This is a genomic window from Rhizobacter sp. Root1221 (genome assembly GCF_001425785.1).
GTDB lineage: Bacteria > Pseudomonadota > Gammaproteobacteria > Burkholderiales > Burkholderiaceae_C > Rhizobacter.
The window spans coordinates 169,874-220,390 of record NZ_LMDI01000076.1; the positions used below are offsets into that span (position 1 = coordinate 169,874).

The window sequence follows — 50,517 nt, forward strand, 5'->3', positions numbered from 1 at the left end:
CAGCACCACCACGCACCCCACCAGCGTGCCGAGCACCCGCGCGTTGCGGCGTGCCAGCGTCTGCTCCAGGTTGCCGCGCAACACCACCGCCACGCCCAGCACCAGCCAGTGCGGGTGAGACGCCCAAGGCGACGCGAGCGCGATGAAGTACGCAGCGCCCAGCGCCAGCGCCGAGCGCACCGCGTGCCGGAAAACAGGCGACGCGCCGGAGAGCTGTGCCTTCAGTGCCGCGAGCGGCCAGCCTTCGGGCGCCACGAAGTTCTGCAACTCGGTGCGCGACAGCACCGGGGTGTCCGGGTCGGCGTCGAGCAAGGCCTGGATGCGTGCCACGTCGTCGTTCAGGTTGTGCAGCCGCCCCACCACCGCGGGCAGCAGGCGCATGCGGGCATCGTGGGCGGCCACCGGGGCGTCCGCAAAAACATCCCCCAGTGGCGAGGCCGGCGCCGCCAGCACCTCGCCGTCGCGCAACGCACCGGCCGCGGCCTCCAGCGATTCCCCGATGCGCTGCAGTGCCGAAGACACCTGCCCCAGCACCCAGCGCGCGGTGTTGTCGTTGCCCAGCAGGTCGAGGTCGAGGCGGCTGGCCAGCAGCACGTCGCGCAGGTCGATCAGGCGCAGCAAGATGGCGATGTTGCGCCGGGCGGTGTCGGAGTCGGGGGCGATGAACACGAAGTCGCGTGCGGTCTGCAGGCGCTCGGCGGCAGCAGTTTCACCGGCAATCCAGGCGCGCATCGCGGCAGCCTCCTGCTCGCTGTCCGGCGCCGAGGCCAGCAACGCGGCCCGCAGGCGAAAGAGGTCGGCCATGGTCCGCAGCGCCTGCGCGAGCGACAGCGTGCGCAACCGGCGCTGCAGCACTGCGCCTGCGGCCAGTGACCACACGAAGTAGGCGGCGGCGCCCACTGCGGTCCAGCCCGCCAGCACCCACGGCGACACGGACGACTCGGGCACCGCCATCGTGAACACGAGCGACAAGATGGGCGCGAACGACACGGCCCCTGCCCGCGGCCCCCACGCCATCGTCATCATCGCCACGAACGCGATGGCCCCGATGCCGAAGCCGAGTGCCACCGGATGCGGATCGAGCAGCGCCACCACCAGCGCGGCGGCCACGCTGAGCACCGCCGCCACCGGCACCCGGCTGCGCGTGCGCGACAAGGTGTTGGGCACGTCGGCCAGGCTCGCACACACCGCCCCGCTCAACGCGAGCTGCGCCGCATGGTGGCCGGCCACGGCCGTGATGACGAACTGGATCAGGCCGATGCCCAGCGCCACGGCGATGCCGTTGAGCACGTGGGCGGGGATGCGGCGAAGGAGGGTCATCGTGGCGCCTCGGGGGCGCGGTCATCTTATTTCAAGCAGTGGTTGGGGACACTGTCATCCCGCCTGGGGCCCACTGCTGTCCGGGGAACATCACCACCGCAGCCTTCCGCTCACCCCCGCTCCCACGGCGGCACCGCCCCGATCTTCTCCACCATGAAGTCCACGAACGCCCTCACCCGCGGTGGTACGTGGCGGCGCTGCGGCATCACCGCGTAGATGCCGCTCGGCGGCACCGGGTAGGCGTCGAGCAGCGTGACGAGGCGTCCGGCGCGCAGGTCTTCCCACACGTGCCAGGTGGAATGCAACGCGATGCCGAGGCCGGCGATGGCGGCGTCGGACTGCAATTCGCCCTGGCTGCTCTCCAGGCGGCCACTCACGCGCACGGCCACCTCGGTCTTGCGGCGGCGGTCGGCGAAGCGCCACACGTCGCGGCGGCCGGCGTGGCTCACCATCACGAGGCAGTCGTGGCGGGCCAGGTCGGCCGGGGTCTTCGGTGTGCCATGGCGCACGAGGTAGTCGGGCGACGCCACCACGACGCGGCGGTTCACCGCCAGTTGCCGGGCCACCAGCGTGGAGTCGTCGAGTTCGCCGATGCGGATGGCGAGGTCGAACCCCTTGCCCACGAGGTCCACCGTCTGGTCGTCGAAATCGGCCTGCACACGCACCTTCGGGTGGCGCGCCAGGAACTCGGCCAAGACCGGCGACACGTACAGCCGCCCGAACGTGGACGAGGTGGTCAGGCGCAACGTGCCCGCCACCTCGCTGCCGGCCTCGCGCAAGCCGTTGGTGAGGGCCTCCAGGTCGTCCACGAGGGGCCGTCCCTGCTCGGCCAGGCGTTGCCCCTCCGGCGTGACGTGCAGGCTGCGCGTGGTGCGCTGGAACAGGCGCACGCCGAGGTGGGCCTCCAGCCGCTTGAGCCGCTGGCTGGTGACGGCCACCGAGAGGTCGAGGCTGCGCGCCGCGGCGCTGATGGAACCGTGGTCCAGCACCCGCAGGAAGAGGCCGATGTCGCCGACGCAATCCATGATTCTCAGTATTTCATTGAAACTGAATCGTGATGCTGGTGGTTTTTCAGAAGAATGTCCAGCCGTACCCTTCGGGCAGTCTTCCACGGAGCCCGTTCATGTCCACCACCCCCAAGGCGCTGTACGCGCTGACGGCCGGCGCCTTCGGCATCGGCACCACCGAGTTCGTCATCATGGGCCTGCTGCTGCAGGTCGCCGCTGACCTGCATGTGTCCATCGCCGCGGCCGGCCTGCTGATCTCGGGCTATGCGCTCGGGGTGTTCGTGGGCGCCCCGCTGCTCACGGCGGCCACCGGCAGGCTGCCGCGCAAGTCGGCCCTCGTGATGCTGATGGTGGTGTTCACGTTGGGCAACCTCGCCTGCGCGCTGGCGCCCGACTACGGCTGGCTGATGGCGGCACGGGTGGTCACGTCGCTCGCACACGGCACGTTCTTCGGCATCGGCTCCGTGGTGGCCACCAGCGTGGTGGCGCCCGACCGCAAGGCTTCGGCCATCTCGATCATGTTCACGGGCCTCACGGTGGCCACGCTGCTGGGGGTGCCCGCAGGCGCCTGGCTGGGCCTGCACTTCGGCTGGCGCGCCACCTTCTGGGCCGTGGCCGCGATCGGCGTGGTGGCCACGCTGGTGGTGTGGCGCTGGGTGCCGAGGGACGCCGGCCGCGCGCAAGCGCCCGCGTCGTTCGCGCGCGAACTGACGGTGCTGGCCCGCCCGCAGGTGCTGCTGGGCCTGCTGGCCACGGTGGTGGGATTTGCCGGCGTGTTCACCGTCTACACGTACATCCAGCCCATCCTCACGCGCATCACCGGCTTTTCGGACGCTGCCGTGTCGCCGGTGCTGCTGGTGTTCGGCGTCGGCATGATCGCAGGCAACATCCTGGGCGGCAAGCTGGCCGACCGCCGCCTGGTGCCCGCCACGCTCGGCACGCTCGCCGTGCTGGCCGTCGTGCTGGGCTTGATGACGTTCGTGCTGGAAAGCCCCGTGGGCGCGGTCGCCTTCACCGGCCTGCTGGGCGCCGCGGCGTTTGCCACCGTGTCGCCGCTGCAGCTGCGGGTGCTGCAGAAGGCCGAGGGCGCGGGCCAGAACCTCGCGTCGAGCCTGAACATCGCCGCCTTCAACCTGGGCAACGCGATCGGTGCATGGCTCGGAGGCGTGGTGATCGACCGCGGACCGGGGCTCGGGGCCGTCACGTGGGTGGCGGCGCTGGTGACGCTGCTGGGGCTGGGCATCGTGGTGCTGAGCCTGCAGGTGGAACGCCGTGGCCGCCCGGTACGCGGCCCGGCCTACCTGGCGTAAAGCATCTGCGGCAACCACAACCCGATGGCCGGGAACTGGTACAGCAGGAAGATGGCGAGCACCTGGATGGCCATGAACGGCAGCATGCCCGCGAAGATCTGGTTCAACGTCACGTGTTTCGGCGCCACGCCCTTCAAGTAGAAGGCGGCCATCGCCACGGGCGGCGAGAGGAACGCCGTCTGCAGGTTCAGCGCCACCAGCAGGCCGAAGAACAGCGGGTCCACGCCGAAGTTGTCGAGCAGCGGCACGAAGATGGGCATGAAGATCACGATGATCTCGGTCCACTCCAGCGGCCAGCCCAGCACGAAGATGATCACTTGCGACAGGACGAGGAACTCGGTCTTCGTGAGGTTCATGCCGAGCACCCAGCGCTCCACGAGCTCCTGGCCGCCGAGCAGCGCGAACGCGGCCGAGAAGATGGACGAGCCCACGAACAGCCAGCACACCATGGCCGAGGTCTTGGCCGTCAGGAAGACGGACTCCTGCACCCGCGTGAACGTGAGTTGCCGGTAGGCCGCGGCCAGCAGCAGCCCGCCGGTGGCGCCCACCGCGGCGGCCTCGGTGGGGGTGGCCAGCCCGTAGACGATGGAACCGAGCACCGAGAGGATCAGGATCAGCAGCGGGAAGAACGACGTCAGCAGCATCTTGAAGATCTCGAGCCGCGTGAAGTTCAGCACCATGTAGAACGTGAGCACGGCCACCAGCGCCACCGCCGTCGCGGCCCACCACACCTTGGATGGCCCCGACGCCACCGGCGCATCGGCCGCGGAGGCCGGCGCGGCCACCACGGGCGCCGCCGGCACGGCCTCGCCCACCGGTGCGCTGGCACCCGGTGGTTCGCCCAGTGCGCCGTCGGACGGCGGCTCGGCCAGGCCATCGCTGGGCGGTTCGTCGAGGCCATCGCGGGGTTCGGCCGGGGCTTCGGTGACACCGCCACCGATCTGCTGCATCTCGGGCGCGGCATCCACCACCGGCACCGCGGTGACCGACCGGTACGACAACCCCACCACCGCCAGCACCAGCACGAGCGGCATCAGCGCCACGGCCAGTTGCCCGGCGAGGTAGAGGGCCGGCACGTGGTGCCGGCCGGTGCCACGCAACGCCGCCAGCAGCCCCGGCACAGCGCGGGCTTCGCCATCGGCACCGGCCTGCACGAGCCGCGCGGGCAAGGGCACGCGCCGATCTTCGGCAGACAGCGGCGGGGCCACGCTGGGCTTGAGCTTCGCGAGGATGATGACGTAGAGCACGTACAGGCCGGCCAGCATGATGCCGGGGAAAAACGCCCCCGCGTACAACTGCACCACCGACACCCCGGCCGTGGCGCCGTACACGATCAGCAGCACGGACGGGGGGATGAGGATGCCCAGGCAGCCTCCCGCCGTGATGGCCCCGGCGGACATCTGCACGCTGTAGCCCGCGCGCAGCATGGGCGGGAGCGCCAGCAGGCCCATCAGCGTGACCACGGCACCCACGATCCCCGTGGCCGTGGCAAACACCGCGCACGTGACCAGCGTGGCCACCGCCAGCGAACCGGGCACCCGCGACAGCGCCAGGTGCAGGCTGCGGAACAGCTTCTCGATCAGGTTCGCGCGTTCGACGAGGTAGCCCATGAACACGAACAGCGGGATCGAGATCAGCACGTCGTTGGCCATGACCTTGTAGGCGGCCTGCACCATCAGGTCGAGGGTCTTCGCGCTGTCGCGCTCGTAGGCAATCCACGTGAACAGCATGCCCATGCCCATCAGCGTGAACGCGGTGGGAAAGCCCAGCATGATGGCCACCACCACCAGCGACAGCATCAGGAGCCCGATGTGCCCGTGCGTGATGACCGGCGCCTGCAGCAGCATCACCACGGCGGCCGTCACCAGCACGGCCATCAGCGCAAAGCCGAACCACAGCTCCTTGCGCACCTTGATCATGCGCGGTCCTTCGTCACCACGAGGCGGTCGAGGGCCTCGATGTCCTCGTCGCGCACGTTGACCATCTCCTTGAGCTTGTCGACGTCCACTTCCTCGACGTCATCCTCGCGGCGCGGCCATGCGCCCTCGCGCAGGCACAGCACGCACCGCACGATCTCGACGATGCCCTGCAGCAGCAGCACCGCCCCGGCGAGCGGGATCATGAACTTGAACGGGTAGAGCGGCAGCGCCTCGGCCGAGAACGTCTGCTCGCGGATGGCGAGCGATTCGTTCGCGTAGGTCCACCCCGCCCACGTGAGGGCCACGATGCCGGGCAGGAAAAACACGATGTAGAGCGTGAGGTCCACCGCCGCCTGCGTGCGCGGCTGGAAGAAGCCGTACAGCACGTCCCCGCGCACATGGCCGTTCTTGCTCAGCGTGTAGGCGCCGGCCGTCATGAACATGGTGCCGTAGAGCATGATCTGCGCGTCGAGCACCCACGCGTGCGGGTGGTTCAGCGCGTAGCGCGAGAACACCTCCCACGTGATCAGCGCCGTCAGCACCACGACGAGCCAGGCGAACAGCTTGCCGATCCAGGTCGAGAAGCGGTCCACCCCCCACAGCACTTTCTGCATGCGTCTGCTCCTTCCGGGCGGCGGTACGTCAACCCTTCTTCGCCGGCGCCGCGCCGCGGCCGAAGTAGTGGTTGTAGGCCATCTTGAAATCGACCGTGTAGTCGTTCTGCCACTGGCAGGCGCGCGCGGCGAAGGCCCGCTGCGACTCGAGCACCTTCTTGAACAGCGGGTTCTCGGCCGCCTTCTTCTCGATGGTCTTGTCCCATGCGGCCAGCTGCGCGCGCAGCACCGCGTCGGGGGTCTTGTAGAACTTGATGCCCTGCTGCTTGAGCGCCTGGTAGTCGGCCGAGTTGCGCTCGATGGCCTTCCAGCTCATGTCGGCCGAGGCCGCCTGCACGGCGTAGTCGATGATGGCCTTCAGCTCGGCAGGCAGCGCGGCGAGTTTGGTGCGGTTGAAGAGGATCTCGAACTGCTCGCCGGACTGGTGGAAGCTTTGCAGCATGCAGTTCTTCGCCACGTCGGGGAAGCCCAGCACACGGTCGCTCGACGCGTTGTTGAACTCGGCCGCATCGATCAGCCCGCGATCGAGGGCCGGCACGATCTCGCCGCCCGGCAACGGGTTGACGGCCGCGCCCATCTCGGTGAACACGTCCACCGCCAGCCCCACGGTGCGGAACTTGAGGCCCTTGATGTCCTCGGCCTTCGACACCGGCTTCTTGAACCAGCCGAGGGGCTGCGTGGGCATGGGGCCGTACAGGTACGACACGACGTCGAGGTTCAGGCTCTTGTAGATTTCCTCGACGAGTGCCTTGCCGCCGCCGTAGTTGTGCCACGCGAGCACCATGTTGGCATCCATGCCGAAACCCGGGCCCGATCCCCACAGCGCGAGCGCCGAGTTCTTGCCGTACCAATACGCCACCACGCCGTGGCCGCCGTCGAGCGTGCCCTTGCTGACGGCGTCCAGCAACTGGAACGCGGGCACCACCGAGCCGGCCGGCAGCACCTCGATCTTCAGGCGGCCGCTCGCCATGTCGTTGACCTTCTTGGCGAAGTCCTGCGCGTACTCGTGGAAGATGTCCTTCGCCGGCCACGTGCTCTGGAATCGCAGCGCCACGGGCTGTGCCGTGGCGATCATCGGGGCGGCGAGTGCCCCTGCGCTGCCGGCGGCCACGGCCGTCTTCTTCAGGAAACGGCGACGAGGGGCGGAAGTTTTCTCGGTCATCGTGAGCTCCTTCTGGGGGAACGGGTTCGGCCGAATCACAGGGTCGGATCTGGGCGATCACCCACTGTCCTCCTCGGACCTGCGGTATTTCAACTAGGTCTAACCCGCGCGCGCCGTCACGTCCGAGGGGCGCGGGGGGTTCACTGACGCCCGGTGGCGCGCGCTTGCCAGCTGGCCTGCAGGCCGTCGAAAGCGGCCAGCACCCCCGCATGTGAAGGATGGGGGCCATCGAGCTGTTCGAGCGCCAGCAGCGTGGCCTCGAGCGTGGAGCGCTGGTCGGGTGCATGGGCGCGGCGCACCGTGTAGCGCGACGGCGGCGGCGCTTCGAGCGACAGGCGCGGCAGCCGCGCCAGCAGCGGGTTGGCGTGGCACATCAGGCGGCTCTTGCGCCAGGTGGCATCGAGCACCACGAGGCACCCCGGCCGGGATGGCCTCGGGGCACTGCCACCCCCCGGATACAGCAGCACCGCGTCGGGTCCGAGCCATTCGGCGAGCCGGGCCTCGTCGAACTGCTCGCCCACCTCCATGCGGCTGCGCTGCAGGCTCAGGTGCAGCAGGCGGCCCGATCCCTTCGCGTGGTGCACCTCCAGCGGGTGCTGCAGGATCAGCACCGGCGTGCGGTGGGGCACCTGCACCACCCGCCCGCACAGGCACGTGGCCTGCGGGCGAAGGCACTGCACGCAGTGCAGGCGGCGGGAGGTCGGGGGCGCGTCCATGCGCACATTGTCAGGCGATCTTGAAGGCCCCCACCGCCGCGGCCAGCCGGCCGGCGATCCACGGCGGCCAGCAGCAGCGGACGCGTTCACCACCGGGTTTGCTGTTGAAGCTCGATTGCTGAAAACCCCATGGTGCAAGGACGAACCCTCACGCATAGTCACGGCGCGATTGAAACGATTCAACACTGGAGACAATCTATGCAAGACGGATTGCTGGGCGGCCTGTCGGCGCGCGTTCGAAACAGTTCGGCATTCACGGCCATCCTCACGCTGGTGATGCTGGCCGGGACTTCGAGTACCAACGCGGGTACCCCATGGCCGACCAACCCCGACTGGCAGGCCTACAACATGGTGCCCACCAGCCCGTCATCGTGTCCCGTGCGCGTGCAGAGCACCTCGGGGAACGTGTCGAATGCGCCGGCCATCCTGTGCAACGGCGGTGGCGGGCTCACGCTGACCATGACGGCTGGCGGTCCCACGCCGCGCGTGGTGCTCGACTACGGCAAGAACGTCGGGGGCATCCCATGGTTCGACGTCAGCACCGCTTCCGGCAGCCCGCAGATGAAGGTCGGCTACAGCGAGACCATGCTGTACCTGACCGACGACGGAGGCGACTTTCCACCTTTCCAGGGTTTCGGCAATGGTGAAGGTGCCGTCAAACGCGCTGACGTATACACCGTGGCGGGCCCGGGGCTCATCGTCAACCGCGCCACACAAGGTGGCCAGCGCTTCCAGGTCATCACGCTCACGAGCCCCGGCACGGTGATGCTGCGCGGCGCGGGCATCAACTACATCGCCGATCGCACGCAAGCCGCCAACTATGGCGGCTACTTCATGTCGAGCGACGACACGCTCAACAAGGTCTGGTACTCGAGCGCCTACACAGCGCAGCTTGGCGCCGTGCCGACACGCTCGCTGCCCGGCAGTTACCGAATCGAGAACGGGACGCTGAGCGCCTGGGGCAGCAACACCACCGGCGGCTCCGACATCGGCCTCTACACGCCGGGCACCGCCTGGGCCGACTACACGATGGCGTTCGACACCACCATCGTCAACCAGCAAGCCGGCTGGGCGGTCCGCTCACGCGACCCGCAGAACGGCCTGGTGTTCCTCCTGAACGCGAACACACTGCGGGCGTTCAACGTGGTTGGCAATGCCTACGCGCAGATCGCCTCCGTGGCGACGCCCTTCCCCATCAACGCCGGCACCTGGTACAGCATCTCGACCACGGTGAGCGGATCGACAGCGACGGTCAAGATCAACGGCACGCAAGCCTTGAGCGTGACCTCGAGCACCTTCGGCTCCGGCTCGGTCGGCTTTCGGCAGTGGGGATCGGAGGAGGCACGCTTTCGCAACCTCGCCGTCACGAGCGCGAACGGGGGCTCGCTGCTGAACCTCGCCTTCAACCATGCGTCGCACCTGGCCAGCTTCCGCGTGCCGGGCAGCAACGAGGTGCCGTCCATCCTCGACGGCGCGAAGCGTGACCGCCTCGTCTGGTCCGGCGACCTCGACACCGCGGGGCCCACCATGGCCTATACAGTCGGCAACAACGACTACCTCAAGGGATCGCTGCGGCTGTTCGCGACGCGCCAGCACAGCAGCGGATTCATCGAAGGCGTCGTGCCTGCGACGTACCCGATCATCAACGCAACCGGCCTGACGAGCGAGACCGGCTGGTACTCGGCCACGTACTCCATGTACTTCGTACTGGGGCTGTACGACCACCTCATGCACAGCGGCGACCGGACCTTCGCGTCGTCGATGTGGTCGGCCCTGCAGCGGCAGCTCGCCTGGAACGCCACGCGGCTCGACTCGCGCGGCCTGTTCATCTCGCGCGCCGGCGATGGCGCCGACTGGGACTTCTACGACTCGGAAAAAATCGGGGCGATCACCGAATTCAACGTCATCTACTACCGCTCGCTGCTGGCCGCAGCAGTCATCGGCGACGCCATCGGGCAAACGTCGGCGGCATCGTCCTACCGGACCCGGGCGGACGCCTTGCGCACGGCCATCAACACGCACATGTACGACAGCACGCGCGGCGTCTACAGGATCAGCGACACGGTGCCGGCGATCGCACAAGATGCCAATGCGCTCGCGGTGCTCGCGGGGGTACCGCCGGCAAGCGAAGTGCCGCGCATCCTCGCGGCGATGAAGACCGCGTTGTGGACGAACACGTACGGCCCGATGCCCTTCAACGACTCGCACTTCAGACCGATCATCAGCACGTTCATCAGCGGCTACGAAGCGCAGGCGCGTTACCTCGCCAACGATTCCGCGAATGCGGAGCAGCTGATGCGCACGGTGTTCGGCCGGCTCACCGATCCGGCGAATGCGCAGTACACCGGCACGATGTGGGAGAACGTCGCGGCGAACGGAACGCCCGGCCTGACCGCCCAGACGAGCCTGGCCCACGCCTGGGCGACGGGTGCGGTGACAGCACTCTCCGGCTATGTGCTGGGCATTCGGCCGACGGCGCCCGGATTCGACACCTGGCTGGTGCAGCCCCACCCCGGCACGCTGGACTGGGCCGTGGGCCAGGCCCCGACGCCGCACGGCGCACTGTCGGTGAAGTGGGCCGGCCAGCGCGGCGTGGGCCAGTTCTCCGCGGAGGTGACGGCACCCACGGGCACGTCCGGCACGATCGCCGTCCCCACCTACGGCGTGGCGAACCCGGTCGTGAACATCAATGGCGTGGCGGTCTGGCGCAACGGTGCCTTCATCGCCGGTCCCGCGGCGACGAGTGCATCCACGGACGGCCAGTTCGTGTACCTGAACGGCATCCAGCCCGGCACCCATGTCGTTGCATCGAACCCCGGCAACGCCGGTCTTCCGTCCGGCTTCACGACGTGCGCGGCGGAGAACGGCAGCTGCGCCGTCAGCGGAAACCAGACCGCGGCCTTCGGCGCCAACGGCATCTACATCTACAAACCGGCCAGCGCTTCCTTCGCATGCAGCGTGGCAACCTTCAACGACCCCGACTACGGATTCGCCAAGTCGTGCGCTGTCGGAGGGACCGTTGCCACGCCGCCCAATGGCGCCTTCTGTGCCGCGGAGAACGGCTTGTGCAGCTTCTCCGGCACACGAACCGTTGCGTATGGGACGGCGTCCAGCGCCACCACCAAGTCGATCGGGGGTGGAACGCCGTGTACGAATGCAGTGTTTGGCGATCCCGCGCCGGGAATGTCCAAGAGTTGCTTCATCGTGCCCTGAGGTTCGTGAGACCAGGCTCGAGGGATTGCTCGAGGGGCAGCTACAGAGAGTGCGTAGGCGAATTGGAACGACAATGCGAGCCCGGTCACATTGCTTCCACTACGCACCGCCTGGAAATGCCACGCCAGCCCCGATCTGCCGACGACACACTCCGCACCGGTGCACCCGCCGTGAGCGTCCATGACGTGGCCCGCCGGGCCGGCGTCTCGCTGGGCACGGTGTCCAACGCGCTCAACCGGCCACAGGTGGTATCGCCGGACACCCTCGAGCGGGTACGCAAGACCATCGACGAACTCGGCTATGTCCGCAACGAAAGCGCGCGACAGCTCAGGGCGGGTCGAAGCAGGACGATCGGCCTCGTCGTGCTCGACGTGGGCAACCCTTTCTTCATCGACGTGGCGCGAGGCGTGGAGGATGCCGCCAACGCGGCCGGCCTCGCCGTCATCCTCTGCAACAGCGACGCGAGCACGGCAAAGGAAGACAACTACCTCGACCTGCTCGAACAGCTGCGCGTGCGCGGCGTGCTCATCACGCCGGTGGACACGGTCGGCCCTCGCCTGGAAGCGGTGAGGCAGCGCGGCACGCCGGTGGTGCTGCTCGACCGGCATGCCCGCAACAAGAACCAGAGCTCGGTGTGGGTGGACGACGTCCTGGGCGGTGAACTCGCGGTCGACCACCTCCTCGAGACGGGGCACAAGCGCATCGCGTTCGTCGGCGGAGCCGCCAAGGTCAAGCAGGTCGAGGATCGACTGAAGGGCGCGCAACGCGCGATCCGCCGCTCCGGCAAGGTCGACATCGAATTCGGCGTGCACGTGGCACCTTCGCTCAACACGGTGGGGGGCATCGCGGCTGCTCGACAACTCCTGGCCATGAGGCCGCGTCCCACGGCGGTCTTCTGCGTGAACGACCTGATCGCGCTCGGCGTGCTGCAGGTGGCGCTGGAGATGGGCCTGCGCATTCCGCACGACGTCGCGATCGTCGGCTACGACGACATCGAGTACGCGGCGGCCGTCTCGCACCCGTTGTCGTCGGTACGTCAACCGCGGCGCCTGATCGGCCAGACAGCCGCGAAGTTGCTGATGGACGAGGCCGAGGCTGGGGAAGACCACCGGCACCAACAGATCGTCTTCAAGCCGGAACTCATCATCCGTCAGTCGACCGATATGCGGGGCAAGACACCGCGCGCGTAGGCTGCTCCAGCATCGCTGGCTGCTTCACATGACCACAACCGACGACGGATGCCACGGCCCCATCACACCGGGGGAGGCGCTGCCATGCCCCGCATGACGGCCGCGGTGCGCGTCTCCACCCCGAGCTTCACGTAGATGTGCTCCAGGTGCTTGTGCACCGTGCGCGGGCTGATCGACAGCAGCGCGGCGATGTCGGCGTCGGTCTTGCCGCAGGCGAGCCAGCGCAGCACCTCGCGCTCGCGGGCCGTGAGGCCCGCCGGGGCCGGGTCGGGCCGGACGGGCGCCAAGGGCACCGGCACGCCATCGGACGGCGCGTTGGCCGACCGGCAGGCATGGGCGTACAGGAACGCGAGGTGCGGGCGCAGCAGTTCGAGCCGCTCGCGGTCGCGCTCGCCGAAGTCGAGCCCGCGCCGGTTCAGCACGATGCTGACCAAGGTGCGGTCGTCCTGGAACAGCGGCACGGCGATGGCGTGTTCGAGCCCGATCCGCCGGTAGTAGTCGCCGTACAGCGCACTCTGGTGGTATTCACGGGCGCTTTGGAGGTCGGAGATGCGCTGCGTGTATCGCCCCCCACGGAGGCCGTGATACCGCACGAGCGGGTGGTCGAAGAAATGGCGGTCGAAACACTCGAGGGCGTCGGCCCCCAGGCGCACGCCTGGCGTGCTCACCACCTGGCGATGGCCGCTGCGCAGGTCGCACACCGAGAGCGTGGTGAGCTCCGAGGCCACGAAGTCGTTGAGCGCCGTCACCGCGGCAAGGGCGAAACCGTCGACCCCGGCCGACTGGGCCTCGATGCGGGCCAGCAGTTGCAGGGCCGTGGCGTAGTCGTTGCGCGTGAGGTGGTTCATCAGCGGCCCCGGTCGCTGGCGCATACGCATACGCATTGCTGCGTATTGGCGCCCTGCCCCGGCCGGCGCGACCATGTGCCGGTGCGGGCTGCCTCCCTGTTCCATCGAGTATAGGCAGTGCCACGCGTGATCGCTACTGCGCGTGAAGGAGATGTCATGGCCATCGACGAAGGGAAACTCAACGCGTTCATGGAACGGTTCGTCCAGGACATCGGCGCCGTGTTGCACGCGGCCACCGTGTCCGCCGGCGACCAGCTGGGCCTGTACAAGGCCATCGCCAAAGGCGCCGGCACCGTGGAGCAGCTCGCCAAGCGCACCGAAACCGATACACGTTACCTCCGTGAGTGGCTCGCGGCCCAGGCGGCCAGTGGCTACGTCGAGTACGACCCTGCCACGGCCCGGTATTCGATGACCGAGGAACAGGCTTTCGCGCTGGCCGAGGAAGGCAGCCCCGCCTTCGTGCTCGGGGCGTTCCAGATCGCCACGGCCCAGTACAAGGCCATCCCGAAGATGGTCCAGGCCATGCGCACCGGCCTGGGCCTGGGCTGGCACGAACACGACCCGGCGCTGTTCCAGGGCACCGAACGATTCTTCCGCCCGGGTTATGCGGCCAACCTCGTGAGCCAGTGGCTGCCCGCACTGGACGGCATCGAAGCGCGCCTGCAGTCGGGCGCCCGCGTGGCGGACGTGGGCTGCGGACACGGCGCGTCTACCGTGCTGATGGCCCAGGCCTACCCGAAGTCGACGTTCGTCGGCTACGACTACCACGGTCCGTCGATCGAGCGGGCTCGCGCGCAGGCGAAGGCTGCGAACCTGGACGGGCGTGTGACCTTCGAGGTAGCCAGCGCCAAGAATTTCCCCGGCAGCGCCTACGACCTCGTCACCGTGTTCGATTGCCTGCACGACATGGGCGACCCGGTTGGTGCCGCCGAGCACGTCAAGGCCAGCCTCAAGCCCGACGGCACGTGGATGATCGTCGAGCCCTTCGCCAACGACCGGCTGGAGGACAACCTGAACCCGGTGGGGCGCGTGTTCTACGCCGCATCCACCTTCATCTGCACCCCGGCCTCACGCGCGCAGGAGGTCGGCTTGTGCCTGGGCGCACAGGCCGGTGAAGCGCGCATGCGCGAGGTGGTCACCGCGGGGGGCTTCCGCCAATTCCGCCGTGCCGCGCAGACGCCCTTCAACCTTGTCTACGAAGCCCGCCCCTGACCTTGCTGAAAGGAGACACCATGTCACGCCAATTCATCGATTGCCGCGAGTTCCCGAGCGACACGCACTGCAGCGTCGCACTCGCCGCGGACAGCACGAAGGAACTGCTCGAAGCCGCCGTGCAACACGCCGTGGCCGTTCACGGGCACAAGGACTCGCCCGAACTCCGCGAGCAGCTCACGAAGCTGTTCAAGGCCGGCACACCACCGCTCGCCGCCCCGATCGCGAAGGCCGCGTGAACCTCGCCCGCGTGGCCCTATAATGCGCGGCTACGCGGGTGTAGTTCAATGGTAGAACGGCAGCTTCCCAAGCTTCATACGAGGGTTCGATTCCCTTCACCCGCTCCAAGTAACCTGTTGACCATCAACAGGTTTTTCTGTTTCTGGGGCATCGCCATTGTGGGTACGGTGCGGAACCCATCGAGTTGAGGCGCCCCCGGGTCGCCGGCAACCGGTAGAAGCAGAAGCGCGGCGAACCGGACAACGGCGAGCATCAGGCCACGCGCCGTCGGCTTGAACGCCCTTCCCTGACCTCGGCTCTTCCAAGCAGCGAGGCCATCATCCGCGTGCGCAGCGCCGGACGGCCTATGGTTCGATGCGAACTGCGGGACCGGCGATTCGCGTCACACGGCAGTCGCGGCTTGTAGTGCCCCATCCCGCTGAAGAATTGCCAGACGACGCTCTCGGCCCGGCGCTCGACCAGCGACGTGTCGGGCCGCCAGGCTTTTGCAACGCCGACTCAATGATCAAGTGCCACCAAGCTCACCAAGCGAGCGGCGACGACTCGCCCTTCCAGAAAACCCAACGGCGACGCTCGAAATGACCGCCGTTGCCAATCTGGTACGGCTGTTGACGGCCGGCATCGAGGTCAATGATCGAAATGAAACCCGCACACGTGGATGCGACGAGCGTTTTTCCATCGTCGGACAGATCCATGGCGCCAACTGTGGAGCCGATATAGTGCTGCCACCGGCAGTTGCCTGCAAGGTCCGTGGCGCGCAGATAGCCATAGGCATCGCCGAAGATGAACTCGTTGTTGCGAGCGACGGCTGCATATACCCGGGCGCCCTTCTCAAGGATCTTCAACCCCTCAACCTCATCGTAGAAGTCCGAGTCCAAACCCGGGATCTTTTCGATGTCGATGCCAATCGTCGTTCCGTTGTAGAAGTGGCATGCGTTCAACGCGAGGACCTGCTGATCTGCACTGAATGCCGCGTAGTGGGGATACTCGCCGTGTGGGCCGATCTCGGCGATGCACTGAAGGGCCGCGTTGAACACCCGGTGCCGACCATCCTGCGCCCCTACGGCAATCAAGCTGCCGTCAGCCGAAATGGCGCCATGCTCCATTGACAACCCGACCGCCAGATCATCCTCCGGACATTCTTCCATCAACCACGAGAAGTGCTCGCGCATCTCTTTCTGAGTCGGAAGCAGCCGGACCGCCCCGTCGTCGCGGAGGACAAAGATCCCATCGCTACTGACCAGCAAGACGCGGGTGCCATCGGGGAATGGAAGAAGCTGGGTGGGGACTGGTGGCTTTTCCAGTTGGGTGACGGCAAAGCCTTCTGGTACGCCCTCGGTCCCAAGCGGCCACGGACACAAGGCTACGCGTTCGCCCAGCCAACCATCGGTGACCTCCACGCCTTGTTCTCGACCCACGGCAAAATAGCGCCGGCGCGGGCAGCGGCCAATATGCTGAACCCCCTCCACATGGGTCACGACATCACCGCGGATGTGCACGATCCTTCCGGCTTCGTACGGTGCGCCAATCCTTGCAAGGAGGCTGCCGTCGGGCAGCAGGTAGAGCGTTGAAATGTTCTGCCCGTTCGATTCCAGCAGAGGATGCAGGGGACCGTATGCGGGCGGCCACTCGGCCTTGATGTCTTTGCGTTGAAGCTGGCCGTTGGCTGCTCGCAATGCAGTCAGGAAGGCCGGCAACAGGTCTTCGTAGCTGGCCGCGACCGGCTCCTTGCCCGCTCGATCCCACCCTTCGGCAAGACCTTTTGCAACATAGGCGTTGATGTCCTCAGCGTGGCCGAGGGTCAGGCTTCGCCATCTTTCTTGCGGACTGTCTGTGCTCATTGGTCACTGTTGTGCGTCGGTGTCGGACGGCATACTGGGTGGCGACCTGCCGAGGCCGGACCTTCTGCCAACGGCGCTGGACGACGAAGACATGGAGATGCCGGCTCGATCGCTTGCGAATCGATTGGCCGCAGTGGGTGAGCACGAAGACCTGAGGGTCACCGACAGCTTGCTGGGCCGAAGCCGGCCATCGCGTGTCGACAGCCTGCCGTTTGGCATGAGGGGTGACTAAAAGGCACAGCCCTCCAATCACACCCTCGATGGAAGGGTCAGGCGTCTTTGCCTCTACTTGCCGTTCTCTGCGAATGCAAGGCGAGTTGCACGGTGCGCCTTGAGCCGCTCGACTGCACCTGGAAGTTTGCGCTTCACATCGCGCTTCGCGCGGTGAACATTGTCTCGGAGGACGTGAAGCCTTGCTCGATTGCGTTGGGCTTGAATGGCCATGGTTTTCTCCGTTTGTGGAGGGACAGGGTAACGCAAGTTCGGCTGGTGCCAGAACTGTTCACGTTCCTGCGCCGATGGATGGGTCAGGGATTCACACCGCGTCTGGAGATGCAGAGGCAATGGAGCGCCAACATGGCACCCACCGCATGGCGCCCCCAATGGACTCGATGGAGAAACGACCAGTGCCACAGTGCTTCGGTCACAGCACCCCGCTCGAACAGTAGCAGACCTGATTTGATGTCCTTGTAGGTATCCAGCAGATCGTCGCCCACGTCTCCCATGCACGGCGGGTCCTCAAGCGTTGGATCCGGATCAAAGAACTCGCGGTAGTGCCAGCCGTTGAAGCACGCAAGATTGCTACGCGCCTTCGCGAAGGGCTCGTCCGGAAGGTCTGGCAATCCGTCCTCGTTGTCCGACTCAACTTCTGGCAGTCCGATCGCCGATGCATTCAACTGGGAAAGCCACACCGCCGCTGAACCTTCTCTCGCTGCGCCCAATGAAGGCGCTTCGCACCATTCGCAGAAGCCGCGCGCTATCGCGGCGAACGTGTCGGTGGTTGATGAGAGCTTTGCTGACATGCGCTCTGGGCAAGATGGCTTCGCGAACTCGGGCGGCCCGACTAGCGGTACTTCGCTGCCGTGATGAACTGACCGAAGGTCTCGCACCAAATGACCACCGTGTTGTAGCGCGAGGGATCGACCATCGCAGGCACCGGAACCAGGAAGTTCTTGAACGTCTTCACATCGCCCACCCTGACCATGTCAGGTTTGAGACGAAGGAAGTCGGCCTCGGTTTCGACGAACTCGGGCGACAAGTACAACTTGTAGTCCGGCCCGGGTGCGAGCTCGCCAGCCAGGCCGATATGCTTGGCGTTGACCAGGACAGTGCCTTCGCCCCAGTGAAGACCGTCACTGTCTTTCAGATCACGGCGGAACTGCCCCTTGTAGCTCGAAGCGCCTGCCTCAGCGGAAACCTCGGCCGAGGTGGGTGCAGGCGGTGCAATGAGGATGGGCAGGGCATAGATGCCGAGCGCGAACCCCAACCCCACGGCCAGAGCGTGCGTGACAAGTAGAACCAACTTCTTCATGTGAGCTCCGTCGTGCGAGTGCCAGACCTTCCACGCGACGCGCCTGACGTCCGCTCGATTGCGGGTCAGGCATTGCCGCCTTCTGGTGGCTTGCGCGCAGTATGAATGGCCACGATACCAAGTTGCGGAGGATTGCATCGCGGCCTCCTGGCCGTCCGTGGCGTCGGTGTCGACGACCGACACCCGCAAGGTGCGCAGGTCGATCGTGCTGTTGGCGACGCTCAGTCCGTCTCGTCGGCCCGCAAGGTTTGGGACAAGATCGCCTTGTACCCGGTCGGGTCGAACCGGTCCTGGGCCCACAGTTCCACGACACGGCCTTTGAAGACCACCACCAGGGTCGTGGTGCCCACGTGGGGACGACCCGTGGTGCGGGTGCTCACCCGAACCGGAGGCCCCACGTCGTCGGAGGCGTTCTGCATGGCCTCGGCCAGCACACGAGCCAACACCCCGGGATCGTCCTTGGCCCGGAACTTCAGCGGCGGCAGGGTCGCCGACACCACACGCTCGTCCCGGTAGAAGATGACGGCAGGTTCGTCGGCTTGGTCCGGGTGGCGCGAGCGGAACGAGGAGGCCTCCGGGTGTTCGGTGGTCGTCGTGATGCGGCACCCGGCCGACATGGCCGCTTCCAGCACCGCCCGCTGGTCCCCGATCGTTACCCGGACGCCGCAGACCTCGAACGGTCGCGACCACGCCAGGACCGGCGCCCACAGGACCATGGCCAGGACCCACGGTCGCAAGGTCATCGCCGCGTCTCGGTGGTCAGCCTTCCTTGGCATGGTTGATCGAGTACTTGGGGATCTCGATCACGATGTCCTTGTTGGAAATGATCGCTTGGCATGACAAGCGGGAGTTGGGCTCCAGGCCCCACGCGCGGTCGAGCAGGTCTTCCTCGTTTTCCTGCATCTCGCCGAGCGACGAGAAGCCCTCGCGCACGATGACGTGGCAGGTGGTGCATGCAGCCACCATGTCGCACGCATGCTCGATGTTGATCTTGTTTTCCAGCAGGGCCTCGCACACGGACGTGCCGGTGTCGGCTTTCACCTCAGCGCCATTCGGGCAGTATTCGGCGTGGGGCAGGATGCGGATGATGGGCATGATCAGACTTCTTCGACCCGCTTGCCCGTGAGGGCCTGGCGCAGGCTGCGGTTCATTCGTTCGGCGGCAAAGGCTTCGGTGCCGCTGGCCAGGGCTTCCACCCCGGCATCGATGGCGTGGTGGTCGTCCCCTGCGCGCAAGGCGTCGAGTTGCTGCATCAGCGCCTCGATGGCGGTGCGGCGGTCGGCGTCGAGCAGGTCACCGTCGGCGTCCAGCGCGGCGCGGGTGGCGAGCAGCATGCGCTCGGCCTCCACCTGCGACTCGCGCAACGTGCGCGCCTGCATGTCCACCTCGGCGGTGGTGAAACTTTCCCTCAGCATGCGGGCGATTTCATCGTCAGACAGGCCGTAGCTCGGCTTGACGGTGATGGCCGCCTCCACGCCCGACCCTTCCTCGCGCGCGGCCACGCTCAGCAGGCCGTCGGCGTCCACCTGGAAGGTCACGCGGATGCGCGCGGCACCCGCGGCCATGGGCGGCATGCCACGCAGCTCGAAGCGCGCGAGCGAACGGCAATCGCTCACCAGTTCGCGCTCGCCCTGCACCACGTGGATCGCAAGCGCCGTCTGGCCGTCCTTGAACGTGGTGAAGTCCTGTGCACGGGCGGTGGGGATGGTGCTGTTGCGCGGGATGATGCGTTCGACCAGCCCGCCCATCGTCTCGAGGCCGAGCGACAGCGGGATCACGTCGAGCAGCAGCATCTCGTCGGCACCGGAGTTGCCGGCCAGTGCGTTGGCGTGCAACGCCGCGCCCAGGGCCACCACCTCGTCGGGGTTCAGGTTCGTGAGCGGGGTCTTGCCGAAGAACTCGCCCACGGCGTGTTGCACCTTCGGCATGCGGGTGGACCCGCCCACCATCACGACACCGAACACGTCGTCCTTGGCCGCCTTGGCGTCGCGCAACACCTTGCGCATGGCCGCCACCGTGCGTGTCAGCAGCGGCTCGGTGAGTGCCTCGAACTGGTCGCGGGTGACCCGCACCGACACGTCTCCAGTGCTCAACGGGCAGGCGAGCGTGGCGTGGTCGATGGTGGAGAGTTTTTCCTTGGCCGCACGCGCTGCCACGAGCACCGCACGTTTGTCCTCGGGCGTGACTGCCGCCAGGCCGGCCTGGCCCAGTGCCCACTCGGCCAGCGCCGCATCGAAGTCGTCGCCGCCCAGCGCGGAATCGCCACCCGCGGCCACCACCTCGAACACCCCCTTGGACAGGCGCAGCAACGAGATGTCGAAGGTGCCACCGCCCAGGTCGTACACCGCGTACAGGCCCTCGGAGCCGTTCTCGAGCCCGTAGGCGATGGCGGCCGCGGTGGGCTCGTTGATGAGGCGCAGCACGTTGAGGCCGGCCAGCTGGGCGGCGTCCTTCGTGGCCTGGCGCTGCGCGTCGTCGAAGTACGCGGGCACCGTGATGACGGCACCGAACAGGTCGTCGGCGAAGGTGTCCTCGGCGCGGTAGCGCAACGTGGCGAGGATCTCGGCCGACACCTCGACCGGCGACTTCACGCCATCGGCCGTGCGCAGCTGCACCATGCCGGGGGCTTCGACAAAATCGTAAGGGAGCTTCTCGCGGCCGGCGATGTCGGACAGGCCGCGGCCCATGAACCGCTTCACCGACACGATGGTGTTGCGCGGGTCGGCGGCGGCTTCCTTCAACGCGTCGTGACCAATGTGGCGGCGGCCGTTGTCGAGGTACCGCACGGCCGACGGCAGGATCACCCGGCCCGTGTCGTCGGGCAGGCATTCGGCCACGCCGTTGCGCACGCTGGCCACCAGCGAGTGCGTGGTGCCGAGGTCGATGCCGACGGCGATGCGCCGCTGGTGGGGATCGGGGGCGCCCCCGGGTTCGGAAATCTGAAGCAGTGCCATGCGGTTATTGTCCCAGCTGCTCGAGGCGGCGGTCGATGTCGGCGAGGAAACGCTCGACGAACATGAGGGCTCTCACCTGCTGCGCTGCCTGGAGAAAATCGTGTTGATCGTCGAGGAGCGCCTTGAGCTGCCCGAGCGCCTGCTGCCGATGCCCGGCCACCTCGCCGTTCAGGGCCTCGACGGCCTCGACCCCATCGGCCTCGTCGAGGGACTCCCGCCACTCCATCTGCTGGATGAGGAACTTCGCCGGCATCGCGGTGTTGTTCTCGGCCTGGATGGGCGCTCCGTTCAGCTCGCACAGGTAGGCCGCACGGCGGAGGGGATCCTTCAGGCGCTGGTAGGCCTCATTGACCCGCACGGCCCACTGCATCGCCACCCGCTGCGACGCCGCGCCTTCGGAGACGAACCGATCCGGGTGCACCTCGGTCTGCAACGCACGCCAGCGCGTGTCGAGTGCCGCACGGTCTTGTTCGAACCGGCGGGGCACCCCGAACAATTCGAAGTCGTCACTGTCCAGCTTCATGGCCTGGGAGGTCCTGCTGCAATCGGTGCGGCCACGTGAAAAGGCGCGGCTCTCGGCCGCGCCTCGGTGCCGCGTCAGGGGAAAGGCGTCAGACCCGGAAAGATTCGCCGCAACCGCAGCGGTCTTTTTCGCGCGGGTTGTGGAACTTGAAACCTTCGTTGAGGCCTTCGCGCACGAAGTCGAGTTCGGTGCCGTCAAGGTACGGCAGGCTTTTCGGGTCGATGAGGACCTTCACGCCATGCCCCTCGAACACCACGTCTTCAGGCGCCACGTCGTCGGCGTATTCGAGCTTGTACGCGAGGCCCGAACACCCGGTGGTCTTGACACCCAGGCGCACGCCCACGCCCCTGCCGCGTTTTGCGATGTACCGCGACACATGCCGCGCAGCCGCTTCGCTCAACGTGACCGCCATGGTTCAGTGCGCCTTTGCCGCGACAGTGGAGCCGGTCTTGGCGCGGTAGTCGTCGACGGCCGCCTTGATGGCGTCCTCGGCCAGGATCGAGCAGTGGATCTTGACCGGCGGGAGGGCCAGTTCGGCGGCAATGTGCGTGTTCTTGATGGTCAGCGCTTCGTCGAGCGACTTGCCCTTGACCCATTCGGTCACGAGCGAGCTCGACGCGATGGCCGAACCGCAGCCGTACGTCTTGAACTTCGCGTCTTCGATCAACCCGGTGGTGGGGTTCACCTTGATCTGCAGCTTCATCACGTCGCCGCAGGCCGGGGCACCGACCATGCCGGTGCCCACCGTGTCGTCACCCTTGTCGAACGAACCCACGTTGCGCGGGTTTTCATAGTGTTCGACGACCTTTTCGCTGTATGCCATGTCAGTTCTCCAAATCCGTGTTCAGGCGGTGTTGTGTGACTCGCGCGGAATCAGTGGGCAGCCCACTGGATCGTGCTGATGTCCACACCGTCCTTGAACATCTCCCACAAGGGCGAAAGTTCGCGCAGCTTGGCCACACGGTCCTTCAGGGTGGTGATCACGTAGTCGACTTCCTCGACCGTGGTGAACCGCCCGATGGTCATGCGCAGGCTGGAATGCGCGAGTTCGTCGCTGCGTCCGAGGGCGCGCAGCACATAACTGGGTTCGAGGCTGGCCGATGTGCAGGCCGAACCCGAGGACACCGCGATGCCCTTGATGCCCATGATCAACGACTCGCCCTCGACGAAGTTGAACGACATGTTGACGTTGTGCGGCACGCGCTTTTCCGCGTGGCCGTTCAGGAAGGTCTGCTCGATGCCGGACAGGCCGTTGATGAGGCGCTGCTGGAGCATGCGGATGCGTTCGCTCTCGACGCCCATTTCTTCGCGGGCGAGGCGGAAGGCCTCACCCATGCCGACGATCTGGTGCGTGGCGAGCGTGCCCGAGCGCATGCCGCGCTCGTGACCGCCACCGTGCATCTGTGCTTCGATGCGCACACGCGGCTTGCGGCGCACGTACAGTGCACCGATGCCCTTCGGGCCGTAGGTCTTGTGCGACGCGAGGCTCATCAGGTCGATGGGCAGCGTGGCGAGGTCGATGGCGACCTTGCCGGTGGCCTGGGCCGCGTCCACGTGGAAAATGATGCCGCGCTCGCGGCAGATGGCGCCGATGGCGGCGACGTCCTGGATCACGCCGATTTCGTTGTTCACGAACATGACCGACGCGAGGATGGTGTCGGGCCGCAGCGCGGCCTTGAACACCTCGAGGTCGAGCAGGCCGTCGTCCTGGACGTCGAGGTACGTCACCTCGAAGCCCTGGCGCTCGAGTTCACGCATGGTGTCGAGCACGGCCTTGTGCTCGGTCTTCACGGTGATCAGGTGTTTGCCGCGGGTCTTGTAGAACTGCGCCGCACCCTTGATGGCCAGGTTGTTGGATTCCGTGGCGCCCGAGGTCCAGACGATTTCACGGGGGTCGGCACCGATCAGTGCCGCCACCTGTTCACGCGACTTCTCGACGATGGCCTCCGCTTCCCAGCCCCAGGCGTGACTGCGCGATGCCGGGTTGCCGAAGTGTTCGCGCAACCAGGGAATCATCGCGTCGACGACGCGCTGGTCCACGGGGCTCGTGGCGCCGTAGTCCATGTAGATCGGGAAGTGCGGGGTCATGTCCATGGCAATGGCGGGAAAAAGAACTTACTTCGAGAAGGCAGTGCCCAGCGCGAACACCGAGTTGGGGGCCGTGATCTTGATGGGCTTGACGACCGGCTGGGTCGAGATGGCGCGCTTGACCGGGTGCTCCTCGATGGAGACGCCCTTGGCGAGCTGCTCGTCGACGAGCTTGCGCAGCGAGATGGAATCGAGGTACTCGATCATCTTGGAGTTCAGGCTGGCCCACAGGTCGTGCGTCATGCACTTGCCCGTGTCCTCGCCCATGCAGTTTTCCTTGCCGCTGCAGCCGGTGGCGTCGATGGGTTCATCCACGGCGACGATGATGTCGGCCACGGTGATTTCCTCGGACTTGCGGCCGAGGGCGTAACCGCCGCCCGGGCCACGCGTGCTTTCCACGAGTTCGTGGCGGCGCAGCTTGCCGAAGAGCTGCTCCAGATAGGACAGGGAGATCTGCTGGCGCGCGCTGATGGCGGCCAGCGCCACGGGCCCCGTGTTCTCGCGCAGCGCGAGGTCGATCATGGCAGTAACGGCAAAACGGCCTTTGGTGGTCAGTCGCATGGAATCCTCCTGATGCCCGGGGGCAAGACAATCAACGAAAGCGATCGATGGGTAACTTCACGCTTGTCGAGCGCCCGCCATTTATAGCGGGTAAACCCCCGGTGTTATTCCGACGGCGTTACTCAAGTATACATGAAGCCTACTTTTTCGGTCGGCTTCTGGTCGGGAAGTTCCGCTCATCGCCGAGAGACTTGTGCCGCCAGGTGTGCGGCGAGGCCGTCGCAGGCGTCCTCGACCAGGTCGAGCACGCGGTCGAAACCGCCCGGGGGGCCGTAGTAGGGGTCGGGCACTTCTTTCGCCTTGAGCCGGCCGTGGTCGGTCAGGCGGCCGAGCTTGCTGCGGTGCACCACGCCGCATTTGTCGACCAGCACCGAGTGGTTGTCGTCGTCCATGGCGAGGATCAGGTCGAAGCGCTCGAAGTCGTCCGGGACCAGGGACCGGGCGCGCAACGCGGTGAGGTCGTAGCCCCGCAGCCTCGCGTGCGCGATGGCGCGGGGGTCGGGCGGCTGGTCCTTGTGCCAGCCGGCGTTGGTGCCGGCCGAGTCGACCTCCACCAGGCCGTCGAGCCCGAGCGCCGCCAGCTTGTGGCGAAGCACCGCCTCCGCGGTGGGCGAGCGGCAGATGTTGCCCATGCACACCATCAGGACATGAAGCTTCTTCTGCGCTGACAGAGGCCTGGCGGCGTTCTCGGGTGCGGGGTCAGGCGCCATGAAGGGCCACATACGGATCCATCGAATCAACTACTTGGCAATCGATGGTAAACACATCGCGACGGGATCGCGAGGAACAAGGTCGCAGGACGACGCGATATCGACTCACCGTGTCATGTGGTGCCAAGCCGCGCCTCACTTCTTTCGCTTCCTCGCCGCGGGTGCCACCGGGGCAGCGCCTGTCGGGGGCACGAGCACATGGTCCTCCACGGACGCCCCGAACGCCTGCTCGCGCAGATGGGCGAGCTGGTCGCGCACGCGCGCCGCCTTCTCGAATTCCAGGTTGCGGGCGTGCTCCATCATCTGCTTCTCGAGCTGCTTGATGCGCTTGCCGAGGTCCTTCTCGGACATGGATTCGACCTCGGCCGCGATCTGCAGCGCCTTGAGGTCGTCCTTGGCGGACTTCTCGGAGTAGACCCCGTCGATCAGGTCGCGCACCTGCTTGGCCACCGACCGGGGCGTGATGCCCATCTTCAGGTTGTGTTCGGTCTGTTTCGTGCGCCGGCGCTCGGTCTCGCCGATGGCCCGCACCATGGAGTCGGTCATCCTGTCGGCGTACAGGATGGCGCGGCCGTGCAGGTTCCGGGCCGCCCGGCCCATGGTCTGGATCAGGGACCGCTCGGACCGCAGGAAACCTTCCTTGTCGGCATCGAGGATGGCCACGAGCGACACCTCGGGGATGTCGAGGCCCTCGCGCAGCAGGTTGATGCCCACCAGCACGTCGAAGGTGCCCAGGCGCAGGTCGCGGATGATCTCCACGCGTTCCACCGTGTCCACGTCGCTGTGCAGGTAACGGACCTTCACGCCGTTGTCGGTGAGGTAGTCGGTGAGCTGCTCGGCCATGCGTTTCGTGAGCGTGGTGATCAGCACCCGCTCCTTCTTCTCCACGCGGATGCGGATCTCCTGCAACACGTCGTCCACCTGGTGCGTGGCAGGGCGCACCTCCACCTGGGGGTCGACGAGGCCCGTGGGGCGCACGAGCTGCTCCACCACCTGCCCGGCGTGCTGCTTTTCATAGTCGGCCGGCGTGGCCGACACGAACACCACCTGACGCATCTTCTTCTCGAATTCCTCGAGCTTGAGGGGCCGGTTGTCGAGTGCCGACGGCAGGCGGAAGCCGTACTCGACGAGCGTCGTCTTGCGCGCCCGGTCGCCGTTGTACATGCCCCCCAGCTGGCCCATCATCACGTGGCTCTCGTCGAGGAACATCAACGCGTCGCGCGGGAGGTAGTCGACCAGCGTGGACGGCGGCTCGCCGGGCGCGGCGCCCGACAGGTGGCGCGTGTAGTTCTCGATGCCCTTGCAATGGCCGATCTCCTGCAGCATTTCCAGGTCGAAGCGCGTGCGCTGCTCGATGCGCTGGGCTTCCACCAGCTTGCCGCCGGACACCAGCTCGGCCAGGCGGTCGCGCAACTCCACCTTGATGGTGTCCACCGCGGCGAGCACACGGTCGCGTGGCGTGACGTAGTGGCTCGACGGGTACACCGTGAACCGCACGATCTTCTGGCGGATGCGGCCGGTGAGCGGATCGAAGAGCTGCAGCGTCTCGATCTCGTCGTCGAACAGCTCGATGCGGATGGCCAGCTCCGAGTGTTCGGCCGGGAACACGTCGATGGTGTCGCCCCGCACGCGGAAGGTGCCGCGCGAGAAGTCGGCCTCGTTGCGCTGGTACTGCATGCGGATCAGCTGGGCGATCACGTCGCGCTGGTCCATCTTGTCGCCGGTGCGCAGCGTCATCACCATGCGGTGGTAGTCCGCCGGGTTGCCGATGCCGTAGATGGCCGACACGGTGGCCACGATGAGCACGTCGCGGCGTTCGAGCAGGCTCTTGGTGGCGCTCAGGCGCATCTGCTCGATGTGCTCGTTGATCGCGCTGTCCTTCTCGATGAACAGGTCGCGCTGGGGAACGTAGGCCTCGGGCTGGTAGTAGTCGTAGTAGCTGACGAAGTACTCGACGGCGTTCTTGGGGAAAAATTCGCGGAACTCGCTGTAGAGCTGGGCCGCCAGCGTCTTGTTGGGCGCGAACACGATGGCCGGGCGGCCGAGCCGCGCGATCACGTTCGCCATGGTGAAGGTCTTGCCCGAGCCGGTCACGCCCAGCAGCGTCTGGTACGCGAGCCCGTCGCCGATGCCCTCGACCAGCTGGTCGATGGCCGCGGGCTGGTCGCCTGCGGGCGGGTACGGCTGGAAAAGCTCGAAGGGGGAGTCCGGGAACGTGACCATTTCGCCCTTGGCGGGCGATGTCACCGCCGCGGTGTCGGCTGTTGTGTCGGGAAGTCCGGCCATGGCAGATAAAATCCTCGGGTTATCCCGCGAAGCGAGCTCGCAGGCCAATCGCGCAGGGTAGCCCAAAACCAAAGTTTGCTCTACTGACAAGGACCGTCCCCATGACCTCGCTGTTCACTGCCGTTGAAATGGCCCCGCGTGACCCCATCCTCGGCCTCAACGAGCAGTTCAACGCCGACCCGAACCCGGCCAAGGTAAACCTCGGCGTGGGCGTGTACTACGACGACAACGGCAAGCTGCCCCTCCTCAAGTGCGTCCAGGAAGCGGAGAAGCAACTGGTCGAGGCCCACAAGCCGCGCGGCTACCTGCCCATCGACGGCATCGCCGCCTATGACAAGGCCGTGCAGGGCCTCGTGTTCGGCGCCGACAGCGCCATCGTCACCGACGGCCGCGTGGCCACCGTGCAGGCGGTGGGCGGCACCGGCGGCCTGAAGATCGGCGCCGACTTCCTGAAGCGCCTGAACCCCGGCGCCACCGTGCTGATCAGCGACCCGAGCTGGGAAAACCACCGCGCGCTGTTCACCAACGCCGGCTTCACGGTCGGCACCTACCCGTACTACGACGCCGACAAGCGCGGCGTGAACTTCGACGGCATGCTGGCCGCGCTGAACGGCGCCGCCGCCGGCACGGTGATCGTGCTGCACGCCTGCTGCCACAACCCCACGGGCTACGACATCACCCCGGCGCAGTGGGCGCAGGTGGTCACGGCCATCAAGGCCCGTGGCCTGGTCGCCTTCCTCGACATGGCCTACCAGGGCTTCGGCGAAGGCATCAAGGAAGACGGCGCCGTCATCCAGCAATTCGTGGAGGCCGGCCTCGACTTCTTCGTCTCCACGTCGTTCTCGAAGAGCTTCTCGCTCTACGGCGAGCGCGTGGGTGGCCTGAGCGTGGCGTGCCAGTCGAAGGAAGAAGCGGGCCGCGTGCTGAGCCAGCTGAAGATCGTGATCCGCACGAACTACTCGAACCCGCCCACGCACGGCGCCCAGGTGGTGGCCACCGTGCTGACCACCCCGGCCCTGCGTGCCCAGTGGGAAGAGGAACTGGCCGGCATGCGCGTGCGCATCAAGCAGATGCGCGTGGCCCTGCAGGACAAGCTCAAGGCGGCCGGCGTCAAGCAGGACATGAGCTTCATCACCCAGCAGAAGGGCATGTTCAGCTACTCGGGCCTGAACCAGGCCCAGATGCAGCGCCTGCGCAGCGAATTCGGCATCTACGGCGTGGATTCGGGCCGCATCTGCGTGGCCGCGCTGAACAGCAAGAACATCGACGCGGTGGTGTCGGCGATCGCGAAAGTGGCTGGATAATTAGGCCCCCCAGTCGCTTCGCTCCTGCCCCCAGGGGGCGACCCCGGGTCGGCCGGCGGAGCCGGTCCTCGCGGGTGGCTTGATCTGTCGCGTCGCTTCGCTGGCTCTTTCCCGCCCCCCTGCCCCCGGGGGGACCCGGACTTGGGGGTGACTTGATCGGGGGCTTCGCGCGGTGCGCGACATGAGGGCATGTCACCTCGGTGACATGCTGTTACCGTTCTCGCAATTGGCGTGAGATCTCCCGCTTTATTCTGGCGTTGACGCATTTCGCTTTCAAGCACGATGTAAGACTACTGCCTAGAATGGTGCATCGCACAACGATGTGCCGCCCGGCTTCTCGCCACAAAGGATCACGCCATGCTGTACCAGCTCTATGAGTCCCAACGGGCCATGCTGAGCCCGTTCTCCGAATTCGCGTCTGCGTCGTCCAAGCTGTACAGCCATCCGCTTTCGCCGTTTGCCCACACGCCACTCGCCACGCGGGTGTCTGCCGGCCTCGACCTGATGCACCGGCTGGCGAAGGAGTACGAGAAGCCCGAGTTCAACATCACGTCGGTCAAGGTCAACGGCACCGACGTGGCGGTGCAGGAGCAGGTGGCCGTTGAAAAGCCGTTCTGCCGCCTGCTGCGTTTCAAGCGCTTCACCGACGACGTCGGCCTCCTCACCCGCATGAAGGACCAGCCCACCGTGCTGGTGGTGGCGCCGCTGTCGGGCCACCATTCCACGCTGCTGCGTGAAACCGTGCGCCAGCTGCTGATCGACCACAAGGTGTTCATCACCGACTGGACCGACGCCCGCATGGTGCCGCCCGAGGCAGGCCCGTTCCACCTCGACGACTACATTGCCTACGTGCAGGATTTCATCCGCCACGTGGGGCCTGAAGTGAACGTGATCTCGGTGTGCCAGCCCACGGTGCCCGTGCTGGCGGCCATCTCGCTGCTGGCGAGCAACGGCGAATTCACGCCCCGCACCATGACGATGATGGGTGGCCCCATCGACGCCCGCAAGTCGCCCACCGCGGTGAACAACCTGGCGATGAACAAGAGCTACGAGTGGTTCGAGAACAACGTGATCTACCGCGTGCCCACGAACTACCCAGGCGGCGGCCGCCGCGTGTACCCGGGCTTCCTGCAGCACACCGGCTTCATCGCCATGAACCCGGACCGCCACCTGAAGTCGCACTACGACTACTTCATGGACCTGATGCAGGGCGAGGACGAAAGCGTCGAGTTCCACCGCTCGTTCTACGACGAGTACAACGCGGTGCTCGACATGCCGGCCGAGTACTACCTCGACACCATCCACACGGTGTTCCAGGACTTCTCGCTCGTGAACGGCACGTGGGAAGTCAAGGGCCAGCTCGTGCGCCCGCAGGACATCAAGACCACCGCGCTGCTGACCATCGAAGGTGAGCTCGACGACATCTCGGGCGCCGGCCAGACCCGTGCCGCGCACGACCTGTGCTCGGGCATCCCGTCGTCGCGCCAGTTCCACTACGACGTGGAAGGTGCAGGGCACTACGGCATCTTCTCCGGCCGCCGCTGGCGCGAGGACTGCTACCCGCAGGTGCGCGACTTCATCGCCAGCCACCAGGACGAAACGGGCGCCCCGAAGAAACGGGCGTCGCGCGCCACGGCGGCGGCTGCGGCAAAAACCGGCGGTACCGCGAAGGCGACCAAACCCGTCGCCCCCAAGCGCGCCCGCTGACCTCCGTGCCCTCCGTCGCCGACCTGACCGACACCCTCGACCGCGCCCTCCCCCAGACGCAGTGCACGCGCTGCGGCTACCCCGATTGCCGCAGCTATGCGGCGGCCATCGCGTCGGGTGAGGCGGACATCAACCAGTGTCCGCCCGGCGGGGCCGAAGGGGTCGAACGGCTGGCGCGGCTCACCGGACGGCCGGCGGCTCCGCTGAACCCCACCCACGGCACCGAGGGGCCGCGCCTGCTGGCGGTGATCGACGAGGCTTGGTGCATCGGCTGCACGCTGTGCCTGAAGGTGTGCCCGGTGGACAGCATCGTGGGCGCACCGAAACGCATGCACACCGTGCTCGACGACCTGTGCACCGGCTGCGAGCTGTGCGTGCCCGTGTGCCCGGTCGACTGCATCGCGCTCGTGCCCGCCACGCCGGGCCGCACCGCCTGGGACGCCTGGAGCGCCCCGCAGGCCGACGAAGCCCGGGATCGTTTTGCATTCCACCGGATGCGGCTCGAACGCGACAAGACCGAGAACGACGACCGCCTGGCCGCCAAGGCCGCGGCCAAGCTGGCCGACCTGCCGGCCGCGTCCAAGCTCACCGACCCGGCCGCGCTCGATGCCAAGCGGGCCATCATCGAAGCCGCGATGGCCCGGGCCCGGGCGCGCCGCACCGGTTGAACGTTCCGGGCCACAATGACGGCCCATGAAAGTCGCCGACATCGCCCCCTTCTTTGCCACACTGAAGGCAGCCAACCCCCAACCGAACACCGAACTCGAATACACCAACGTGTTCGAGTTGCTCGCCGCGGTGCTGCTGTCGGCCCAGGCCACCGACGTGGGCGTCAACAAGGCCACGCGGCGGTTGTTCCCGCGCGCCAACACGCCGCAGAAGATGATCGACCTCGGGCTCGACGCGGTCACGGATCACATCAAGACCATCGGCCTCTTCCGCACGAAGGCGAAGAACCTGATGGCCACGTGCCACATCCTCGTGGACCAGCACGGCGGCCAGGTGCCGCGCACACGTGAAGCACTCGAGGCCCTGCCCGGCGTGGGCCGCAAGACGGCCAACGTGGTGCTGAACGTGGCGTTCGGCGAGGCCACGATGGCCGTCGACACCCACATCTTCCGCGTGGGCAACCGCACCGGCCTCGCGCCGGGCAAGACGCCGTACGAGGTGGAGATGAAGCTGATGAAACGGGTGCCGGCCGAATACCTGGTGGACGCCCACCACTGGCTGATCCTGCACGGACGCTACGTGTGCCAGGCACGGCGCCCGCTGTGCGAACAGTGCCAGGTGCTGCGCTACTGTGACTCGGCCCCGCGCGAGTTGCTGGCACGCCAGGCCACGCCGTAACCCACGGGCGCAGGCCATTCGGACGCCACTGAGGGCGGTGGCAACCCGCGCATCACGCGCGCTGCCGCGTTGATCCAGCCGGCGTGGCCCACGACCCACGCGTCCGGGTGGGCCGACATGAACGCCGCGCAGCGGGCCATCAGCACCGTCACCGACTCGCCCCCGCCCGGCGCATGGCTCGCGAACGCCGCGCACCAGGCGTCGACCTCGGCCGCGCCGATGGTGTCCCACGCTTGCCCGTCCCAGGCGCCGAAATCGAGTTCGGACAAGCGCGGGTCCACGTGGTGCAACCAGCCCCAGCGGGCCAGCCAGCGGCCCACGTCGGCCCCCCGGCGCAGCGGCGACGTCCACACTTCCCTCGCCGCCCCGTCGCGCCGGGCGGCCCGGCGGATGCGGTGGGCGAGGCGCTTGGCCTTGCGCGGGTCCACCGGCACATCGGCGCGGCCGATGCAACGCCCGGCCACGCCACGCGGCCGCGGGTGCCGCCACACCATGAGCCCTGTCATGCCCCGAACCCCGCGACCCCCGCGAACCGCAGCCACACCAACCAGCCCAGCAGCACCAGCACCTCGGTGACCTGTTGCGTGGCGCCGAGGGTGTCGCCGGTGAACCCGCCGAGCCGGCGGCGCCAGCAGCGGGCACAGGCCCAGGCGCCCATCGCCGCGAGCACCACCGACAGCAGCACCGCCGGCCACCACACGGGCCGCCACGCCACCAGCCCGGCCGCCACGACGGAGGCCCAGCCCAGCGCCACGGCCATGCCCCGGCCCGACACGCCCTGGGCCAGCGGTTTCGCCTTCGCGGCCGCCAAGTCACCCGCATAGGGCAACGCGCGGATCAGCACCACCGCCATCGCCCGTGACACCGTGTGCGCCAGCAGCAGCGCGGGCACCGCCAGCGCGACTGGCAGCGACCCGAGCGTGGCGGCCTTGAGCCCGAGCACCAGCACCAGGCCCGCGGCCCCGTAGCTGCCGATGCGCGAGTCCTTCATGATCTCGAGCGCCCGCTCGCGGCTCACATGGCCACCCAGGCCATCGCAGGTGTCGGCGAACCCGTCCTCATGGAACGCGCCGGTCAACGCCACGGTGGCGGCCATCGACAGCACCACCGCCACGGCCGGTGACGTGAGCCAGGCCGCCCCCGCCAGCACCCCCGCCGCCACGGCCCCCACGAGCAGGCCCACCGCGGGAAAGTGCCGTGCGCTGTCGTGCAGCCAGGCGGGCTCGAAACCCACCCAGCGCGGCACCGGCACGCGCGTGAAGAACTGCAGCGCGATGAAAAAGAGCCGCAGTTCGTGGCGCATCAGTTCGTGGCCTTGTCCGACACCCCGGCCGACTCGAAACTCGCCATCTCGTCGAGGATGCGCACAGCGCTGACGATCAGCGGCCACGCGAGGGCCGCCCCGGACCCCTCGCCGAGCCGCAGCCCCAGGTCCAGCAGCGGCACCACCCCCAGGTGTTTGGTCATCAGGCGGTGGCCCGGTTCGGCCGAGCTGTGGGCCCACACGCACGAACCCAGCAGCGCCGGGACCAGCCGCGACGCCCAGAGCACCGCGGCGCCGGCGATGAAGCCGTCCACTACCACGAGGCGGCGCTCGGCGGCGGCCTGCAGTGCGGCGCCCGCGATCATCGCGATCTCGAACCCGCCCACCGCGGCCATCAGCGCCAGCGGGCTGGTGGCCGCACGGTGCGTTTCCATCGCCTGCCCGAGCAGCGACCGCTTGCGCGCGAGGCCCTCGTCGTCGAGGCCGGTGCCGCGGCCGATGCATTCGCCGAGGTCCTCGCCCGTCAGCATCGCCAGCAGCAGCGACGCGCTGGACGTGTTGCCGATGCCCATCTCGCCCAGCAGCACCGCATTGCCGGGCAGGCCACGCACCACGTCACCGCCGGCCTGCAGTGCCTGCGCGCATTGCTCGGCGGTCATCGCCGGTCCGGCCAGCATGTCGGCCGTGCCGGACGCCACCTTGCGATCGAGCAGGCCCGGGCGCGGCGCAAACGCGTGGTTCACGCCCGCGTCCACCACCGTGAGTGCGAGGCCGTGCTGGCGCGCAAGCACGCTGACCGCGGCCCCGCCGGCCAGGAAGTTCTCCACCATCTGCCACGTCACGTCCGACGGGTAGGCCGACACCCCGCGCGCGGCAATGCCGTGGTCACCGGCGAACACGATCATCTGCGGATCATGCAGCGCCGGGTGCTCGGTGCCCTGCACCAGGCCCACGAACTGCGCCAGCGATTCGAGGCGGCCCAGCGCACCGAGCGGCTTGGTCTTGCGGTCGATGCGGTGGCGCAGGCGTTGCTGCAGGCCGGTGTCGGCGAGGGATGCGATGGTCGGGATCTTGTAGGTCATGCTCGGGGTTTCAGGTCGTGGGATCGAGCAGGCGCATCAGCACGCCGGGCTCGAAGTGGGTGTCGATGAAGTCGGCGAGGCCATCGAAGACCTCGGGCAACGCGCGGGCCGGCGTGCCGAACAGCGCCTGCAGCACCGCGGGCGATTCGAAGAGGCCATGGGTGTAGGCGCCGAACACGTGGCCGGCCTGCCAGGCGATGGGGTCGCCGTCGGGGTTGTGCATCACGGCCCGCACGCCGCCTGTGGCCTGGGTGCGGCCATGGCGGATCTCGTAGCCGTCCACCGCCACGCCCGACAGCGCCGACCACGGGGCGTCGAGCGGTTCGAAGGTGGCGCGGGTGTGGCGCAGCAGTTTCGCGGGCGCGAAACGGGTGGTCAGCGGCAGCAGGCCGAGGCCCACCGCGTCGCCGTCGACGCCATCGGGGTCCACCAGCGATTCACCGAGCATCTGCAGGCCGCCGCAGATGCCCAGCACCGGCCGGCCAGCCGCGGCATGCGCGCGCACGGCCTCGGCCAGGCCCTGCGTGTGCAGCCAAGCGAGGTCGGAACTGGTGTGCTTGGAGCCGGGCAACACCACCCAGTCGGCCCCGAGCAGGTCGGCCGGCGACCGCGCCCACACGAGGCGCACGCCGGGCAAGCCGCGCAATGGCTGGAACTCGTCGAGGTTGCTGATGCGCGGGTAGGCCACCACCGCGATGCGCAGGCCGCCGCTGCCGGTGGGAGCGTCGTCGAACACACCGTCCTCTTCCGGCAGGCCATGGCCCCGCCACATCGGCAGCACCGCCACGGTGGGCACGCCGGTCAATGCTTGCAGCTGTGCCGGGCCGGGCGCCAGCAGCGCAGCGTCGCCCCGGAAGCGGTTCAGCACGAAGCCGCGCAGCAGGGCCCGTTCGGCGGCCGGCAGCAGCTGGTGGGTGCCGTACAGGTGGGCGAACGCACCGCCGCGGTCGATGTCGGTGACCAGCAGGCACGCGGCACCGGCCTCGCGCGCCGTGCGCATGTTGACGTAGTCGCTCGCGTGCAAGTTGATCTCGGCGGGTGAACCGGCGCCCTCGATCACCACCACGTCGTGCGTGGCCATCAGGTCGTGCAACGCGTCGCGTGCGAACGGCCACAGGGTTTCGCTGCGGGTGCGCCACGGCACGGCGGCCAGGTCGGACCGCACCTGGCCCATCACCACCACCTGGCTTGCCGTGTCGCGCTCGGGTTTCAGCAGCACCGGGTTCATGCGCACGTCGGGCACCACGCCAGCGGCCAGCGCCTGGAAATACTGCGCGCTGCCGATCTCGCCGGCCTGGCCACCGGGCCCGGGCACCACGCGCGCGTTGTTGCTCATGTTCTGCGCCTTGAACGGCGCCACCCGCAGGCCCTGGCGCGCGTACCAGCGGCACAGCGCCGTGGCGAGCCAGCTCTTGCCCGCGCCGCTCGTGGTGCCGAGCACCATCACCGCGCGCGCCGTCACGACACCACCGCCTGCCATGCGGCCCGCAACGCGGCCTGGGCCTCGGGCGGGCGCACGCCCAGGCGCACGGCGCCGGGCAGGCCCATCGACGTGGTGTCGCGGAGCTTGACGCCGTGGCTGCGCAGCCGGGGCAACACGGCGGCCATGTCGACACCAGGCCAGCGCACCACGTAGAACGCCGTCACGCCGGGGTCCTGGGTCCAGCCGAGTGTGTCGCCGAGCGCCAGCTGCGCCGCCTTCCAGGCCCGCAGCGTGTCGAGGCTGTCGCGCACCCACTGCTGCGTGGCCGGAGCGGCCCACGCTGCCAGCAGGGCCACGCCGTGGGCGCCCAGCGGCCAGCTGGGGCACAGCCGGTCGAGCGCGGCCGTCCAGGCGTGCGCACCGTCGGGCGCCACCGCGTACGCGCCGCGCACGCCGGTGACCCCGAGCGCCTTGTTGGGCGACACGAGCCGCCACGCCGTGGCGGGCACCGCGGGCCGGTCACCGGACAGGCGCAACGCCGCATAGGCCTCGTCCACCACCAGCACGGCGCCCTCGCGCCCCGCCGGGATGCGTGCGGATTGCCCGCCGGGGCTGGCCGGTTCGGTGACCCACACCAGCGACGCATCGCCTGGCGCACCCACGCGCCGCAGGCCCCAGGCGTCGGCGGCGCGGCCGTAGTCGCCATAGCCCGGCGACGGCACGAACACGCTCGCGTGCGCCGATTGCAGCTTCACCGCGGCCGTCAGGCGGCCGATGAACTCGCTCGCGCTCGCGGCGATGGTGATGCGGCGCGGGTCCACGCCTTCGAACGCAGCCAAGGTTTCCTTGAGCGCGGTCGACGCGGGGTCGGGATACCGCGTGGCATCGGCCCGCTGCAGCGCCTCGATCACCGCCGGCGCGGGGCCGCACGCGTTCGCGTTGGTGGAAAAGTCCCAGCGCGGTGCGCCTTGCGCATCCGGCCCGCCATGGTCACCGCTCATGCCACCCTCCCCGCCACCGCCAACATCGCCAGCACCAGCGCGGCCCACGCCGCGCGCTGCGCCGTGGCCAACGCTCGCCCCATGTGCCCGGCCTCGGGCGACGGTGCCGTGGCATTCAGCGCATAGACCCCGGGCTTCGACAGCCGCACCCCGAGGTGCAGCGCCATCGCGCCCATGGGCCAGCCGCCATTGGGCGACGGGGTGCGGCCCGCCTCGCGCCACAGCGCCGCGGGCGGCCACGGCATCAGCAGCACCGCGGTGATGCGTGCCGGGATCCACGACAGCACGTCGTCCGCGCGGGCGGCCCACTTGCCGGCCCATTCCCACGCACCGCGGTAGCCCCACATCGCGTCCATCGTGTTCGCGAGGCGGTACACCACGGCACCGGGCAGGCCAGCCACGGCGAACCAGAACAGCGGTGCCACGAGCGAATCGTTCAGGTTCTCGGCCAGCGTCTCGATGGCCGTCTCGCGCAACTCGTGCGGGCCGAACGCCCCCACGTCGCGGCTGACGAGGCGCGCGAGCTGCGTGCGCGCCTCGGGCACGCCACGCTGCAGCGCGGCCTCGACGGCGCTCACCTCGTCGCGCAACATGCGCCACGCGAACATGGGCTTCAGCACCACCGCCAGCAGCGGCAAGCCCAGCCACCACGGCAGCGCCGAAAGCGCCCGCTGCAGCCCCCATGCCAGCGCGCCCAGCACCGTGGCCAGCACGATCCAGGCGACAGCACCGCCGGCAAATGCCACCTTCGGCCCGAGCGCCTTCAACGCGCGCCCGAGCGGCCCGAGCACGTGGCCGAGCCACGCGACCGGGTGCCACGCGTTGCGCGGTTCACCGAACGCGAGGTCGAGCGCCCACGCGAGCGCGAGCGCCCCGGCCGGGAGCAGCACGGGGTGGTCCACCCCTCAGTCCTCGATGCCGCGCTGGGCCGGCACACCGGCGTTGAAGTGGTGCTTGACGAGCGTCATCTCGGTGACCGTGTCGGCGAGGTCGATCAACTCCTGCGGCGCCCCGCGCCCGGTCAGCACCACGTTCACGTGCGGCGGCCGCTCGCGCAGGCAGGCGAGCACCGGTTCGAGCGGCAGCCAGCCGTAGCGCAGCGGGTAGGTGATCTCGTCGAGCACCACGAGGAAGTGTTCGCCGGCGCGGATGGTGGCCTCGGCGCGCGCCCAGCCGTCGCGGGCGAGCTGCGCGGAGTGCTCGAGGTCCTTGCTCTTCCAGCTGAAGCCGTCACCGAGGCCCTCGATGGGCACGCCGAGCTGCTCGAACATGCGGTGTTCGCCGAAGCGGGCCGAAGGCACCTTCATGAACTGGTAGATCTTGACAGCCTTGCCACGCCCATGCGCGCGCAGCGCAAGGCCGAACGCCGCGGTGCTCTTGCCCTTGCCGTCGCCTGTGTGGACCAGAACGAGGCCGCGCCGGTCGCCCTCGGGGCGGTCGTAGCGTTTTTCGGTGGGGGGTTGTTCGATGTCCATCAGGATCTCCGTGGAAAGCGCACTGTAGCGCCGGTTGAAACACGCGCTTGCCATGCAGCGCCGGACGCCACGAGCAGCGCCATCAGCACGAGCGCCAGGGCGCGGGAAAGAGGTTCGGGGGCGGTCACCGCGTCCGGCTGTTTCACCAGCAGGATGCCGTGCCGCGGAGGTTCGGTCGCGGGGGTGGGCTCGGGTGTCGGTGCGGGTGCGGGCGGCGCAACAACGGCAGGCCGCAGCGGCCGTGGCAGGACGCCCTGCGCCGCGTGCCACTGGTCGGCACGCACCACACCCGGGGCCGCGGCCTGCCAGCCCCGCAACGCGTGCAGCACCTTGCCCACCTCGCGCCGGCCCGCGGCGCCTTCGGCCCGCATCGCGGCCTGCCACGCGGGGTGCAGCAGTTGCGAACGCAGCTCGATGGCCACCGCCTGCGCCGCCGGCATCGTGGTGGCTGCGCTGGTGTCCTGCAACTGGCTGACGTAGAGCGCCACCGGCACGGTGCGGCCCGCCACCTTCGCCGCGGCCGCGAGCCCGCCGAGGTACTGGAACGGCTCGTCCGACGTCAGCACCCCGTACAGGTTCGACGACCGCGAGAGCATCGCCGCATCGGTGTGCCGGAGGTGGGCGGCAAGCGAGGCCCGCGCCGCGCCCGGCGCCAGGGTGCCAGCAGCCACCCCGTCGACGTACGGCTGGCTCATCTGCGCGAGGAACCGTTCCCCCGCACTTGACTGCCCTGCCCCCACGCCGCTGCCGTAGGCGCCCGGCAGGTTGCCGAACACCCGTGCACGCGCCAACGTGCGGGCGGTCGCCGGGTCCACGCCACGGCGCAGCAGCGTGTCGGCCACGGCGCGGTCGTTGGCCGCGATCGGGTTGTCGGGCTCGGCCGCAGCCGCGGCGGCCACGGCCTTGTCGAGCAGTGCCATCAGCGCGGGAAACTGGTCGCGGTACGAGCCGGTGATGCTCAGCAGCACGTCCACACGCGGGCGCCCCAGTTCGGCCGCCGGTATCACGCGCAGGCCGGTGGGCCGGCCGCTGTCGTCCCACACCGGCTGCACCCCCAGCGCCACGAGCGCCTGCGCTTCCATCACACCCTGCTGGCGCACCGTTTCGCCGGCCCACAGCGACAGCGCCACGCGCTGCGGTACTTCGCCCTGGTGAGCCGTGCGCCAGCCGGCCAGCCAGCGGTCGAACAGCGCGGTGGCCACGCCGTAGGCGGCCGGTGTGGGCAACCGGGCCGGGTCGAGGCCCACGAGGTTGCGGCCGGTGGGCAAGCTTTCGGGGTGGCGCACCGGGTCACCGCCCGGGCCCGCGGTGACGAAACCACCCGCCAGCGCGTGCAGCAGCGCGGGCATCTCGCCTTCGGTGGCCAGCAGGCCGTCGAGCGCACGGGCGCGTTCGGCGAGCGGGTGCGTGGGGTCGTCGAACGCCGCATCCACCCAGCGTGCGGCCTCGCCGGGCCGTTCGAGCGCCCACTGGTCCCCGAAACGCTCGCGCAGCGGCCCGCGCAAGGCCTGGAGGACGGTGCGGCGGCGCTGCGCGGCGTCAGGCACCTGGCCGAACACGGCCAGGCCCTGCGGCTGCACTGCCTGTGCCAGCGCGTCGAGGTGCGGGTGCAGGGCCGCCACGAACCCGTTGAAGTCCGCCGCCACACGTGCCGCGGACCAGCCCAGGTCACGGTGCAGGCCGTGGGCCACCAGGCGGCCGGCGGCCTGCTGCTGCAGCGCGGCCTTCAGCGGCCCCGGTTCGGCCACCGACCACTGGTGCAGCAGCTCGTGCACGTCCCCCACGGCCGGTGCCAGCCCCGCCACCGCCAGCACCGGCGTGCGGTGGCTCAGCAGCAGCGCCCGGCCGCGGCGTTTGGCGGTCATCGCCTCGCCCACGTTGTCGACGATGTACGGGTAGATGACCGGCAGGTCACCGAGCGGCAGCCAGGCGTCGTCCCACACGTCCAGCCCGCGCGCCTTGCCCGCGGCCCATTCCTGCGTGCCGTGGGTGCCGAAGTGGATCAGGGCATCGGCCGCGTGTTGCGCCCACAGGTAGGTGGCGAGGTACCGGTGCGACGGCGGTGCCGTCGCACGGTGATCGTCCGTGCCGGTGTCTCCCCGAGGAGGCTGCAACACCACCGAGAGATGGCCGGCCCGCAGGCGCGAGATCACGAACACGCGCTCCCCGTCGCGGGTGACCACGGACGGGCTGCGCCCGGGCGCCCCCCAGCGCGCCGCGATGCGGTCGCGCACGGCCACCGGCAGGCCCGACCACCAGTGCATGTACACGGCCAAGGGCAACGTGGCGGCCTCACCGGGCGCTGGCGCGGCCAGGCCGGCCTCCCACTGCGCCGCGCTCACGGCCGGCACGGTGTACCCCGCCTCGGCCAGGCCCTCGCTCACCCGCGCGAGGCTGCGGGGCACGTTCAGGAACGACGTGGTCTGCGGGTACACCATGGCCACCACGCGCTTGCCGGCCACCGGCAGGCGCTGCAGCTGCACGAGGCGCATGGCCTTGTCGACGACGGCCTGCGCCTGCCGGTCGATCAGGTCCACGCGCCGGCCGCCATCGGCCATCGCCACCACCACCACCGGGTCGATGGCGCCGGCCGCCTCGGGCCAGACGAGGTACGGCGGCACGTCCGCCGGTGCGAGGCCGGCGGGGTCGGCGGACCAGGCGGCTTCATCGCCCTTGCGGTACGGCAGCGTGGACAGCACCGGCACGTCCCACCGCGCGAAGAGGGGCTGCAGGGCGGCGGCCTGTGACAGCAGCTGGTGGGTCACGATCACCGAGGCCATCGGGCGGCCGTCCACCGTCATGAGCTGCGCCAGCCCGGCCAGGTCGGCCTGCGGACAGAACACTGCCACGGCCTGCAGGCCGCTGCGCTCGAACATCCGCAACCACCGGTCGAGCCAGGCGGCCCCGCCGTTGACGAAGTTGGCGCGGTGCACGAGCACGGCCACGAGCGGCCGGTCGTCGTGCCGCCAGGCGCGCAACGCTGCAGGGCTGTCGAACGGGGCCGGGGCATCCGGGTGGTAGACGCCTTTCAGTGGCCAGCGCTCGATGGGCACCGCGGCCACGGGCCGGCCGGCCGCGAGTGCCACGGCCTGCGCCAGGTTGTGTTCACCGCCCGCCACCAGGTAGCCCGCCACACCACGAGGTGGTGCCGACGGCGTGGCCCAGACCACCCGCGGGCCTGCCGGCAGTTCGGCACCGAGCAGCGCCTCCAGCCGCCGCGCGGCCAGCGCGTGCGGTGCGTCCACCCACACCACCGCGGCCTGCGCCAGGCGTTGCCGCACGTCGTCGCGTTCGGTGGCGGTCAAGGCCGGTTCGCCGCTCAACGGAAATTCGGTGTGCACCACGTCGAACCCGGCGGCGCGGCCCAGCCGCTCGACCATCGCGGTGCGCGCCACCGGCGTGATGTCGGACGTGACCCACCACAACGTGGCCGCCTGCGCGGCACCACCCGCGAGCAACAGGCAACAGGCGAGCAGGTGCTTCACCGCGCGGTCCCGGACGCCTCGGGTTCCGGCACGTACACCACGCTGCCGTCGGCCAGCCGGTATGCCACGCCAGCACGCACGCCGTCGCCCGCGCTGGCGCCACCGGCCCCCTTGAACCGCACCTCGCGGCCGTGCTCGCGCACCACCAGCTCCATGTCGGGCTGGCCGGCGCGCCGCACCGCGGACGCGTCGCTCGCCGAAGACGCCCCGATCGCCGCCAGCAGCGCCACCACCAGCACGAGGAACACGTCGACGAGGTTGACGGCCGACAGCATCGGGTCGTCGTCGTCGTCGCCGAGGATGGAGAGGTGTTTCATGGGCAACCGATGTCACCCCGGTTTGTCATCCCGGCGAAAGGCAAGAACAAGCGGTCACCCCGGCGCAGGCCGGGGTCTCCAACGTTGGCGACTGCATGGACAGTCGAGATGTCTGGCGCTGGCGGCGTGAGCGAACGCCCCCCGGCAACACGGGGTGCCGACCAAGACGCCGTACAGCGATCTTTCCCGCTCCCCGGTGGAGATCCCGGCCTGCGCCGGGATGACCGAGGGGGTGCGAAAGGGCGTCCGCCGGGACGACGGGGACACGATCCGTTCACGCCGCCACCCCACGCGCCTTGCGCTCGGCCAGCAGTTCCCCGAGCAGCCAGCGCCGGCGTACCGAGTACACGGCCAGCCCGATGCTCGCGGCGGCCAGCGACAGCACCACCCCGGCGAATGCGCCGCTGAACACCGTCAGCGCCTGCGCCCCCTGCCCCGTGGCGACGTGCTGCAGCGCCGGCCCGAGCGGGATCATCGTGGCGATCAGCCCGAGCATGGGGCTCAGCCGGCTCAGCAGCCGCACCGGCTCGATCTGGCGCAGCACCTGCAGTTCCAGTTCCTCGAGCGACACACCCTCCGCGACCGCCAGCGCGCGAAACCCCGGGTGACGGGCGCGCTGCACGGCCTCCATCAGCGTGCGCCCGCCGGACCACAGCGCGTACACGAACGCCAGCGCCACCAGCACCAGCACCGGCCACAACAGGGCCTGGGCCACCTGGGCAAAACCTGCTTCGATCATCGGAACCACGCCGCCACGGCGCCCGGGTTGGAGGGGAAATAGGTGTGCACGTAACTCGCCGTCAGGCGCCCGCGGCGGTACACCGCCTCGGCCGTGCCGCGCCCGCTGGGCGAGGTGGCGCGGGCCAGGGGTTCGAGCGGCGTGGTGAGCGTGGAGTAGTGGAACGTGTGCCCGCGCACGCGGCCCTCGGGCAGGTCCACGGCCTGCAGCCCGATCGCCGCAAGGCGCCGCTGCATCACGGCTTCGCCGGGCAACACGCCGGCCATCGTGTGGCGGGTGCCGTCGGTGCCCACCAGCGTGTCGAGCAGGTACAGCAACCCGCCGCACTCGGCCAGCAGCGGCTTGCCCGCGGCATCGTGCGCGCGCAGCGCGCCGGCCATGCCCCGGGCGGCCGACAGCGCCGGGGCGTGCAGTTCGGGGTAGCCGCCGGGCAACCACACCGCATCGCACGGCGGCAGCGCGGTGTCGTGCAACGGCGAGAACCACGCGATGCGTGCGCCCATCGCCTCCAGGCACCGCACGTTGGCGGGGTACACGAACGACAACGCGGTGTCGCGTGCGATGGCCACGGTGACCCCGTCGAGCAGCCGCTCCACGGCCTCGGCAGGCGCAGCGTCGAACACCACCTCGGGAGCCTCGAAGGCCGGCACCACCGCCTGGGCCCACGCATCGGCCCAGCGGTCGAGCCGGGCGTCCACGTCGGGCAGTTCCATGGCCTGCACGAGGCCGAGGTGCCGTTCCGGCATCGACAGCGCGGTGTCGCGGCCCAGCGCGGCCACGAGCGGCAGGTGCGGTGGCAGGGCCTCGCCCACCATCCGCGCATGCCCGGGGCTGCCCACGCGGTTGGCCACCACGCCGGCGAACGTCAGCCCGGGCTGGTAGGTGGCGAGCCCGTGTGCGAGGGCGCCGAAGGTCTGTGCCATCGCCCCCGCGTCGATCACGGCGAGCACCGGCAGGCCGAACGTTCGGGCCAGGTCGGCGCTGCTCGGGTCCCCGTCGTAGAGGCCCATGACCCCCTCGACAAGGACCAGGTCCGCGCCATGCGCTGCTTCCGCCAGGAGACCGCGGCAGTGGTCCACGCCACCCATGAACAGGTCGAGCTGGAACACCGGGTGGCCGCTGGCGCGTTCGAGCAGCATCGGGTCGAGGAAGTCGGGGCCGGTCTTGAACACACGCACCCGCTGGCCGAGCCGCGTGTGGTGGCGGGCGATCGCCGCGGTGACGCTCGTCTTGCCCTGGCCCGAGGCGGGCGCGCTGATCATCAGGGCGCGGGTCACAGCTGGGGCACCGCCATCCACGACGTGCCGGCCCGTTCGATGCGGATGGCCCCGCCGAACACCTGCACCATCCGGGCATGCAGCGCCGGGTCGTCGCGCGACCCTTCGGCACACACGCGGCCGCCGGCCATCACCACGATGCGATCGGCCAGCAGCGCCAGCGGCAGGTCGTGCAACACGCTGACCACCGTGCGTCCTTCGGCGCCGAGGCGCTGCAGCAGCCGCACGAGGGCCACCTGGTGCGGCGGGTCGAGGTGGGTGGTGGGTTCGTCGAGCAGCAGCACCGGCGCATCCACGGCGAGCGCCCGCGCCAGCAGCACCCGCTGGCGCTCCCCGCCCGACAGCTCGTGCAGGCGGCGGTCGGCCCAGCTTTCGCATTCGGTCATGGCCATGGCCCGGCGCACGGCGGCCTCGTCGGCGGGCCCCGGCGACGCAAAAAGCCCGAGGTGCGGCACACGGCCCAGCATCACGATGTCGCGTGCGGTGAGTTCGCCGCTCGCCTCGCCCTGCTGCGCGAGCCACGCCACGCGCCGCGCGCGTTCGGCCAGGCGCCAGGCCGACAGCACCTTGCCTTCGAGCGTGACCGTGCCCCGTTCGGCAGGCTGCAGCCCCACGAGCACCCGCAGCAGCGTGGACTTGCCCGCGCCGTTCGGCCCCACGATGGCCGTCCAGCCGGGCGACAGCGCCACCGACACCCCGTGCAGCACGGGGCGGCCACCGCGAACGACATCCACCCCGGCTGCGGACAACAGGCCGGCCGTCATGCGAACCGCCTCCGGTGCAGCAGCCACAGCAGGTAGCAGCCCCCGAGCACGGCGGTGAGCACGCCCACCGGCAGCTCCTGCGGCGCCACGAGCGACCGCGCCAGCACGTCGGCCCCGAGCAGCAGCGCGCCGCCCATGCCGGCGCTGGCCAGCAGCAGGTACCCGTGGGCAGACGGTGCGAAGCGCCGCACGAGGTGCGGCGCCACGAGCCCGACGAACGCCACGAGCCCCGCCTGCGACACGGCCAGGCCGGTGGCCAGCGCCAGCGCCACGATCAGCACGACCCGCACGCGGGTGAGCGACAGCCCGAGGCTGATGGCGCTTTCCTCACCGAGCGTGAGCGCATCGAGCGCCCGCGCGAGCCGCCACGACACGGGGCCCGCCACGACGAGGCCGGCCAGCAGCACCCAGCAGCTGTCCCAGCCGAGGAACCCGGTGGACCCGACGAGGAAGGCCTGCTTGCCACGCAAGGCGTCGGGTGCCAGCGTGGTGACCATGTCGCTGGCGGCGCCCAGCACCACCCCGACGATCACGCCGGCCAGCAGCAGCCGCACGGTCTGCTGCGCCCCGCGCGCCAGCGCCACCGTGAGCGACACCCCCCCGAGCGCCCCGAGGAAGGCCGCGCCCACGAGCCCCAGGCGCGACACCGCATCGGCGGTGGCCAGCCCGATGGCGTGGCCGGTCAAGGCACTGCCCCCCAGCACCAGCACGACACCGAGCGACGCCCCCGACGCGGACCCGAGCAGGTACGGATCGGCCAGCGGGTTGCGAAAGAGCCCCTGCGCGATGGCCCCGGCCAGGCCGAACAGCGCGCCGGTGAGCCACGCCCCGAGCGTGCGGGGGGCGCGGATCTGGCCCACGATCAGTGGCCCGTCGGGCGACCACGCCAGCTGCCACGCGGCGGCCGGCGACCAGCCGTCGCTGCCCGCAGCCAGCCCGGCCGCGGCCAGCACGGCGGCCAGCAGCACGAGCGTGACGGCGAGAAGCCGGCGGCGGCGCTGTTCGACGTCGGCCATCAGCGCCGTGCCTTGTCGAGCCCGGCGAGGCAGTGGGCGAGGATCAGCGCCGCCTCGCCCATGCGCGGCCCCGGGCGGATCAGGAATTCATACTGGTCGGCCGGGAAGCTGCACCAGCGGCGCTGCTGCACCGACTTCAGCGTGCCCCAGCCCGGGCGCGACGGCATGGCTTCCACGTTGCGCGCCGAGGCCATCAGGATGTCGGGCTGCGCGCGCACCACGAACTCGGGGTTGAGTTTCGGGAACGGCCCGAATTCGGGCCCCACGATGTTGCCCATGCCCAGGCGGGTGAGCGTTTCGCCGATGAACGACGAGCGGCCGGCCGCGTACGACGAGCCGTCCACCTCGAAATAGACCCGCTGCCCGCGCACGCCGGCGGGCACGCCTTCGGCAGCGGTCTTGATGTCACGTTCGATCGCCGCCCACGCCACCACGGCGCGGTCCGGCGTGCCCAGCACCTTGGCGAGGGTCTCCAGGCCGCGTTGCACCTCGGCATGGTTGTTGGAGTCGATCACGAGCACCTTGAGGCCGAGCTGCTCGAGGCGGTCGATGATGCGGGCCGACGGTGCCACGATCACCAGGTCGGGCTTCAGCGCCACGATGCGTTCCACCTGGGCATCCTCCAGCCCGCCGAGTTTCGGCAGCGCGAGCACCTCGGCCGGCACGTTCGAGAACCGGTCGGTGCCGACGAGGCGCGCGCAGCCCCCGAGCGCGCACACCCCTTCCGTGAGCGACGGCATCAGCGTGACGATGCGCTGCGGCGGCGCCGGCAACGTGAGCGTGCGGCCGCGGTGGTCGGGCACGGTGACCGGCGCGGCCAGGGCCCACGCGGGCAAGGCGCCGAGCAACGCGGCAACGAGGAATCGGCGGATCATGGGTTCCCGGACTTTCGTTTCACGGCCACCGGCAGGCCGGCCACCATCAGCGTCACTTCGCCGCATGCGGCCGCCACGAGCTGGTGCAGGCGGCCGAGTTCATCGACGAACCGCCGGGCCTCGCGCGTGAGCGGCGACAGGCCGAGGCCGATTTCGTTCGAGACCAGCACCACCGGGCCCGGCGCCGACGCCAGTGCGGCCGCCACATCGTCGAACAGCGCAGGCAACCCGGCCGAGTCCACGGCCGGGCCGTGCAGCGGCATCAACAGGTTCGTCAACCACAGGGTCAGGCAATCGACCACCACGAGCCGGTGCGCCTGGCTGTGGGCGCGCAGCGCCCCGGCCAAGTCGCGCGGCTCTTCCACCGTGCCGAGGCCGGGCACCCGCTCGGCCCGGTCGCGCCGGTGAATCGCGATGCGGTCGGCCATCTCGGCGTCGCCCGCAAAGGCCGTGGCGATGAGCACGGCCTCGCGGCCGGGCGTGGCGAGCCACGCGGCCGCGAGGCCCTCGGCGCGCCGCGACTTGCCGCTGCGCTGCCCGCCGAGGAGGAAGTGGTGGTCGTTGGCTGGGTTCATGGTCTCAGATTTTCGGCGACCAGCGCACGCCCACGAACACCGTCATCGGGCTCGTCACGTACGTGTTGGCCAACTGGTACTTCTTGTCGAAGAAGTTGTCCACGCGGGCCAGCAGGCGCCAGTCCGAGCTGAGCTTGTGCTGCAGGTCGAGGTTCACGATCGAGTAGCCGCCGAGCACCGTCGTGTTCGCCACGTTGTCATACCGCTTGTCGGACACCTGCCATTGCGCGCCCACCGTGGTGTCGCCCAGGTCCTTGTCGATGTTGAACGAGGCAAAGCGCGGGGCGCGCCGGGCGAGGCGCCGTTCGACACCTTCGTTCATCGACTTCGCCGACAGGAAATCGATGGAGCCGGCGATGCGCAACCCGTCGGCGGTGTAGGCGCTCGTGAGCGTCACGCCCTTGAGCGTGGCGTCTCCGGCATTGCTGTAACAGCCGAACTCGCTGGAGCACGGCCCCGGTTCACCGAAGACGATCAGGTCGGTGATGCGGTTGCGGTACACCGTGGCACTCGACTCGAACGCACCCGCGCGGTGGTGCAGCGCGAGTTCTAGGTTGCTGCGCGAGCGCTCGGCCTTCAGGCCGGAATTGCCGAACTCCGCGGAAAACTGTTGGTACACCGTGGGCGCGCGGAACCCGTTGCTGAGCGTCGATTGCACGCGCCAGCCTTCGGCCACGTCGACCCCGGCCCCGATGGAACCGGTGTTCGCGCTGCCGAACGCATCGTTGCGGTCATGCCGCCCGTTCACCTGGAACGCGAGACCATCCTGGCGCCAGCCCCATCCGAGCGCGACGGCATCCTGGGTGCGGGTGTTCACTGCATTGGCCACGTCCGTGTTGACGAGGTGGTCCTCGCGCCGCTCCAGCGTGGCATTCACCGTGTGCTTGCCGAGCCGAACGTCGTTCTGCCACGTGCTGGTGCGCACGCGGGTGTCGGTGGTGTACACATTCGGGCGGGTCGCGTAGTGGTCCTTCGCCTGGCCGAAGCTGAGGGTGCTTCTCCATTCCGGCAGCCACTGCGCCGCCCACAGCGCGCTCACCGATTCGAGGTCGTGCAGGGCGTGGTCATCGGCTGCGGTGACGGGGGCCGGGTCGTATTGGCCGTCGACGTGGCTGCGCAGCGCCGAGACCTCCAGACGCTGGCCGTCCGTCACATCCACCCCAAGGCGTCCGCTGCCGCCGTTGCTGCGGTAACCGTCGCGGTCGGGGTTGCCCGTGGTCCTCGTGCTGAAGCCCGTGCTCTGCTCGGACAGGCCCGACAGCGCGAAGTCGACGCGCCCGTACTTGCCGGACACGCTGGCGTCGGACTTGACCGTGCCGTAGTCACCGCCCCCGAGGCCCACGTCGAACTGCGTGCCGGGCTCGCCACGGCGCGTGAAGATCTGGATCACGCCGCCGATGGCGTCGGAGCCGTACACGGCGCTGGCCGGGCCACGCAGCACTTCGATGCGCTCGATCTGGCTCAGCGGGATGGCCTCCCAGTTCACGCCGCCGGTGGTCTGGGTGTCTACACGCACACCATCGATCAGCACGGCCGTGAAACGGGTGTCGCCGCCGCGGATGTACACCGACGTGGCGCCAGCCGGCCCACCGCTGCGTGCCATCTGAACGCCCGGCACGCGGCGCAACAGGTCGGCCACGGCACCGCCCTGGTGGCGTTCGATGACGCTGCGGTCTATCACGGTCACGTCGGCGATCACCTCCCGCAACGGCACAGCGGACCGCGTGGCCGTGACCACCACGGGTTCCAGGCGCGGGGCCTCGGTTTGGGCGAACGCGGCACCACCCGCCAGCACGAGGACGGGCGAACACAGGCGCGCGTTGCGCCACATCGGATTTTTCATGGAAGGAGACTGCAGACAAGTTCCAGGCCCCTGCTTCCCCGCAAGGGTCTGTCATCGGGGTGTGCGTGCACACCCCACCTCGTTGGCCGGTATCCGGGCTGGCGGACCGACCCGTGCGACCTTCCCAGGAGAACCTCCCAGTGGTGTATGCACACGAGTTGACATGGGGTGAACCACATCGTCCGCTGACCGTTGCGGGGGCAGCGCAGGCGGGACACCGGTCCGATGGACTGGTTTCCTCTGCTTCCCGTTTAACTGCACCGGCGTGAGGACCGGCACGAGCACCAACAGGCGGGATTGTAAGTGGGCCGGACCTGCACCCTACAATGGGCGCCAGACCGTCGTCACCTGAGAGCCCACGCTTGCCATGTCGAAGACCCAAGAACTCGCTGAACGGGTGGAGCGCCTGCTGCTGCGACATGAAGAACTCAAGCGCACGCACGACCTCCTCGCGCAGCAGCTGACCACCGTCACGCAGGAGCGCGACAACCTGCGCTCGCGCCTGAACGCCGCGCGCGGCCGCATCGACGCGCTGCTGCACCGCCTGCCCACCGACGCACCCGCCGGGGAAGACCAATGAAGCAGATCGAAGTCACCATCATGGGGCAGAGCTACATCCTCGGCTGCCCCGAAGGCGGCGAGACGTCGCTGCTCGAGGCGGTGGCCAACGTGGACCGCGAAATGAGCGCCATCCGCGACGCGGGCCGCGTGAAGGCGCGCGAACGCATCGCCGTGCTCGCGGCGCTGAACCTGGCGTACGCGCTGGCCGAACGGCCGTTGGCGCCGCCGCCGGGCGCCGCGCCGGCATCGGCCGACGATGGCCACATCGACGCGCTCATCCGCCGCGTGGACCAGGCCCTGGGCGCCGATGGCCAGTTGCTGTGAACGATGCCGCAATGGGACCCGGAATACCCGGGGCTTCCAATGCGGCGGGCGCGTGCCGCGTAGAATGAATTCGTCCGCTGCATTCGCGTGAGTTTTATATTTCCTTGAACCGATGCTCGTATGAGCAAGGGCTTGGAACATCGCCTGGTTGGTGCGATCGTCTCGCGTCAGATGAACCCGAAACCAGGCTGACCTCGCCCACCTGAACTGCCTGGGTTCAGGAATGCGGCTCACGGTTTGCGGCGGACACCCTCATCCTCCGTGTCCTGTCCCGCGCATGACCCACCAGTTCTGGCTGATGAAAAGCGAGCCCGACGAGTGCTCGATCGACGACCTCGAAGCGGCTCCCGGCCAGACCATCCCGTGGATCGGCGTTCGCAACTACCAGGCGCGCAACTTCATGCTGAACGGCATGCGCGTCGGTGACGGCGTGCTGTTCTACCACTCGTCGTGTGCCGTCCCCGGCGTGGCAGGCCTCGCCGAAGTAGCGAGCGCCCCCTATCCCGACCCCAGCCAGTTCGACCCGAAGAGCCCATACGCCGATCCCAAGTCCCCGCCCGACAAGCCGCGCTGGTCGCTCGTGGACGTGCACTTCCAGCGCAAGACGCGCCTGTTGCCGCTGAAGGAAATGCGCGACGCCCCCGAACTCGCGAGCATGGTGCTGTTGAAGCCGGGTAGCCGGTTGTCGATCACGCCGGTGACGGTGGATGAGTGGCGGGCGGTGTTGAAGCGGCTTGGGTAGTTGGGCGCAGACGCCAAGTCGCGTCCTCATGCGCCCCCGTCATTCCGGCGAAAGCCCACTACTGTCCGGAATAATTTCCCCCTCAGTTGAACAGGGGCGGTTGGGCGGCGGCGAAGGCTTGCGCGGCTTGCCTTCGTCGTCGATACAACTG

Annotated in this window: 48 protein-coding genes, 1 tRNA gene, 1 other RNA gene and 1 riboswitch (1 of these 51 running past the window's edge); of the genes, 14 read left to right on the forward strand and 36 right to left on the reverse strand. The window is 69.0% G+C overall.

Features of this window, described 5'->3' with window-relative positions; translation table 11 throughout:
• Positions 1-1,320, reverse strand: partial view of an FUSC family membrane protein gene (locus ASC87_RS30185; RefSeq protein WP_056672027.1) — the 5' portion only. It extends 780 nt beyond the left edge of the window; the window shows 1,320 of its 2,100 coding nt (coding positions 1-1,320); it begins with the start codon at positions 1,318-1,320; its stop codon lies beyond the left edge, outside the window.
• 110 nt (positions 1,321-1,430) lie between these two features.
• Entirely contained in the window at positions 1,431-2,345 is a 915-nt protein-coding gene (locus tag ASC87_RS30190; RefSeq protein ID WP_056672030.1) for a LysR family transcriptional regulator, read from the reverse strand.
• A 98-nt stretch (positions 2,346-2,443) separates the two neighbouring features.
• Between ASC87_RS30190 and ASC87_RS30195 the strand changes: the two genes are divergently transcribed.
• Positions 2,444-3,637, forward strand: coding sequence for an MFS transporter (locus tag ASC87_RS30195; RefSeq protein ID WP_056672193.1), 1,194 nt, complete (start codon positions 2,444-2,446; stop codon positions 3,635-3,637).
• On the opposite strand, the gene ASC87_RS30200 is transcribed toward ASC87_RS30195, so the two are convergent.
• The 4 genes from ASC87_RS30200 to ASC87_RS30215 form a co-directional block, all read right to left on the reverse strand.
• The gene (locus ASC87_RS30200) at positions 3,625-5,553 is read right to left on the reverse strand and encodes a TRAP transporter large permease subunit (protein WP_056672196.1); all 1,929 of its coding nucleotides are present in this window, start codon (positions 5,551-5,553) and stop codon (positions 3,625-3,627) included. The genes ASC87_RS30195 and ASC87_RS30200 overlap by 13 nt on opposite strands.
• The gene (locus ASC87_RS32365; protein WP_056672032.1) at positions 5,553-6,170 is read right to left on the reverse strand and encodes a TRAP transporter small permease subunit; all 618 of its coding nucleotides are present in this window, start codon (positions 6,168-6,170) and stop codon (positions 5,553-5,555) included. The genes ASC87_RS30200 and ASC87_RS32365 overlap by 1 nt, the downstream gene beginning before the upstream one ends.
• Before the next feature lie 28 nt (positions 6,171-6,198).
• Positions 6,199-7,332, reverse strand: a complete 1,134-nt coding sequence (locus tag ASC87_RS30210) for a TRAP transporter substrate-binding protein (RefSeq protein WP_056672034.1) — start codon at positions 7,330-7,332, stop codon at positions 6,199-6,201.
• 140 nt (positions 7,333-7,472) lie between these two features.
• Positions 7,473-8,048: a tRNA-uridine aminocarboxypropyltransferase gene (locus ASC87_RS30215; protein ID WP_056672036.1), complete on the reverse strand. Its 576-nt coding sequence runs from the start codon at positions 8,046-8,048 to the stop codon at positions 7,473-7,475.
• A 198-nt stretch (positions 8,049-8,246) separates the two neighbouring features.
• Here ASC87_RS30215 and ASC87_RS30220 point away from each other — a divergent pair, with 198 nt between their 5' ends.
• Both ASC87_RS30220 and ASC87_RS30225 read left to right on the forward strand, forming a co-directional pair.
• A complete protein-coding gene (locus ASC87_RS30220; RefSeq protein ID WP_056672039.1) occupies positions 8,247-11,261 on the forward strand; it encodes an alpha-L-rhamnosidase C-terminal domain-containing protein in 3,015 nt (1,004 codons plus the stop codon).
• A gap of 170 nt (positions 11,262-11,431) precedes the next feature.
• Entirely contained in the window at positions 11,432-12,451 is a 1,020-nt protein-coding gene (locus ASC87_RS30225) for a substrate-binding domain-containing protein (RefSeq protein WP_200954598.1), read from the forward strand.
• Between the two features lie 62 nt (positions 12,452-12,513).
• On the opposite strand, the gene ASC87_RS33480 is transcribed toward ASC87_RS30225, so the two are convergent.
• Positions 12,514-13,299 (reverse strand): helix-turn-helix transcriptional regulator, encoded by a 786-nt coding sequence (locus ASC87_RS33480; RefSeq protein WP_082569077.1) that lies wholly within the window; start codon positions 13,297-13,299, stop codon positions 12,514-12,516.
• 156 nt (positions 13,300-13,455) lie between these two features.
• Here ASC87_RS33480 and ASC87_RS30235 point away from each other — a divergent pair, with 156 nt between their 5' ends.
• The 3 genes from ASC87_RS30235 (at position 13,456) to ASC87_RS30245 (ending at position 14,858) form a co-directional block, all read left to right on the forward strand.
• Positions 13,456-14,511, forward strand: a complete 1,056-nt coding sequence (locus ASC87_RS30235) for a class I SAM-dependent methyltransferase (RefSeq protein WP_056672047.1) — start codon at positions 13,456-13,458, stop codon at positions 14,509-14,511.
• A gap of 20 nt (positions 14,512-14,531) precedes the next feature.
• Positions 14,532-14,750 carry a DUF1059 domain-containing protein gene (locus ASC87_RS30240; RefSeq protein WP_056672050.1) on the forward strand — a complete coding sequence of 73 codons (219 nt, stop codon included), beginning with the start codon at positions 14,532-14,534 and terminating at the stop codon, positions 14,748-14,750.
• A 34-nt stretch (positions 14,751-14,784) separates the two neighbouring features.
• Positions 14,785-14,858, forward strand: a tRNA-Gly gene (locus tag ASC87_RS30245).
• 414 nt (positions 14,859-15,272) lie between these two features.
• On the opposite strand, the gene ASC87_RS30250 is transcribed toward ASC87_RS30245, so the two are convergent.
• The 13 genes from ASC87_RS30250 to uvrB form a co-directional block, all read right to left on the reverse strand.
• On the reverse strand, positions 15,273-16,592 hold the full coding sequence (locus ASC87_RS30250; RefSeq protein ID WP_056672057.1) for a hypothetical protein: 1,320 nt from the start codon (positions 16,590-16,592) through the stop codon (positions 15,273-15,275).
• Between the two features lie 527 nt (positions 16,593-17,119).
• Positions 17,120-17,614, reverse strand: coding sequence for a DUF5063 domain-containing protein (locus tag ASC87_RS31405; RefSeq protein WP_082569071.1), 495 nt, complete (start codon positions 17,612-17,614; stop codon positions 17,120-17,122).
• A gap of 41 nt (positions 17,615-17,655) precedes the next feature.
• Positions 17,656-18,123, reverse strand: a complete 468-nt coding sequence (locus tag ASC87_RS30260; protein WP_056672063.1) for a DM13 domain-containing protein — start codon at positions 18,121-18,123, stop codon at positions 17,656-17,658.
• A 221-nt stretch (positions 18,124-18,344) separates the two neighbouring features.
• Positions 18,345-18,866, reverse strand: a complete 522-nt coding sequence (locus tag ASC87_RS30265) for a hypothetical protein (RefSeq protein WP_056672065.1) — start codon at positions 18,864-18,866, stop codon at positions 18,345-18,347.
• A 16-nt stretch (positions 18,867-18,882) separates the two neighbouring features.
• Entirely contained in the window at positions 18,883-19,218 is a 336-nt protein-coding gene (gene fdx / locus ASC87_RS30270) for an ISC system 2Fe-2S type ferredoxin (protein WP_056672067.1), read from the reverse strand.
• Positions 19,219-19,220: 2 nt separating this feature from the next.
• Positions 19,221-21,077: a Fe-S protein assembly chaperone HscA gene (gene hscA / locus ASC87_RS30275; RefSeq protein ID WP_056672070.1), complete on the reverse strand. Its 1,857-nt coding sequence runs from the start codon at positions 21,075-21,077 to the stop codon at positions 19,221-19,223.
• Positions 21,078-21,081: 4 nt separating this feature from the next.
• The gene (hscB, locus tag ASC87_RS30280; RefSeq protein WP_056672073.1) at positions 21,082-21,600 is read right to left on the reverse strand and encodes a Fe-S protein assembly co-chaperone HscB; all 519 of its coding nucleotides are present in this window, start codon (positions 21,598-21,600) and stop codon (positions 21,082-21,084) included.
• A gap of 88 nt (positions 21,601-21,688) precedes the next feature.
• Positions 21,689-22,012 carry an iron-sulfur cluster assembly protein IscA gene (gene iscA / locus ASC87_RS30285; RefSeq protein WP_056672076.1) on the reverse strand — a complete coding sequence of 108 codons (324 nt, stop codon included), beginning with the start codon at positions 22,010-22,012 and terminating at the stop codon, positions 21,689-21,691.
• 3 nt (positions 22,013-22,015) lie between these two features.
• A complete protein-coding gene (iscU, locus tag ASC87_RS30290) occupies positions 22,016-22,423 on the reverse strand; it encodes a Fe-S cluster assembly scaffold IscU (RefSeq protein WP_056672080.1) in 408 nt (135 codons plus the stop codon).
• A gap of 50 nt (positions 22,424-22,473) precedes the next feature.
• Positions 22,474-23,694, reverse strand: a complete 1,221-nt coding sequence (locus ASC87_RS30295) for an IscS subfamily cysteine desulfurase (RefSeq protein ID WP_056672083.1) — start codon at positions 23,692-23,694, stop codon at positions 22,474-22,476.
• A 21-nt stretch (positions 23,695-23,715) separates the two neighbouring features.
• Positions 23,716-24,249, reverse strand: a complete 534-nt coding sequence (iscR, locus tag ASC87_RS30300; RefSeq protein WP_056672086.1) for a Fe-S cluster assembly transcriptional regulator IscR — start codon at positions 24,247-24,249, stop codon at positions 23,716-23,718.
• 176 nt (positions 24,250-24,425) lie between these two features.
• Positions 24,426-24,959: a low molecular weight protein-tyrosine-phosphatase gene (locus ASC87_RS30305; protein ID WP_082569078.1), complete on the reverse strand. Its 534-nt coding sequence runs from the start codon at positions 24,957-24,959 to the stop codon at positions 24,426-24,428.
• Positions 24,960-25,094: 135 nt separating this feature from the next.
• A complete protein-coding gene (gene uvrB, locus ASC87_RS30310; RefSeq protein WP_056672089.1) occupies positions 25,095-27,245 on the reverse strand; it encodes an excinuclease ABC subunit UvrB in 2,151 nt (716 codons plus the stop codon).
• Between the two features lie 101 nt (positions 27,246-27,346).
• On the opposite strand from uvrB, the gene ASC87_RS30315 reads away from it, so the two are divergent.
• The 4 genes from ASC87_RS30315 (at position 27,347) to nth (ending at position 31,603) form a co-directional block, all read left to right on the forward strand.
• Positions 27,347-28,549 carry an amino acid aminotransferase gene (locus ASC87_RS30315; RefSeq protein ID WP_056672093.1) on the forward strand — a complete coding sequence of 401 codons (1,203 nt, stop codon included), beginning with the start codon at positions 27,347-27,349 and terminating at the stop codon, positions 28,547-28,549.
• A gap of 357 nt (positions 28,550-28,906) precedes the next feature.
• Entirely contained in the window at positions 28,907-30,256 is a 1,350-nt protein-coding gene (locus ASC87_RS30320; protein ID WP_056672097.1) for a polyhydroxyalkanoate depolymerase, read from the forward strand.
• Positions 30,257-30,261: 5 nt separating this feature from the next.
• The gene (gene rsxB, locus ASC87_RS30325) at positions 30,262-30,924 is read left to right on the forward strand and encodes an electron transport complex subunit RsxB (protein ID WP_056672099.1); all 663 of its coding nucleotides are present in this window, start codon (positions 30,262-30,264) and stop codon (positions 30,922-30,924) included.
• 25 nt (positions 30,925-30,949) lie between these two features.
• On the forward strand, positions 30,950-31,603 hold the full coding sequence (nth, locus tag ASC87_RS30330) for an endonuclease III (RefSeq protein ID WP_056672102.1): 654 nt from the start codon (positions 30,950-30,952) through the stop codon (positions 31,601-31,603).
• Here nth and ASC87_RS30335 read toward each other — a convergent pair.
• From ASC87_RS30335 to ASC87_RS30410, 16 genes are all read right to left on the reverse strand, one after another.
• Positions 31,552-32,109, reverse strand: a complete 558-nt coding sequence (locus tag ASC87_RS30335) for a histidine phosphatase family protein (RefSeq protein ID WP_056672105.1) — start codon at positions 32,107-32,109, stop codon at positions 31,552-31,554. The genes nth and ASC87_RS30335 overlap by 52 nt on opposite strands.
• A complete protein-coding gene (locus ASC87_RS30340) occupies positions 32,106-32,906 on the reverse strand; it encodes an adenosylcobinamide-GDP ribazoletransferase (RefSeq protein ID WP_056672110.1) in 801 nt (266 codons plus the stop codon). Before ASC87_RS30340 ends, ASC87_RS30335 begins: the two co-directional genes overlap by 4 nt.
• Complete coding sequence (gene cobT, locus ASC87_RS30345) at positions 32,906-33,949, reverse strand: nicotinate-nucleotide--dimethylbenzimidazole phosphoribosyltransferase (protein WP_056672112.1); 1,044 nt, start codon at positions 33,947-33,949, stop codon at positions 32,906-32,908. Before cobT ends, ASC87_RS30340 begins: the two co-directional genes overlap by 1 nt.
• A gap of 10 nt (positions 33,950-33,959) precedes the next feature.
• The gene (locus ASC87_RS30350; RefSeq protein ID WP_056672203.1) at positions 33,960-35,411 is read right to left on the reverse strand and encodes a cobyric acid synthase; all 1,452 of its coding nucleotides are present in this window, start codon (positions 35,409-35,411) and stop codon (positions 33,960-33,962) included.
• The gene (locus ASC87_RS30355) at positions 35,408-36,373 is read right to left on the reverse strand and encodes an aminotransferase class I/II-fold pyridoxal phosphate-dependent enzyme (protein WP_056672115.1); all 966 of its coding nucleotides are present in this window, start codon (positions 36,371-36,373) and stop codon (positions 35,408-35,410) included. Before ASC87_RS30355 ends, ASC87_RS30350 begins: the two co-directional genes overlap by 4 nt.
• Positions 36,370-37,275, reverse strand: a complete 906-nt coding sequence (cbiB, locus tag ASC87_RS30360) for an adenosylcobinamide-phosphate synthase CbiB (RefSeq protein ID WP_235582353.1) — start codon at positions 37,273-37,275, stop codon at positions 36,370-36,372. The genes ASC87_RS30355 and cbiB overlap by 4 nt, the downstream gene beginning before the upstream one ends.
• Positions 37,276-37,278: 3 nt before the next feature.
• Positions 37,279-37,848, reverse strand: a complete 570-nt coding sequence (gene cobO, locus ASC87_RS30365; RefSeq protein WP_056672118.1) for a cob(I)yrinic acid a,c-diamide adenosyltransferase — start codon at positions 37,846-37,848, stop codon at positions 37,279-37,281.
• A complete protein-coding gene (locus ASC87_RS30370) occupies positions 37,848-41,333 on the reverse strand; it encodes a cobaltochelatase subunit CobN (RefSeq protein ID WP_056672121.1) in 3,486 nt (1,161 codons plus the stop codon). The genes cobO and ASC87_RS30370 overlap by 1 nt, the downstream gene beginning before the upstream one ends.
• Positions 41,330-41,650, reverse strand: coding sequence for a DUF2149 domain-containing protein (locus tag ASC87_RS30375; RefSeq protein ID WP_056672123.1), 321 nt, complete (start codon positions 41,648-41,650; stop codon positions 41,330-41,332). The genes ASC87_RS30370 and ASC87_RS30375 overlap by 4 nt, the downstream gene beginning before the upstream one ends.
• A gap of 274 nt (positions 41,651-41,924) precedes the next feature.
• Complete coding sequence (locus tag ASC87_RS30380; RefSeq protein WP_056672131.1) at positions 41,925-42,389, reverse strand: hypothetical protein; 465 nt, start codon at positions 42,387-42,389, stop codon at positions 41,925-41,927.
• Positions 42,386-43,651, reverse strand: coding sequence for a cobyrinate a,c-diamide synthase (locus tag ASC87_RS30385; RefSeq protein WP_056672209.1), 1,266 nt, complete (start codon positions 43,649-43,651; stop codon positions 42,386-42,388). The genes ASC87_RS30380 and ASC87_RS30385 overlap by 4 nt, the downstream gene beginning before the upstream one ends.
• Before the next feature lie 11 nt (positions 43,652-43,662).
• On the reverse strand, positions 43,663-44,430 hold the full coding sequence (locus ASC87_RS30390; RefSeq protein ID WP_056672134.1) for an ABC transporter ATP-binding protein: 768 nt from the start codon (positions 44,428-44,430) through the stop codon (positions 43,663-43,665).
• Entirely contained in the window at positions 44,427-45,446 is a 1,020-nt protein-coding gene (locus tag ASC87_RS30395) for an iron ABC transporter permease (protein ID WP_056672137.1), read from the reverse strand. The genes ASC87_RS30390 and ASC87_RS30395 overlap by 4 nt, the downstream gene beginning before the upstream one ends.
• Entirely contained in the window at positions 45,446-46,321 is an 876-nt protein-coding gene (locus ASC87_RS30400) for an ABC transporter substrate-binding protein (RefSeq protein WP_056672142.1), read from the reverse strand. The genes ASC87_RS30395 and ASC87_RS30400 overlap by 1 nt, the downstream gene beginning before the upstream one ends.
• Positions 46,318-46,896: a bifunctional adenosylcobinamide kinase/adenosylcobinamide-phosphate guanylyltransferase gene (locus ASC87_RS30405; protein WP_056672145.1), complete on the reverse strand. Its 579-nt coding sequence runs from the start codon at positions 46,894-46,896 to the stop codon at positions 46,318-46,320. The genes ASC87_RS30400 and ASC87_RS30405 overlap by 4 nt, the downstream gene beginning before the upstream one ends.
• 4 nt (positions 46,897-46,900) lie before the next feature.
• A complete protein-coding gene (locus ASC87_RS30410; protein WP_082569073.1) occupies positions 46,901-48,739 on the reverse strand; it encodes a TonB-dependent receptor domain-containing protein in 1,839 nt (612 codons plus the stop codon).
• Between the two features lie 66 nt (positions 48,740-48,805).
• A riboswitch (cobalamin riboswitch) is annotated at positions 48,806-49,043 on the reverse strand.
• A gap of 63 nt (positions 49,044-49,106) precedes the next feature.
• On the opposite strand from ASC87_RS30410, the gene ASC87_RS30415 reads away from it, so the two are divergent.
• From ASC87_RS30415 to ASC87_RS30425, 4 genes are all read left to right on the forward strand, one after another.
• Positions 49,107-49,319, forward strand: a complete 213-nt coding sequence (locus ASC87_RS30415; RefSeq protein ID WP_056672149.1) for a hypothetical protein — start codon at positions 49,107-49,109, stop codon at positions 49,317-49,319.
• The gene (locus ASC87_RS30420; RefSeq protein WP_056672152.1) at positions 49,316-49,624 is read left to right on the forward strand and encodes a cell division protein ZapA; all 309 of its coding nucleotides are present in this window, start codon (positions 49,316-49,318) and stop codon (positions 49,622-49,624) included. Before ASC87_RS30415 ends, ASC87_RS30420 begins: the two co-directional genes overlap by 4 nt.
• Positions 49,625-49,695: 71 nt before the next feature.
• Positions 49,696-49,874: non-coding RNA, 6S RNA (ssrS, locus tag ASC87_RS31415), on the forward strand.
• A 27-nt stretch (positions 49,875-49,901) separates the two neighbouring features.
• Positions 49,902-50,366 (forward strand): EVE domain-containing protein, encoded by a 465-nt coding sequence (locus ASC87_RS30425; protein ID WP_056672155.1) that lies wholly within the window; start codon positions 49,902-49,904, stop codon positions 50,364-50,366.
• Positions 50,367-50,517 lie beyond the last annotated feature (151 nt).

Coding starts and splice junctions, on each gene's coding strand:
- ASC87_RS30400 (WP_056672142.1), bottom strand. CDS start 46,321: ATGATCCGCCGATTCCTCGTTGCCGCGTTGCTCGGCGCCTTGCCCGCG.
- nth (WP_056672102.1), top strand. CDS start 30,950: ATGAAAGTCGCCGACATCGCCCCCTTCTTTGCCACACTGAAGGCAGCC.
- ASC87_RS30420 (WP_056672152.1), top strand. CDS start 49,316: ATGAAGCAGATCGAAGTCACCATCATGGGGCAGAGCTACATCCTCGGC.
- ASC87_RS30320 (WP_056672097.1), top strand. CDS start 28,907: ATGCTGTACCAGCTCTATGAGTCCCAACGGGCCATGCTGAGCCCGTTC.
- iscA (WP_056672076.1), bottom strand. CDS start 22,012: ATGGCGGTCACGTTGAGCGAAGCGGCTGCGCGGCATGTGTCGCGGTAC.
- ASC87_RS30355 (WP_056672115.1), bottom strand. CDS start 36,373: ATGAGCGGTGACCATGGCGGGCCGGATGCGCAAGGCGCACCGCGCTGG.
- cobO (WP_056672118.1), bottom strand. CDS start 37,848: ATGGACATCGAACAACCCCCCACCGAAAAACGCTACGACCGCCCCGAG.
- ASC87_RS30240 (WP_056672050.1), top strand. CDS start 14,532: ATGTCACGCCAATTCATCGATTGCCGCGAGTTCCCGAGCGACACGCAC.
- ASC87_RS30265 (WP_056672065.1), bottom strand. CDS start 18,866: ATGACCTTGCGACCGTGGGTCCTGGCCATGGTCCTGTGGGCGCCGGTC.
- ASC87_RS31405 (WP_082569071.1), bottom strand. CDS start 17,614: ATGTCAGCAAAGCTCTCATCAACCACCGACACGTTCGCCGCGATAGCG.
- ASC87_RS30305 (WP_082569078.1), bottom strand. CDS start 24,959: ATGGCGCCTGACCCCGCACCCGAGAACGCCGCCAGGCCTCTGTCAGCG.
- ASC87_RS30425 (WP_056672155.1), top strand. CDS start 49,902: ATGACCCACCAGTTCTGGCTGATGAAAAGCGAGCCCGACGAGTGCTCG.
- ASC87_RS30335 (WP_056672105.1), bottom strand. CDS start 32,109: ATGACAGGGCTCATGGTGTGGCGGCACCCGCGGCCGCGTGGCGTGGCC.
- uvrB (WP_056672089.1), bottom strand. CDS start 27,245: ATGGCCGGACTTCCCGACACAACAGCCGACACCGCGGCGGTGACATCG.
- ASC87_RS30190 (WP_056672030.1), bottom strand. CDS start 2,345: ATGGATTGCGTCGGCGACATCGGCCTCTTCCTGCGGGTGCTGGACCAC.
- ASC87_RS30385 (WP_056672209.1), bottom strand. CDS start 43,651: ATGATCAGCGCGCCCGCCTCGGGCCAGGGCAAGACGAGCGTCACCGCG.
- ASC87_RS30220 (WP_056672039.1), top strand. CDS start 8,247: ATGCAAGACGGATTGCTGGGCGGCCTGTCGGCGCGCGTTCGAAACAGT.
- ASC87_RS30315 (WP_056672093.1), top strand. CDS start 27,347: ATGACCTCGCTGTTCACTGCCGTTGAAATGGCCCCGCGTGACCCCATC.
- ASC87_RS30195 (WP_056672193.1), top strand. CDS start 2,444: ATGTCCACCACCCCCAAGGCGCTGTACGCGCTGACGGCCGGCGCCTTC.
- ASC87_RS30410 (WP_082569073.1), bottom strand. CDS start 48,739: ATGAAAAATCCGATGTGGCGCAACGCGCGCCTGTGTTCGCCCGTCCTC.
- ASC87_RS30405 (WP_056672145.1), bottom strand. CDS start 46,896: ATGAACCCAGCCAACGACCACCACTTCCTCCTCGGCGGGCAGCGCAGC.
- ASC87_RS30235 (WP_056672047.1), top strand. CDS start 13,456: ATGGCCATCGACGAAGGGAAACTCAACGCGTTCATGGAACGGTTCGTC.
- cobT (WP_056672112.1), bottom strand. CDS start 33,949: ATGACCTACAAGATCCCGACCATCGCATCCCTCGCCGACACCGGCCTG.
- ASC87_RS30210 (WP_056672034.1), bottom strand. CDS start 7,332: ATGACCGAGAAAACTTCCGCCCCTCGTCGCCGTTTCCTGAAGAAGACG.
- iscR (WP_056672086.1), bottom strand. CDS start 24,249: ATGCGACTGACCACCAAAGGCCGTTTTGCCGTTACTGCCATGATCGAC.
- ASC87_RS30415 (WP_056672149.1), top strand. CDS start 49,107: ATGTCGAAGACCCAAGAACTCGCTGAACGGGTGGAGCGCCTGCTGCTG.
- ASC87_RS30340 (WP_056672110.1), bottom strand. CDS start 32,906: ATGCGCCACGAACTGCGGCTCTTTTTCATCGCGCTGCAGTTCTTCACG.
- ASC87_RS30215 (WP_056672036.1), bottom strand. CDS start 8,048: ATGGACGCGCCCCCGACCTCCCGCCGCCTGCACTGCGTGCAGTGCCTT.
- ASC87_RS30375 (WP_056672123.1), bottom strand. CDS start 41,650: ATGAAACACCTCTCCATCCTCGGCGACGACGACGACGACCCGATGCTG.
- iscU (WP_056672080.1), bottom strand. CDS start 22,423: ATGGCATACAGCGAAAAGGTCGTCGAACACTATGAAAACCCGCGCAAC.
- hscA (WP_056672070.1), bottom strand. CDS start 21,077: ATGGCACTGCTTCAGATTTCCGAACCCGGGGGCGCCCCCGATCCCCAC.
- ASC87_RS32365 (WP_056672032.1), bottom strand. CDS start 6,170: ATGCAGAAAGTGCTGTGGGGGGTGGACCGCTTCTCGACCTGGATCGGC.
- fdx (WP_056672067.1), bottom strand. CDS start 19,218: ATGCCCATCATCCGCATCCTGCCCCACGCCGAATACTGCCCGAATGGC.
- ASC87_RS30395 (WP_056672137.1), bottom strand. CDS start 45,446: ATGGCCGACGTCGAACAGCGCCGCCGCCGGCTTCTCGCCGTCACGCTC.
- ASC87_RS33480 (WP_082569077.1), bottom strand. CDS start 13,299: ATGAACCACCTCACGCGCAACGACTACGCCACGGCCCTGCAACTGCTG.
- hscB (WP_056672073.1), bottom strand. CDS start 21,600: ATGAAGCTGGACAGTGACGACTTCGAATTGTTCGGGGTGCCCCGCCGG.
- ASC87_RS30295 (WP_056672083.1), bottom strand. CDS start 23,694: ATGGACATGACCCCGCACTTCCCGATCTACATGGACTACGGCGCCACG.
- ASC87_RS30390 (WP_056672134.1), bottom strand. CDS start 44,430: ATGACGGCCGGCCTGTTGTCCGCAGCCGGGGTGGATGTCGTTCGCGGT.
- ASC87_RS30250 (WP_056672057.1), bottom strand. CDS start 16,592: ATGAGCACAGACAGTCCGCAAGAAAGATGGCGAAGCCTGACCCTCGGC.
- ASC87_RS30380 (WP_056672131.1), bottom strand. CDS start 42,389: ATGATCGAAGCAGGTTTTGCCCAGGTGGCCCAGGCCCTGTTGTGGCCG.
- ASC87_RS30260 (WP_056672063.1), bottom strand. CDS start 18,123: ATGAAGAAGTTGGTTCTACTTGTCACGCACGCTCTGGCCGTGGGGTTG.